The sequence below is a fragment of the Rhizobium laguerreae genome, assembly GCF_002008165.1.
In the GTDB taxonomy this organism is placed as follows: domain Bacteria; phylum Pseudomonadota; class Alphaproteobacteria; order Rhizobiales; family Rhizobiaceae; genus Rhizobium; species Rhizobium laguerreae.
This window is the reverse complement of the sequence record NZ_MRDM01000030.1, coordinates 1-54,220: the sequence shown is the minus strand read 5'-3', so window position 1 is coordinate 54,220 and position 54,220 is coordinate 1. Positions and strand designations below refer to the sequence as shown.

The following is a 54,220-nucleotide window of genomic DNA, read 5'->3' as shown; positions in this document are numbered from 1 at the left end:
TATTCAAGGCTATTCCATCGAGAAGGAGGCGGCCAAGCTGTCGATTCCGGTCTTCATCACCTCGGCTCCCGACGGCGGCGAAGTATCGGCGGGGCGGGCGCTGGCGAGCGCGGTGCCTGGTCACAAGGCAGTCCAATATGTTCCGAAGAACGGAGCACACGGATCATCGACCCTTCGACGTGACGCAGATGCTGCCGGGGCCGACGAAAATTGGAAACACGTGATGGGATTCCTGGACCGTGCCCTTCCGCGCTGAGGATATCGCCAAGAAATGTATGGACGCTTAAGGAGTCGGCGAGCAAATGCCGGCTCCTGGACCGACAGGTGGCCTGGCGACCTTGGTCGCTGTCGAAAGCATCGAAGATGCCGAAGGTCGACTGGTTGAACCGCACTGCAAACCAGGCGACGTCAGCGGTTCTTGCTCCAACAAGGCAGCGGCATCCTTCAGGAAAGCGACGACTTCTTCCTCTTTTCCAGCCTTTGCCTTAAGTTGCATGAATAATGCGAGTTTCGTCACTTTCATCTCCTCTGTCAAAGCGCCGAATGGCCTCTCACGGCTTCTTCGAGCGCGGGTTTGATAATCAGGAATCGTTCATCGATCGCGGCAGGATTGTCGCGGTTGGTCGCGATCATTTTAGCGCGGATCTCACCGCCGCGGATCACTTCGAAAGCGTCCGCTCCAATACCTTCGATGAGAGCCTCGGCGACTGCCTCTGCTGGTTCCCGGGTGAAACCAAGTTCCGGTCCCGCCTTGGATGATTGCATCATCGGCGTATCCGTGGCGCCTGGGTAAAGCGTCAGGACGTGGATGCCTTCTCCCTTCAACTCACGTCGCAGAGCCTCGCTGAAGCGCGCGAGCCCTCCTTTGACGCCTGCGTATGTCGCGTAAAAAGGTGCCCCGATCAGGGCAATGCCGGAGGCTACATTGACGATCAAGCCGTCGCCCGAAGCCCGCAGATGCGGAAGCGCAGCCTGCGTCAATAGGATTGGGGCAACGAGGTCTACCTCAACCATCGCTCTTATCTCGTCCTCGGTCGTGCTCTCAAGTCGGCCTGCACGAACGCCCCCAGCATTGTTTACCAGGATGTCGAGCCCGCCGAGCACGGCGAGGCACTCCTCAAGTGACCGGGCACGCCCATCGGCTGTCGCAACGTCGGCCCGGACCGCAGCGACATCAGATCCGTTCACTACCAACGCTTTCATGGCTCGTGTCAGCCGCTCGCCGTTTCGACCGGTTATAACGACGTGGGCACCCTTAGACATCATCGCATGCGCGATGGCGAGCCCTATGCCGCTCGATCCGCCGGTAATGAGGACGCGCTTTCCTTTAAGGTCCATCTCTCTACCTCATTCATTGTTCATATTCGCGCCGGGCACATTAGGCCGGTGCGGTTTCCTTCAGAGCGTCAACTATGGCGTCCGTTGGCAAGCGCTTTCGATAGTCGGTTTCCGCATGAGACAGGACCACGCGGCCGTTACGGCCGATGACAAAAGTTGCCGGTATCGGGAGTTCCCAGCTATCGTCGCCATTGATGGCAGCCAGATCGACGCCGAAGGAGGCATAGGCGCTCTTAAGGTCCGTAGGCATTTGGTACACCAAGCCAAACTTCCGCGCGACAGCGTTGCCGGCGTCGCTGAGTACATCGAAGGTGAGGTTGTTTTTTTCCGTCGTCGACAAGGAGCCGTCCGGTTTTTGCGGCGAAATAGCGATGAGGCATCCGCCCGCCTCGGCGATCTCCGGCAGGGCACGCTCATAGGCAGCAAGCTGGATGTTGCAGTAAGGGCACCAAGCGCCTCGATAAAAGGTCAGGACGACTGGACCGCTCGCTAGCGTCTCCAGCAGCGATATCGTCTCGCCTGTGACGCCGGGCAGCGAAAATTCCGGGGCCAAATCGCCAGGCTTAGGTATCTGATCGAAATGGAAGCTGGCGGTCAGTTCCTCGACCTTGGCATCGAGAAATGCCGCTACGCCGGGGCGCGCACTTGCCTCGAAATTGGCGTTGTAGCCGGCAAGCTCCTGCTCAAGACCCATCATTTCGTTCCTCCCTAGGCTGGATGAAAAGTGCGTTCGAAAATGTGCATGGCCGTGAACGACCCGCGATTGCGTTTTAAATCAGTTGTTATAAAAAGTATCCAGCCAAGTTCCCAGTTATGCTTGGAGGTCCGATCAACTTTCCGCGAGACAGATACATGGCCAGGCCAAGGGAATTCGATGAAGAAAAGGTGTTGCAGATCGCAGTGGAGCAGTTCTGGGAACAAGGTTACGACGCAACCTCCATCCGCGATCTTGCTCGGGCAATGGGACTGACGACTGCGAGCATCTACAACGCCTTCGGAGACAAACGCGCGGTCTATCGACGCGCGCTGGATTTTTATGTCGAGCAAAGTTTCGGAGATCGAGTGGGACGTTTCGAGCAAAGGCAGCCTCTCGACGCGATACAGGCCTTCTTCAACGAAATTATCGAGCGGTCGCTTAGCGACACCAAACGAAAGGGTTGTATGCTGGTGAATTCCGCTCTCGAAGTGGCTCCGCATGACGAGGAGTTCCAACGAGTGGTCAGCGAGGTACTTCGCCAGGTTGAGGCGTTTTTCCGACGCTGCATTGAGGCTGGCCAGAAAGACGGTTCAATTGGGGCACGGCAGTCCGCTACCGATATGGCTGGTACACTGTTGGGAACACTTTTGGGCATCCGCGTCCTTGCGCGAACGCGTCCTGAAAAGAACCTGCTTGAAGGGCTGATTAGGCCGGTTTTTGCGATGCTCGAACCAGAATCAAAACTGCAATCGGATCAGTCATTTGCCTGATAAATCTCTCTCGAGGACCACGCGCTCCGTCTCTCCATGCGCAAGCCGCCAAAAAAACCACGCGGCGCATGTAACAATCGCACTCAATTCCCCGAAAAAGGATGTGTCGGATGATAAACCCGGCGCGTGAACAGGAATGGGCCTCATGGATGCGGGCCGCGATTGCGGGCGACAGCCGAGCCTATCACAAGCTGCTGACCGCGATCACCCCGCATCTGCGGGTTATGGCTCGAAGGCGTTGTGACCAATTCGGCGCGCCAACAAGCGAGGCCGAAGACGTGGTTCAGGAAGTGCTATTGGCTATTCATCTCAAGCGGGGGACGTGGGATCCGGCCAGACCGCTGGCGCCGTGGATTTCAGTGCTGGTGCGTAACAAACTCATCGACAGCCTTCGGCGACGCGGGCGGCATTTCATCATCCCGCTGGAAGATGTCGAGGCGACGCTGGCGAGCGAGGAACGGCTGAGTGCCTCCGACCGGATGGATGTCGAGCAGATCCTTGCCAAACTGAGGGATCCGCAGAGAACGATCGTTCAAGCCATCTCGATCGAGGGGACGAGTGTACGGGAAACGGCCAATCGGCTCAATATGACAGAGGTCGCGGTTCGGGTGTCGTTGCATCGCGCGCTGAAGGCGTTGGCTGCGCTATATTCGGAGCGCGCAATATGAAGACCAAGGACCTCATCAAGCTTCTCTCCCAGGATGCCCCCGTTCGTATCAGCCTCAATCAGGCGCTTGCTCATTCCGCGATCGCAGCGACGATTATGGCCGGCACCGTGTTCTTCGGCTTTATCGGATTTCGCGCCGATATCGATACAGCCGTCGAAAGCGTGCGTTTCCTGTTCAAGTTCGTAATCACCATTGCGTTGGCCATCACCGCCGGCATGGTGCTGTTCAGGATCGGCAGGCCCGGCGCATCTCTTCGCCTGTGCGCCCGGGCGCTGTGCTTGCCTGTTATCCTGATTGCGGGTGCGGTTTCCCTGGAGCTCCTCGTCATGCCGAGCGCAACGTGGGGAGCGCGAATGATAGGCCACAATGCCACACTCTGTCTGACAATCATTCCGTCACTGTCGGCATTCCCATTGGCCTGTTTTCTGCACGCGATGCGGCACGGCGCACCCGAGCGACCGGGCCTTGCGGGGGCGGTCGCCGGGCTTGTTTCTTCCGGCCTTGCGGCAACGTTCTATGCGGCGAACTGTAACGACGACAGCCCACTTTTCGTCATCCTCTGGTATCCGCTGGCGATCGCCCCGGTCTGCGCCGTGGGTGCGCTGCTCGGGCGAAAGATGCTGAAATGGTGACCTCCACCGTGTTCATTGCGGGGGACGAGGCCAATGGCGTGTAGACACCATTCGTGCAATCAGGGGCGCGAACCTGGCTATCGCTTCCCATCTGGAGGTTACCGCGGGCAATGACTCGTTCACACGCCCCTTGAGTGTGTGGCGGCTTCGGGGCGTGACCAGTTCGTTGCGCTATACGAACAAGTCCGAGCGTGATCGACTACAAGAGATGCAATCCTCTCTGGACCGTTCTGACGCCTTTTGTGCGGCGCTGATCCCGATTTAGGAAGTCAGATGCCTGGTGGAGCCTGGCGCAGGACGAACGCAGAGCGATCGTCGAAGCGCAGTCATCACATTTTCAGATCGGTATGGAGTATTTGCCAGCTGTGGCGCGGCAACTCTATCACAGCCGTGATTTAGGCGAATCCTTTGATTTTTTGACTTGGTTTGAATTTCCGGAGGAAAGCGCCCCTCAGTTCGATGAACTGCTGAAGCGTTTGCGGATGACTGAGGAATGGAGATATGTCGCGCGCGAGGTTGAGGTCCGTCTGACACGAGCTTCCTCGAAAAAGAAGCATGCAAATTGGGAGAAAGCATGACAATTACATCGTGTGGCTCGAATGAGCAGAGTCTCGATAATTTCTGAATGCCGTTTACGGCCAACAGACAGTTCAAGGCCGCGCCGCGGATGCTAGCATCTGCTAAGGGCATGTATTTCGAAGATGCCGACGGCTGCAAGGTGTTGGACGGGACGGCCGGACTATGGTGCGTTAATGCAGGCCATGGAAGGCAGCGCATAGCAGATGCGGTCCATCGTTAACTCAGCCTTCTCGATTTCGCTCTGACATTCCTGATGGGCCACCCGATCGCATTCGAATTTGCGGCGCGCTTGGCAGAAATTGCTCCGGCAGGCCTCGACCGCATCTTCTTTACAAGTTCTGGATCGGAGTCGGTCGAAACGGCGTTGAAAATTGCGATCGTCTATCAGCGCGCAATAGGGCTGGGGACCCGCACGCGTCTTATCGGTCGCGAGCGTGGCTATCACGGTGTCGGATTTGGCGGCCTTTCGGACGGCGGGATTCTCAACAACCGCCGGGTCCATCCGATGGTGCCAGGAGCAGATCATCTCCGTCACACGCATGATCTTGATCGAAACGCGTTTTCAAAGGGACAGCCGGAGCACGGTGTTGAGCTGGCAGACGATCTCGAGCGTCTTGTCGCACTGCATGGAGCAGAGACCATTGCCGCTGTGATCGTTGAACCCGTCGCTGGATCGACCGGTGTATTAGTGCCGCCGCGCGGCCGGAAACCGCTGTCTGCGCTGGTAGGTGGGCACCTATCAGCCCCCCATCAGCGTTGCGGCCTGACGCGCTGCCATCTTTCGTTAGGCCTCAAACAGCTCGATGATCTCTCCATTTGGTCCTAGCACGTGAGCGGCGCGCACTACGAAAGAGCGCTTGAAGGGCGGGCGGGCGTTGAGAGTGATCGTCGTAGGGCCGTCCCACACGCCTCCCATATCGTCGCGAAGCGGATAAGGCGCGGCACCGTTAGAAAGAGCCCGAGAGTAGGCCGTCTCCAGATCGGACACACGCAAGCCGATGTGGTGAAAGCTCGAGACACCGTCGTTAGGCCGGACGGCTTCCTTAGGAGCTGGGGACAGCTCTAGGATCTGTCCGTCGCCCATATCGAGGTGTGCTCCCTGACGCGGGTTGTTAAAATGAGCCCGCTGCTCTCGGACTGCATTAACGTCTTCCCAGCGGAAAAGCAGCCGAAACCCGAATGCATGCTCATAGAAGGCGATTGTCTCATCCATGTCGAAGGCCCAAACGTTGATGTGGTGAAAGCCTGTTCCGTAGTGGAGGTGAGCTGGCTTCGTGCCGGCAGGGTTTGTGGTGTTCTCTGAGACGACCTGCCTGGCAACCGGGTCCGCTGCCTGAGCGAGCGCACGACTGGCGGTAGCGAAAGCCGCGCCACCATGAACCATTGCATTGTAGACTTTGGGTATGTTCATGTTTTGCATTCCTTATTAGGATAGTGTGACGAGAAGCTGCTCACACTCAGTTGAGCATTTCTGCTCCTTCTACGGGTCGTGCTAGAGACATGTTACAAGCAGGTCGAATAATTAGAGGCCGCGCTTCCGTGCGGTGGCGGCGCGCGGGTGGACGCACGTTCACGAGCGTTGGATATCAACATGCAAAATAGGCTTTCGAAGCGCCGCGCTCAGGTGGACGGAGCGATTGACCCGCGAAGGCATTGACCTCAGCTTATCGACACTGGTCGACTAGGTCGGAGCATGCGCCGCGGCATTGAAACCTGTCTATTCGCTACGACGTAGCGACAGTCGCTGATAACGTCACCAATGCTCTAACACTCGCCTCGAACTAATGTTCGCCGTCAGGTTGGTTTGCTCGCAAAAACGACAAACGCTTTTGTGGGCAAACGTATAACACCCCCGGAACCCGCGTACTCTTCAAAGGCCATTTTCAAAGACGCTAGCAAATCTGATCTGTTGCTATCACTCAATCCAGCATAACCAGGAAAACCTCTGAACATGGGATCGCATTCACGCCCAACGTCGTTGGACGAAAATGGAGACCAGTCTGCTTGGGCGGTACGCACTCTGACATCGACGCATCCGGCCCTGAGTAAGCCTTTTTCTAGCGCCGTAGGGGAGAAGATCGGGAAAAGACCCGGTGGCCATAAATCCTTGTTCGGGAAAAGCTGACGGAAAACGCGGTGCAGCAAATGAGCCGGAGAACAGTCGTCCCGATTGGTCCACATGGTGAGCGCAATGGCCCCACCGGGCCGGATGACGCGAACCATCTCCTTCAGCGCACCTTGCCAGGAGGGGTAAGCCAAAATTCCGAAATTGGAAATCGCAACATCTTGGCTGCCATCCGCTATATCGAGCGCGATAAAATCCATGACCTTAGCGGTCGATCGGTGAAATTGCTGAAGTCTCTCTTCGGCTCGCTCAACCATTGCTGGCGCAAAATCAACTGCCAAAACTGACGCACCCCTTTCAGATGCAGCTACCGCCAACCCTCCCGTTCCCGCGGCGACGTCAACTACGGATAAATTCGCCAAAGGCTCTAGTTGGTCCAGGAGCTGCAAAGCAAACGGTTGCGTCGTCCGCTCTCCCATCCGTTCGTATAGGGTTGTACCCCCGCCAGAGAAATTTGATGCCACTATTTCCTTGTCTCCAATTGTAAATGTAAGTGACGAAGAAGGCGTAACTCTCTGCCGATCAAATGATTTTATGCTCGTGTTTGAAGCACGGGATCGCCGTATCCTATCAGCTCAAGCGGGCAAGACATCGCGGAAGCTCGGGGACGGAACCTAACCTGTTCAGCTGAAAGGACTTTTCTCAGCCGTCGGGAATATGTGAGAGTTACCTCGTGTGGGCCCGCCTCTTCGCGCGTGAACGCGTGGCAACCGAGCACGAACCCGGCGGCCGGAGCGGTAACGTCGAGGGCATCGACCGCCTGACCACTGCTTGCCAGCATCCCCGTGCGATCGCCGCTCATGAAGCGGAGCGAGTGGGAAATCTTGAAAGGCAGGAACGTCGCTGGCCTATCGGCGAAGACCTTGTCGACGATCTCGATCGCGCCTGAGAAGTAGCACTGGTTCGCGGCCGCCGACGCATCCACGAGGATCCGCCCGTCGGCCGTGCCGTTGCCATTCCGTGTGAGAGCGTCGCAGGCGTCAGTCAGCGCGACATCGGCATTGATAGCAAGTTCCGAGCGGGCTGGGATGAGCTTTGCAAAACCCTTAGGCACATCAGCCACGTGATCCGGATCCGCAGCGAGAGTGGCCATGCTGGTGCTGGGGCGATGCGCCGCAAGGCCGAAGACGCTCTGCTCGAACGCCTTGAAAGCTTCGCTGCTGCCACTGCTGGTGTTCAGGTCGTAAGCATCGCGGTTCATCTTGCACTCCTTCGGAAGCCGGCGGATGATGTGGCCGGCGCCGGCCGTCCTTTGCGACTGACAAAGGCGTCTACGTGGAGTGGTGGCAGGTTGTTACATCGGTCTCGATTTTTTCCGCTCGGGCTGGAAACCGCCTGTCAAATACTATTTCGGAAAGCGGTAACAAAAGGCCCGCGCGAACGAGGTGGCTTAATGAGACATTCTTCTACCCAATGGGAGAAGCTGGTGGCCAAGATAGAAAGCAGAATATGGACTAGATGGCAGGAAAGCAGCGAAGCGGACAGGACCCGAGCGGCCCTGAGACGCGGGAGATGACGCGAATATTCGACGAGCAGCAGCGTCGTTTGCGCGCTCTCAAACCAGAGCTGGCGCTTGTCCGCAGCCGGTAATGACCGGTCTAACTCGTTCGAGGATCGTGAGATGCCGGACCTCAACGGGTACTACTGCGTGATGGGCAATCGCATAGCGCGCGAACGGCGTGCCAAGCTGCGCAAACTCGCGTGGTTCTGTCGCAGCTGCGCCAGTCGGTGATCGAGCGCATCATGCATGGCTGGTCGCCGCAACAGATCGCCGGCCGGATGCGACTGGAGCGGCATCCGATCTAGGTCAGTCATGAGTACGATCTACAAGTTCGCCTATTCCTCGGACGGTCACGCCATCAAACTGTGGCGGCATCTGCCGGAGCATCGTGCCAGACTTCGGCCGCGGCCCGTGTTGGGTGATTTTATCGCACTGAAATCACTGGTTTTATGAAAATTTATCCTGACTCGTGTTGATCGCCGCCGCTGAAGGCAGTACGGGGCCAATCTATGAATGAGGCGGCGTCTGTTGTTCCCTGGGCGGATACGTCTGAAGAGATCATGTGCCGGCCCGCGCGTCTCGGACAAGGCGGTTTGCGAGCGCCGAGAGCTCGACCTGGCTCCTGCTGCCCGGAATGCGGAGGCAAATTGCGTCTCGTCAGTGAGGACGTAGCGAAATCCTCGACATGATCGCCGCGCAGATGGAAGAAGTCCTGCCGCTGCTGGGAGAAATGGTGCAGGCGGCAACCGAGGGGGCATCTACCCCATCAGTTAAGGTCTGGGACAAAGCAATCTGCGACAGCCTGCAAATCGGATCAGGCCTCAAACAATTCTATGATTTCTTCGTTAGGGCCCTGCACGTGGGCGGCGCGCACCACGAACGAACGCTCATAGGGTGGCCGTGCCTTTAATTTTATATCTGTAGGCCCGTCCCATACGCCGCCTGATCCGTCTTCTATGGGGTATGGCTTGGCGCCGGCGGCAAGCGCCCGGGCGTAGGTTTCGCTGACATCAGACACATACAAGCCGATATGATGGAAGCTCAACGCGCGATCGTCGGGCGGGATCGCGTTCTTGGGGGCAGGGATGAGTTCGAGGATCTGCCCATCGCCCATGTCGAGGTGAGCACCCTGCAGTGGGTTGCGGAAGTAAACGCCTCCGTCTTGCATAGCCTCGACGCCGTCCCAGCGAAACAGGAGGTTGAAGCCGAAAGCCTGCTCGTAGAAGTCGATCGCTTTGTCCATATCGCGGACTCGCACATTGCTATGGTGAAGACCCGACCCATGGAGGAGATGAAGAGGCTTTATCGTATTGCCAGACGCGATGCCATCCGTGGGAGACTCAGATGTTTCTTTTTTTCCTTCAGCGGCCTTTGCCAGGCCTGGACCGACGATCGCGGCGACCGCGCTACCATGTGCTATGATCTTCATAAGATGGCGCCTAAGCAGATACATCTTCCATTCTCCTTACAAATTGATCTTTCGCACAACCGATCGTTTGTTCGGTTCGTACCGTGGAGTTACGGTACAAGTTGCCGTTTTGTTACAGAATCGAGTCGTCTTTTCTCGAGCCTTGGTATGGTGGGTGATAATGATTTGAATACCCTCAGACCTTCCCGGGTGGATTATCGCGTCATACTGGTGAGCGACGGCTCCACCGTGTGGCGCAAATTGGCCGGCGTGACTATGTCGGATGATTGGCCGATCCCAGGCGACGCTTCGACGAAGCCCAAGAGCAGAAAGAATGGTGGGCGACCCGCCGGAACAAACTCTCAGGTTCTTTGAACATCGTAACCGCCCGATTGGCACCGCCTGCCGCCTAGCGTCCTGATGGCCTAAGACACGTGTTTAACGACGTCGTTAGCGACGTGTCTTAGGCGAGGATTGCGATGCGCGTTGAAATTCTTGGGCAGGAACGTCGACGTAAGCCCACGGTGAAGGCCGTCTTGCGATGATGGGCTGCTGACTGCCAGTCCTAGTGGTAACACTAGGAGTAGTCATATGACGAAGCATCCAATTGAGGTGATTACGTCCGTAGAGCGCCGTCGGCGTTGGTCACGCGAGGATAAAGAGCGGCTCGTCTCGGCCTGCTTTGAGCCGGATGCGGTGATTTCAGACGTTGCCCGCGCCGCCGGTATCCATGTCAGCCAACTCTTTCGCTGGCGCAAGGAGTTGTGCCGGCTTGATGAACCGAAAGCCCCGGTGGCGACCACGTTGGTGCCGGTCATCGTGTCCGAGGCCGTCCCGGCAGGTCAGTCCATTCCATCAGAACCGTCTGCATCACCTTCCCGCCGGAAGCGTAGCGATGTCACAATCGAACTTGGTCGGGACCGCCGCATCCGCGTGGACAGCGATATCGACACGGATGCGCTTGGCCGCATTCTCGATTGTGTGCTGGGTCTGCGATGATCCCGGTCCCGAGTGGCGTGAAGGTCTGGTTGGCGACCGGCTATACCGACATGCGCAAAGGCTTCCCTGGTCTGTCGCTGATGGTGCAGGAGGCGCTGAAGCGCGATCCGATGTGCGGCCACCTGTTCGTGTTCCGCGGCCGCGGTGGTGGCCTGATCAAGGTGATCTGGCATGACGGCCAGGGCGCTTGTCTGTTCACAAAGAAGCTGGAGCGCGGACGCTTCATCTGGCCATCAGCAGCGGATGGCACGGTGGTGATCACGCCTGCCCAGCTCGGCTACCTGCTGGAAGGCATAGACTGGCGGATGCCGCAAAAAACCTGGCGGCCGACGTCGGCCGGATGAGCAAAAATACTGGAATGAAGGGGTCGAATATGTTTCCATCCTCTCATGAGCAATGCGACCGAAGAGCTTCCGGACGACCTTGCCAGTGCCCTCGCACTGCTGGCCCAGGAACGCGCTCGACGTGTTGCCGCCGAGGCTGAGGCCGCAATCGCCAAGGCAGAAGCCGCCAGTGCAAAGGCACTCGTATCGCATTCCGAGGCGCTGATCGCGCGGCTGAAGCTGGAGATCGACAAGGTTCGCCGTGAACTCTACGGCACCCGGTCAGAACGTAAGGCGCGTCTCCTTGAGCAGATGGAGCTGCAGCTCGAAGAGCTCGAAGCAGACGCCGGCGAAGACGAACTGGCCGCGGAGATTGTAGCCAAAGCCTCAGCCGTCAGGTCCTTCGAGCGCAAGCGTCCGTCACGCAAGCCCTTTCCCGAACACCTGCCGCGCGAGCGCGTCGTCATCGCCGCTCCCGCGAATTGCGCCTGCTGCGGATCGGCCAAACTGTCGAAGCTCGGCGAGGACATTACCGAGACCCTGGAGGTCATCCCACGTCAATGGAAAGTCATTCAGACGGTGCGGGAGAAGTTTACCTGCCGCGAGTGTGAGAAGATCACGCAGCCACCGGCACCCTTCCATGTGACGCCCCGCGGTTTTGCCGGGCCGAACCTGCTGGCGATGATCCTGTTCGAGAAGTTCGCCCAGCACCAGCCGCTCAACCGCCAGAGCGAACGCTATGCCCGCGAGGGCATCGACCTTAGTTTATCGACACTGGCTGACCAGGTCGGAGCATGCGCCGCGGTGTTGAAGCCACTTCACTCTCTGATCGAGGCGCATGTCCTTGCCGCCGAGCGACTGCATGGCGACGACACAACCGTGCCAATTCTGGCGAAGGGAAAGACCGATACAGGCCGCATCTGGACCTATGTCCGGGACGATCGGCCATTCGCAGGCCTCTCACCGCCGGCCGCCCTTTACTATGCCTCGCGAGATCGACGGCAGGAGCATCCGGAACGCCACCTGAAGACCTTCATCGGTATTCTGCAGGCAGACGCCTATGGCGGCTACAATCCGCTGTTCAAGTTTGATCGTGATCCCGATCCTCTGACGCAAGCGCTTTGCTGGGCACACTCGCGTCGCAAATTCTTCGTGCTCGCCGATATTGCCGCGAACGCCAAGCGTGGAAAGAACGCCGCGTCGATCTCACCTATGGCGCTCGAAGCCGTCAAACGGATCGACGCCCTGCTCGATATCGAGCGGGATATAAACGGGCTTACCGCCGATCAACGCCTGGAGCGTCGCCGCAAGGAAAGCCTGCCGCTCGTCGACGATCTGCAGGCCTGGCTTCAAACCGAGCGGTCAAAGCTGTCGCGCAGTTCTCCGGTCGCAGAGGCGATCGACTACATGCTCAAGCGCTGGGATGGATTCACCACGTTCCTGGATGACGGCCGGATTTGCCTGACGAACAATGCGGCCGAGCGAGCCCTGCGAGGCTTTGCCCTCGGCAGAAAATCGTGGCTCTTCGCCGGATCAGACCGCGGTGCAGATCGTGCCGCCTTCATGGCCACGCTGATCATGACGGCAAAGCTCAACGACATCGATCCGCAGGCGTGGCTTGCCGACGTTCTTGCCCGCATCGCCGACACGCCGATTGTCAGGCTGGAGCAACTGCTTCCTTGGAATTGGACACCGCACGCCATCGACGCTCAAGCGGCCTGACCTGCGGCCCTCACCGTATGCTTGCCGGAATACCGTCGCCACAGCGATGGCTGCATCGACTAATCCTGAGGGTTTTTCCATCCTGATGGATATCTGCCCTTGTCGGCCGGAAGACCGGAAGTCGCAAGAGACCTTAGTGCGCTTTCCGGAGCCGACATGAGGAACGCACAGTCATCTTTGGACATTCTAGATGTCATCTCATTAAGTTTCTTTTCCATTCCGCCGCTCGCCTCTATGTCTTTCTTAATGATCGGCTCGAAACGAGTTCCCTGAACTTCTTCCAGAAGAAGCCCCAGATATTGACGAGTGGCTTGATGGCATTCGGGCGAAACTTCAGAAGCAGTAAGCGTATTTGCTGTAAGAAAGGCCATTAGGCCACCCAAAATGCCCACAGTTCGCACGCCCGCCCCCAATTTGCCCGTTGAAGTGCTTGTCAGATGGCGTGAGAGAACACGAAGATTGCTCAGTGTCCAGAGCGCGTGCGACAAACCACGATGATTCGCGGCCCTCACCGTATGCTTACCCCGCATCGCCGACACGCCAATCAGTAAGCTGGAGCAATTACTTCCGTGGAATTGGCAGCCACACGGACTGAACGCTCAAGCAGCCTAACCTGCGGCCCTCACCGGATGCATACACGTCGACGGCGGTGGCGCGAAGAAGACAAGCTTGCGATTGTCATGTCGGTTGGGGTTGCTGGAGCCACGATCACAGAGATTGCTCATCGTCATGATGTAACGCGGCAGCAGATATACGCCTGGCGTAGCGAGCTCAAGAAGAAGGGGCTGCTCCCGGTGTCTTCGAATGCACTGTTCATTCCCGTCGATCTGAATGCCGTGCAGACCGATGCCCCTGAATTGAGGGAGAGCTGCTCCGGGATGATCGAGCTACGATTGATCTGCGGCCGCACGCTTCGTTTCGAGAGTTCTATGGCTCCCGATGTCCTGACGCAGATTATCCGGGCAGTGGAAGCAGCATGATTGGGCCTGGGACCGGCGTTCGGGTGTATCTTGCGTGCGGGATCACGGACATGCGCAAGGGAGTAGAAGGCCTTGCCGCGCTTGCGCAGGATGTTTTGCGTCAGAAGCCGACTGGCGGCGCGGTCTTCGCCTTTCGCGGCAAGCGTGGCGATCGTTTGAAGCTGCTGTATTTTGATGGCCAGGGCTTCTGCCTGTATTACAAGATCTTGCAGAAGGGGCGGTTTCCTTGGCCTTCGGCATCCGACGGGACTGCCCGGCTGACGTCGGCCCAACTGGCGATGTTGTGGGAAGGGATCGATTGGCGTCGTCCTGATTGGGGTGCGCCACCGGCCCGTGTCGGGTGATTTTATCCCACTGAAACCGCTGGTTTTTATGGAAATTTATCCTGACTCGTGGTAGTCAGGATCATGTCTAGCGCGACGACAAATCTTCCGGACGATCCAGCCTTTCTCAAGGCAATGATTGCCGCTTTGCAGGCGGAAAACGCGAAGATGTCGGCCACATTGCAAGCGCATGATCAGTTAATCCAAACGCTGCGGCTGCGCATTGCCAAGCTGAAGAAATAAGTCTTCGGCAAGTCGTCTGAAAAGATTGAGCGTGAAATCGAGCAGTTGGAACTGGCGCTTGAGGATCTGTTGATCGCCGCCGCTGAAGGCAGTACGGCGCCAATCGATGAACCTGATGAGGCGGCGTCTGTTGTTCCCTTGGCGGATACCTCTGAAAAGATCATGCGCCGGCGCCCACGCGTCTCGGACAAGGCGGTTCGCGAGCGCCGAGAGCTCGATCCTGGTTCCTGCTGCCCGGAATGCGGAGGTGAATTGCGTCTTGTCGGTGAGGACGTCAGCGAAATCCTCGACATGATCGCCGCGCAGATGAAAGTCATCGAAGTTGCTCGACTGAAGAAGTCCTGCCGTTGCTGCGAGAAAATGGTGCAGGTGGCAGCACCCAGCCGCCCGATACCGGGCAGCATGGCCGGCGCTGGCCTCTTGGCGTACATTCTGGTCTCGAAGTTCGACGACCATTTGCCACTGTACCGTCTGAACGAGATCTTCACCCGCATGGGCGCCGACATTCCCGACGGCACGATGGTTGATTGGTGTGGTCGCGCCATGCAGGTTCTGCAGCCTCTCATCGAGCGGATCGAAACGGCGGTCATGGCAAGTGACCTACTTCATGCGGACGACACCCCGATCAGGGTGCTGGATCGCTCGCTGCGAGACAAGGGGTTGGGCAAGGGTGTGAAGAAGGGCAGGATCTGGACGTATGTCCGCGATCAGCGTCCATGGGCAGGCAGTTCCCCGCCCGGTGCAGTCTACTATTTTGCTCCTGACTGGAAAGAAGAGCACGTCCACCGCCACCTCAAGCAATCAAGCGGCATACTTCAGGCTGACGGCTACAAAGGATATGGCAAGCTATACGCGCCTGGAGAAAAGAGAGAATCTCGCTTCAAGGAAGCCGCCTGCTGGGCTCATTGGCGACGAGACTTCCACGATATCTGGACATCAAACAAGTCCGAGATCGCGCGAGAGGCTCTTCATCGCATCGGAGCGCTTTACGACATCGAGCGTGGCATCAATGGGCAGCCTCCTGAGACCCGTCTTGCTGCGCGTCAAAAGCAGAGCAAGCCTAAGGTCGATGCATTCCGCCACTGGGCTGAAGCTCAACTCACGCGCATTCCGGGCAAAAGCGATCTGGCGACAGCTTTCCGCTACGGATTGAGCCGATGGTCTTCGCTCTGTCTGTTCCTCGAAGACGGTCGCGTTGCGATCGACAACAATGCCGCCGAGCGGGCACTGCGTCCGATAGGCGTGGGAAGACGGAACTGGCTCTTCGCGGGAGCCGATACGGGAGCGGAGACCTTGGCACGCGCCATGACGATCATCGAGACGGCAAAGATGAATGGTCTTGACCCGCAAGCCTATCTGACTGACGTGCTCGATCGCATCCACGATCACAAGATCAATCGGTTAGACGAATTGCTTCCGTGGAACTGGTCGACGATCACCACAATCGACGCGAAGGCAGCCTGATGGCGACAGTCACCTACGTCCGTACGATCAAATTTGTTGCCGAAATCCTCGAAGAGGACCCGGAGCTTCTTCAGGCAATCGTCTCCAACGATGATAATCTGAGCTACGGCAGCATCATCTCCGTGTACACCGGAGACGACGAATCCGTGACCGCACTGACAGACGATGGCATGGACGAATTGGAGCAGATGCTCAAAGATGCCCGCCGCTCACCCCAAGAATGGAACGACTTCCTCGACAGCTTTGTTGACGACGAGTTGCTCGTCGCTCGCATCAAAGCAAAATCTCCGCGGTAGCAATCGGACGGTTACTGAACATCTCTGCCGGATTCGAAAGGAAGGCGCGAGATGAAAAGCCCGACGCTGCTGAAACGCAGGCCGACTGAATTCGCCGCTTTCGCCAACAGGACAGCTTGTCTGTCCTGAACGCGCCAAGCCCATGGCGCGATCGCGCCGAAAGTCGTGCCGGACACCAAGCTCGGCGTGGTGTCCGGCACTCAGAAACAATGCGATTGCCTGACGCACTACACCAACGACGGCAGGATGCCGATCGACAAAAACACTCTGTAACGGGACATCAGAGTTTTTGCCACCGCAAGTAAATCGTGGCTGCCAAGCGACACCGCTGACGGAACTGACGCTAGGACGGTCATCCATAGCCCGACGCGGACCTATCGAGCTTGTGGCGTCGCGCCCTTGGCATGGCTGCGCCACGTTCTCTCAAATTGCCGCGGCGCACGGAAAATGCCGCCAACACCGACGAGCTCTTTTCTTAATTCGAGACGGCGCCGAGAGCGTAATATAAGCATTGGGGCAATGCTCCTGGCTTGGCTTCCGGCCGGCAATGTTGGTTGGAGGCATCTGGCGCTAGTGTCTCGGCAGCGATGAGAGCGCTATCTGGCTTTTTGTACCGCAGCATCCGCATCTCGGCGACTAGCCTGCACCGCCCGCTCCATCGCCGCTTTGTCGTCAAAGACGGCAACAAGAAGGGTCGCACCTTCAATCCGAGCAAGCGCGTCGCTGGCCACCAGAGCGGCCCTATCTGATGACATGACGGGTGATAAAAGAGCAATTAGGTGCTCACGGAGTGTCTGAAAGAAGTTTCGCACGGCTTCCTTCGCAGCCGGGGTTTCATCGCTGACGCCATAGGCAAGATGAAGCCCAACGCAGCGCTTTCGCTCCGCCAGATTTCCCGCGATAGCCCTCAGGGCCTTCTCATATGTTATCTGCCAGGGCGCGCCACTGGTGCCGGCTTCCGCTTGGCTAAGTGTTTCCTGCAGGAGAACCTCAAGTACCTCGGGGACCAGGGCTTCCTTGTTCGAAAACCGCATGTAAAGCGATGCCTTCTTCAGTCCTATCCGGTCGGCGAGGTCCTGCATCGAAGCACCGGCGTATCCTTTTTCGCGGAACTGCTCGCGCGCTGCCGCAACTATCTCACCTCTCGTGACCTTCATGCTTTCAGCCTTTCAATCCGTGCTCTCAAGATAATCCATCCTTGGCTTCTTTACAAACGACCGATCGGTAGTATTTTGAAGTCGGTTGCGGAGTGACTTCCGTAGCACTGACGAAAGAAGGAGTTCCAAATGACTGTCAGCTACAAGCGCCAGCAGGTTGGTGATGTGGAGGTCTTCTATCGCGAGGCCGGGGCACGGACTGCTCCTGTCCTCCTGCTTCTGCACGGCTTTCCTTCATCCAGCCACATGTTCCGTGAGCTTATCCCGCTCCTTTCCGACCGGTACCGCCTGATTGCACCGGACCTTCCCGGGTTCGGATACACCAAGGCGCCTGAGCGCGGCAGCTTCGACTATACGTTCGACAATCTTGCGCAGGTGATGGAAGGCTTTACCGAAGCGCTGAGTCTGGAGCGCTATGCCCTCTATGTCTTCGACTACGGCGCTCCGACCGGCTTTCGTCTCGCCCTCGCGCATCCAGAACGCGTCACAGCAATCATTAGCCAAAATGGTAATGCGTATCTCGACGGCTTCAGCGACCAGTGGGGTCCGTGGGAAGCCTATTGGCGCAATCCCAATCCCGTGACTCGAGAGGCCTGCCGGGCTTCGCTCTCACCCGAGGTGATCGAGAACTGGCAATATCGGACAGGCGCCGATCCCAAACGTCTGGGACCCGACGGCTACATGCTCGATATAGCCTTGATGCGTCGCCCGGACGCGGAGGAGATCCAGCTCGATCTAATTCTGGATTATCGAGCGAACCTGGAGCGCTATCCGGATTTCCAGAACTACTTCCGTACGCATCGGCCTCCCCTCCTGGCAGTCTGGGGTCGTCATGATCCAGCTTTTATCCCAGCAGGGGCAGAAGCCTACAAGCGGGATCTTCCCGAGGCGCATGTGCACCTCCTCGATGCTGGCCACTTCGCGCTGGAAACCCACGCCTCAGAGATTGCACAGATTGTGCGAGGCTTTCTTGAAGCACATCTTGGCACGAACCTTAAAATGGAAAACGCCAACAAGGAGGTTGTCTTTACCGAAATAGGCAAACGGAAGGATCATTTCTGATGGATGTTACCGTACAACAGATCAAAGAAATTCTTGGGCTTGAACCTTATCCGGAAGGTGGCGCCTATATCGAGACATTCCGCGACAACAAGGCTGAGCCGCAAGTCTTCAAACGCCACTCCACTGCAATATACTTCCTGCTTGAAAAGGGTGAAGTATCCGCTTGGCACCGCGTCAAGGACGCATCCGAGGTCTGGCACTATTATGGCGGTGCGCCATTGGAGCTATCGATCGCCTCGGGCAAAGAACCCGCGACGACGCAAACGCTTGGTATGGATATCGCCAATGGTCAGCGGCCGCAGGCAGTCGTACCTGCCGGACATTGGCAAATGGCGAAAAGTCTGGGTGACTGGACACTGCTCGGCTGCACTGTCGCTCCGGGCTTCAACTTCGCCCAGTTCGAATTGGCTGAACCCGGCTGGGAGCCCTGATTTTTCTTCAGCAGCATGTCCTCGGCCGCAAGCACGGCGCATGCAGCGATCCGCACATCGTCCGCTGGGCATGAAAACGGGCACCGTCGACCTACCCGAGGGCTGCGGAGATCACGGTGCCTACCAGAATGAACAGTCCGTCCGTTTCGAGCCTGTCCGACCGATGAACCACCGATGCCTTTGCGAAATGCAACCGGAGTCTGCGGGGGTTCGAAACCCAGGGTTTCGCATTGAATCTATTACTGATTTATCGGACCTCGGTGACGGGCCTTAGTCACAAACGCTCGCTATGCGACTAACTGGAGGCCGCTATTGCCAGCTTCATCGCTTGGGTTGCGCGAACCAGATAAAGCGCTGATCGACGTTGATAGTGCTGCTATTGCGACGGGGGAGGGCAACGTCTCCGCGTTCAGAATGCAGGTGAGAACCGGAGCCCACGTGAAGGATTATAGTGTGCAGAACCTGGTCATTCTGAGCAGACCTGACGCGGTGCCCGACAACTGCCGCCAAGGATATGTCGAATGACAAATCTGGCGCGTGAAAAGGAATGGGCGTCCTGGCTGCGTTCCGCGATTGCGGGCGACAGCCATGCCTATCACAAATTCCTGACGGCCCTCACACCACATTTACGGGTGATGGCGCGGAGGCATTGTGCCCAGTTCGGTTCGCCGGCAACTGAGGCCGAAGATGTAGTTCAGGAAGTACTGCTTATAATCCATCTCAAGCGGGGGACATGGGATCCGTCGCGGCCATTAGGACCATGGCTATCGACGATCATTCGCAACAAGGTGAGCGATAGCCTAAGGCGCCGTGGCAAGCAGGCCGTGTCACTTGAGGACGTCATTGCCACACTCAAAACAGACGACCGCAACACAGTTTCCGATCCCATCGATATCGACCGCATTCTGGGCACGCTCACGGATCCGCAACGTGGGCGGAATCGAAGACGACGTCCTCCCGCTCCCAGCTTCGAGGATGACGAGCGATGATCTCGCTACCGTAGCCGATCATCACTCATCGACATAGCCTCTGACCCAGACGTCCTGATGACCATAGGCGACTGGCACGGAGTAGTCGTTGGGCTTGTAGCGGGCCAAAGATTGCGGCGTCACCTTGGCATTGGCCTGGTCGCAGGAATCGAAGATGCCGGCAAGGACCTCATGGCAGCAAGATCGCGCTGTAGCCGTTCTCCGATCATCTCGCTTTCGCCGCGCAGCTTGTCACGCTGGCGCTTGTGGCATTGCTCTCCCAGAAAGGCGTCGAACGCATCCCATGTCGGACACTGCGGGATCGGAACCATGAAGTTACGCCGGGCATGCCGGCAGCCTCACTTCAGTAGCGTTCGGGCGACATCGTCGTAGCGCCGAAATCTATGCGATCGCTCTCCGTCACCAGTCGCCGCAAATTAATGATTGCAGGCTCTGCCGCCGCACGAAGCCGCGCGAGCAGCGCCATCTTTGCGGCGTCATCATGCCGAACAGCGTCGACGATCTTGCCGAAGCCATCGAGCCTGCTGGCCTTGATCCAAGTCCGCAGGTGCGGCTTCTTTGCCCATGCCGCCTCGTTGCGCATGTTAGCGAGCACAGTTCGTGGATAATCATGCGGATGATCCGGAAACGGCACCGTGCCGCAGAGATAATTACGGTCCTCGTCGTCAACACCGTGTGCCTCGACCCAAGCGATCAACGCGGCGCTGAACGCCGGTTGCGGAGCGCGCACCAATTGGCAGACGATACGTTCGTCCTGGAAAATCGGAACCGGTTGCCGCTTCTCGACTGCTGAAGCAGTGCAGTCGATGTGCAGCGTCCGTTCGGGCAGCTCAATCTCGCCAGCATCGAGAACCGCCCGATCGAGTTCAAGCGTCCTCACACGTCCAAGCCGTACAACGTGATCTATTGTTCGCAGCGCCTCGACCTCCCCAATGGAGATCGTCGCGTAGTGGAACATCGTCGGACGGACTTCTGGAAAGATCCGGAGCATCGTGCCGGCAGCCTCGAGCCGTTCAAAGATCTCATCGGCAGATGTCGCGGTGGCGCAAGCCTCCATCTGTGCAGCCTGGCTTCCAACGACGTCTTCGAAAAATTCGCTGTCGGGCTGCGTGGCGCGGCGGTTCCAAAGCCAGGAATCTCGGGGCATGATCCAGGCAATTCGTCCCGGCAGCACTTCGGCGCCGAGCAGCCAAACGCCGACGTCCATCGCCGTCTTACCCGCGCCGACAATCGTGTAGCGCTCGAACATGTTATTGGCGAAGAGTGCGAAGTGCGTGAGGGCATTTTGGCGCAATGAGATTGACGCCTTCGGAGATGGAGAACTTCGGAGTATGGGTCGACGGTACAGACGTACCGTAGAAAGTCGTATCGACGATTCTCCGTCGCGGAGCGACGACGGGCTTCGTCACCCGTCAATAGCGAGCGGATGCGCCCGCCACCAAGATGGTCCGTCATCGGCAAGTAACGAACGCGGCCACTCGGCAGCAGTCTTCGCCGCATGACTGAACTCGACGCGAGTTCGTATAACCCTTTGTTGGCGCCATGGGTGTCCCTCAGCCCCGAACCGAGCGAGAGAGAGTTCACGCCGTAGAAGGCTGAGGGCTGGTGCAGCGCCACAAATGAATAGGCATCGTTCCAATGACCTCCAGGTTGAGCGCGGCGATCGGTTATCGTTAGCTCGACGTCACTTTTTTCAGAAAGTAGCGTATCAGCAAAAGCAAGGCCGACTGCACCGGCACCCACAATGAGGTAGTCGGTCGTCATCGAGTGTCTGAGCGACCTTTTCGCTGCGTCCATGGTTTCCTCCTCTGGTGCGTGCGGTCGAACGTCTCACACAGCTGGGAGACTATTCGTGCAGGACGGCGAATTTGTTACAACCAGCAGCAAGAAGGACTGGGTCGAAAAGCCGAAGCCGGTCGTTCAGGAGGCGACGCATCGTAAAAATCACGAAGACGACCATCTGCGGCAGCGACCTGCATATTTTCAAAGGTGATGTGCCAAGTGTCACCGAAGGGCGCACACTTGGCCACGAAGGCGTCGGTGTCGTTGAAGATGTGGGCAACGCGGTCCGGAGCTTCCGCCGCAATATCAATAGGCTAAGTTTTTGACGGCCCAAGCCACGGCGCTGGGAACCAAAAAGAAAAATGTTCTGTCGGAAAATCAAATCCTTAGTGCGATAAAAATAGAGTGGGCGTGAGGGGTAGTAGAAACGACGGTATTCGGCGCGTAACGGCGGTGCCCGCGAGACGCGCTGCGCAATAGCTGCTGATAGTGGACGACGTCTCGGCGAAGGTCGGCTATAGGTGAGCTCGCTACTCCTAGCCAAAAGTAGGTTAGGGTTGCGGCCATCCTTTGAAATCGGGAGCTAGCCGTTATTGGTGGAGCTTCATATTCAGCCCCGACCAGCCTGGCGATGGCACAGCTTCTACGATTCCGCGAAACGCGTCGCGGCGAAAGAGCAAGTCCGATTTACCAGCCAAATCGGATGCCTTAACAATTCGCCCATCAGCGAGGTGCACAGGTAGACCGGCCGTCACGTAGCATCCCGCTTCAACAATGCAATTGTCTCCTAACGAAATGCCGACACCAGCGTTGGCACCTACTAAACAGTTCCGACCGATATTTACGATCTGCTTGCCGCCACCAGACGTCGTTCCCATGAGCGATGCCCCGCCACCGATATGCGATCCCTCCCCTACGGTGACACCCAGGCTAAGCCGACCTTCAACCGCTGTCGCTCCAAGTGTCGAAGATCCCGTATTGCAAAAGCCGCCACCTAGGACATTCGTCCCATTCGCCAAATAAGCACCTAAGCGGACGTTCTCACTGTTCATGATTTTGACCCCACAAGGCACCACATAATCTGTCATACGTGGAAACGGCCACACACCTCCTATCGTGACCTCCCTCCCATCTAACCATGCATTATGTCTCAGTCCCTCTACGCGTTCCGGCAAGCAAGGCCCCAACGAGGTCCAAGCCACGTTGACGAAAAAGTCGAGCACGCCTGCGAGATTCACTTGACCAGGTGTTGCGACACGAGAACTCAGAAGGTGAAGGCGAAGATACACGTCGCAGAGACTTACCGATTGCTCTTGAAGGTCGCGTATGGTGGTTTGTATCGGGATGATATGAACATCGCGTCTGTCGTCATATCGGGTAATGCCGAAAACGGATCGACCAAGGAATTGCGAAAGGTCATTTTCGTCAACGCGCTCAGTCAAAGTCTGATCGACGTCGTCAAGCCCTATTTTTAAGTATCGAGCCTCTATGAACCGGCCGTTGGCATCCACCGTTGCCAAGCCCATCGCGGTCACCCCTCTAAGGGCGTTTTTGTTGTGGTCTTGATGTAACATCAGTAAGGTCCTTGGAAAGGGAAACGTCAGAACATCCACGTCTACGTTCCGGCCGCTGCAAGCGTTACAGAAACGGCTTTTCGGGATAGCAAAGTTCGAATTGAACTGGTGGCGTGAATACCCCGCTGGCCGGCATCGGCGTGAGATACGCGCTTAGCACCGTCATATTTCCAAGGTGCCGGATGTCGGAGGCAACAGGGAGCCGGATAAGAATTTCAAGAGTTAACCTTTGACTATTTCCACATTGACGCTGCCGAGATGCATAAGGCGAAGGGCATCTCTTCCAAGCCTTGGACTGACTTCCAGATCCGCCTTGCGAACTGCGGAAGGTTTCGCGGTCCCACCGCCAGATGCAGCTTGCGCCGGTCGCGGCGTGATCTGGCGACGCCATGTTTCTCCTCAAGCCACTACCCGGAGCCGTAGACTTTTAACCCCGCGTTGCCGACCAGCACATGCAGCGGGCCGTGGCACTGGAACCTTAACTTGGCATTCAACGGCGTTCGATCTTCACGCGCGATATCGAACAAGACGTGCTCCCGCCCGCGGCCGAACTGAGGGTGACGGTGGTGCCATACTCCCCGCTTGGGCGCGGCATGCTGACCGGCCTGGCTTTCGCAACATCTCTGACCGACACCGATGCGCGCCAGCATTTCCCAAGGTTCACAGCCGAGTACCTTGCGGCAAACATGCTGCTCGTCGCAAAGATCAACATCGCGTTCGCACGGGGCGTTTCGGCTGCGCAAATTGCGCTTGCCTGGCATTATGTTCAAAGTTGCAAGCTTAAGGTGAAAACGGTGCCGATTCCGGGAAGGCGGAAGTGCAGCGGTCTCTTGGAACACGTCGCGGCGGAGTCCATGATACTTACCGCGCAGGAGATGAAAGCACTCGCGCCACTCGCCTCCCTATAGACGCCTGGCCACCAGCGTCGCCGGCGGCGGCGCTACAATCTCTCCGAACGGCCGCTTCCGCCCAAAGGTGACTTCGGTGTGTTGTATCCGAGTAACTCCACGGCATTAGCTCGTGGACCCGGCTCTGCTTGTGGCCATTGACGATGGAGGTGAGCGTGGCGCTCAGGTAGCGGAGAGCTTCGGCGAGTTCGGATCATCCGGAGACCAGAGGCGTCGCTTGACAGTTTTTCCGTAGTCATACTTTGGATCGATCGTGCGACGCAGCATGGTTGACGATCATCGGCAGAAACTCGCCGATAATGATACGATTGAATAGTGGGGCGTCTTCCAACGGGCCGAAATGCGCGAGTTCCACCACTTCCAAAAGCTTCTTTTGCGGAGCATGGATGGTTTCGAAAAATTCTCGAGCGGCGGGGGTCGGCGTAAACAGGTCAAAGGCACCACCGACCATTAACACCGGGCACTGTATGGCCACGCCAGCGGCGCGGACGACGAACTGCGGCAGCTCCGCAAGTGCGATGTCAAGGCATGCGGATTGCGCCTTGCTGTTCGCTAGTGTCAGAAGGTCGCGCCAACGACAATCGGGCGAGACGAAAGCCAACCAGAGCAGTTTGAGCATCACACTTTGTTTGCGATAGTGCCCGAAGCCAAGCTTCACTTCCGCCGCCCTGACCGCGCTGAGCGAGGCGTGGCTCAGCGAGTTACCCGCCGGGTAATTGGGAAAGCGGTTCAACGAGGTGATAAGCGCGGCGGCACCGCGACGTCGTGCTTCTGCCAGAACAGTCTCGTACCCATAGCGCTCGGCGGCGAGAAAGTCCGACACCTGCCCGATGGCAAGGTAGCCGGCGAACAGCTCCGGCGCAGCCTGGAGCATCCGAATTGCGACCGCGGTTCCCCAGCTATGACCGACTAGACCGATTGGTCGACCTGGGAAGCGTTGCTGCAGCTGGCGGACCAGATCTACCCCGTCTTCGGCGAAGTCGTTGAGTACCAGTCCCGTCTCGATACCGTTCGCGCACAAGGTTTTGCCCGTAAGGCGCTGGTCCCAATGGACTATGGTGAAATGTCTCTCCCACTCGGATTGGAAGGCATGACCGAACGGCATCGCCGGCATTCCAGGGCCGCCATGAACGTAGAGTAGTAGCGGGTTTGCCTCATTCCACCCGCGTAGCTGAACCGCTTGGGTGATGCCACCAATCGACCAGAGCGTGGTCTCATTGAGGCACCTCGGCCCTCGCAGGCGGTGTTTCCAAGCTACGCGACTCTGCAGTGCCAGACGCAGGAGCGGGACTAATCCTGCGAGCAGAAGGAAGATAAGCAGAACCGTCACTGGCGTGCCCCGCGAGTGAACGCGTCTGGCTCAACTTCGACGATTGCCTGTTGGAAGATGGAGTTTGTCACCGTTTGCATCTTTCTGTTATTCTTCACTCCTCTTGCGATAGCGTTTTGTACCTGCCGGCGTCGTCTGCCATGACGATCTCGTACTCCCGAAGTAACTTTTGCTTCGCTCACGTCAATTTCGCAGGAACACGGGTTTTGTTACATGCACTTAGAAATTTCGCGATTGCTGAGCAGTTAGGTGACACCTGGTGATTGCTGGGAACTGCGCTCGCCAGCGAACGCCACTACACGATGTTGAATTCCGGTTTTTGATTGTTGCGGTAATTGTTGAGGGCGAGATGTGGGGCCTTGTTGGGGAGGGCACTGTTATCTCAACTTTGGCGTAATCTCAGCTGGTGATAATGCCTGATGCTTGTTAACCGCGCCTCGCTCTATCATCGCCATCGTTTTCCCCCGCCGAGATCATCGCGGAAGCGGTCTGGCTTTACTTTCGATTTCCGCTGAGCCTTTCGCATGGTTGAAGACATGCTGGCTTACAGAGGGATTGGCGTCTCGCACAAGACGGTGCGCGAACGGGCAGAAAAGTTCGGACGAGACTCAGATCCGTCGTCGCACGCCGCGCCTTGGTGACAAATGGCAGCTGGATGAAGTTGTCTTAACGATCAAGGCAAACGGCATTTTCTTTGGCGTGCCTTTGATCAGGATGGCTTCGTGCTTGAGGTTCTTGTCAGAAAACGCCGCGATACGAAAGCTGCCAGCCCGAGCAGCTTGAGATCGAGAGGCTGCGTAAAGAAGTCGCCAAGCTGAAGGCGGATCGGGACATCCTAAAAGGGCCGCCGCCTACTTTGCGAAGGACGTGATATGAAGTTCGCGTTCATTGCAATGCACCGTTCGATCTGGCCGGTGGCATGGCTCTGCGAAGCGCTGGGTGTGTCACGTTCCGGCTTTGATGCCTGGTCACATCGGTCTCCGAGCCAGCACGCCCGGTATGATGAGGCTCTGCTCGACAAGATCAAGGACGGTTTCAAGGATAGCGACCGCCCCTACGGCGCACGGCGTGTCTGGCATGACCTCCTCGCCGAAGGATTTTCCTGTGGTCTGACATCGCGTCGAGCGTCTCATGCGCAACAATGCAATGAGAGCAAAGCCGCGAAGGCGCGGCTTGGCGGAAGACGGCGGCGAGCGCCCGGTCATCATGCCGAATGTGCTGGACCGGCAGTTCGCGGTAGCAAGGCCGAACCAGAAGTGGGTGGCCGATTTTACCATGGACGGCTGAGGGCTGGCTCTATGTAGCTGCCATCATCGAGCTGTTCTCGTGCCGTGTCGTCGGCTGGTCGATGAACGCCAACATGACGGCCCAGCTCGTCACAGATGCGCTGATCATGGCCATCCGGCGCCGAGGCAAGCCGGATGCGCTCCTCCACCATTCGGACCAGGGTAGCCAATACACCGGCGAGCAGTTCCAGCGCCTGATGGCCGATCACGGCATCACCTGCTCGATGAGCCGCTCTGGAATGTCTGGGACAATGCCGCGATGGAAAGCTTCTTCTCATCACTCAAATCGGAAAGGACAGCTCGCAAGGTCTACAGAACCAGCGACGATGCAATAGCAGACGTGTTCGACTACATCGAGCGCTTCTACAATCCGAAGCGCCGGCATTCGACACTGGGCTATCTCAGCCAGGTGGAATTTGAAAACATAGTGGGGTTTAGCTTAACTCAGTATCCGAAAGCAGCAGGCCAGAGCGAGCGTTGCGCGGCTTCGCTCTCGGCGGGAAAACGAGGCTGTTGACAGGTTCCGATCGCAAGGATGTGACAAACACTTGCTCGTCAACGTTCTCGATGATTGCTAATTGTCGTCGCTCCCGTTGACATGACTTTCCGGCAACTCGGGACACGACGGCAGCGTCTTACGCGCATTTATAGACCATGCCGCGCCGCTGTTGCCCAAGCTGACCGTTACGGTCGAGAGTGCCAGCTCCGCCATTCGTTTAGGAAAATACACTGATTGGCTGGATTACGGTTGGGTCAAAGAACCTCGACGGAACGCTATTTGCAAGCCGCTGGTTCGTGATCTGGAAATAAATTTTTGGCCCGATGTAACGGCGGCGTATCGGTGCTCGTAATGTCCGTTGATGTCGATTTTAACTTGGGCCGGTTCACGGCTCCATTGTGGAGGGCTGTTAATGGCCGACAGGAAACGTATCGCGCTCGTCACCGGTGGCAACAAGGGCATTGGACTCGAAATTGCTCGCCAGCTCGCAGAGGCAGGCAACCTGGTCATTATCGGCTCACGTAGTTCGGTACGCGGACAAACTGCTGTCGAAGACCTCCGCTCTTGTGGACTAGAAGCAGAAACTATTGTGATCGACATGAATGATCATGCGGGCATTGCAACAGCGGCCCAGACCATCCGTCTGCAACACGGACACCTCGATATCCTGATCAACAACGCCGGGATGGGAGATGCCGAGGATGGGCCGCCAACTTCGTCGCCAATCGAAGCGGTTAAACGATGGACACGAACTTTGTGGGCCCCTTGGCAGTGACGCAAGATATGCTCCCGCTTCTGCGTAAAGCAACGGCAGCCAGGATCGTTAACGTATCCAGTCACTGCGGGTCTTCTCGGTTACAACGCCTCCAAAGCCGCACTCAACATGATGACCGTGCAGCTTGCCGAAGAACTGCGCGACACGTCGATCGTCGTGAACGCGGTCTGTCCTGGATGCGTGAAAACCGAACTCAATGGCCACAGCGGGAATCTTACGCCAGCAGAAGGTGCAAGGCTGCCGGTCGGATATGCGCTCCTTGGTGAGGGTGTGGTCTCCGGCCGATTTGTCGAGGCTGGCGCTGAAGTCCCTTGGTAGGCTGTCGAGCGCCGGAGACCTATCGATTAAAACGAGCAGTGAGAGAAAAAGGGGAGATTCGCAGCGGCAGAGATCCTCAACCCATCGGGAGTTTAGATAATCGATGAGCTATCGCACGCCGGCAAGGTCGGTATTCATCAATCCCACACTCTGCGCTCTTGGAGCGTTATTCATCAAAGGAATTAAACATGGGAACATCCTCAATCTTCGCTGCGGCGAGAGACGGAATGCGCACGATATCTGGACCTCTCTTGGACTTGTCTCTAAGCAGGGGCAAAAGTCAATCTTACGCCGTCATACGCAGTATCGCGCCGGTTGGCATCGTTGTCCCGCTTCATGGTCATGATGAGCCGGAGACCATGGTCGTCGTTGAAGGAGTTCTCGAGGCCTGGCTCGATGGCGCATGGAACAGGTACAAGAAAGGCGAGGTCATCGACATTGCGTCAAATGTTCCACACGCACTCCGCAACTCGGGACACGAAGAGGTCGCGCTGGTGTTGGTGACGACGCCCCGCATGGCCCGGTTCTTTGACGAGATCAGTGTGTCTCAGGCGCAGGCCGATGTCACTCCTGAACGACTGGCGCACATAGCGAAGATCGCAGCCGCTTACGGTTTCTGGAGTGCAAGCCCGGAGCAGCAGGCTGCAATCGGAATTGTTCTTCCCGAGTAAGGCAACGCGGGGTGCGACTCTCCAGCTACCGCCTGACTGCGGCGGCTGGCGTGTCGGCATTCGGTTGGTTCTAAGCGCAGGTTTATGGCAAAAATTGAGCGTGACGGGATCGGAAACCCAGTAAAAAAACCACGTGCCCCAAGCACTTAAGTGCGCGCTACTTCATAGACGCGGCTGCGCATGCCGACGCTCTATGCGGCACACCCTTGATTTGCGTTAGAGAAGTTCAGACACGCAGAGTGAAACTTTGCCCACTCCCTCGGCGACAAGGGCGAGGCCATCGCCCTGCGGTACGTTTTAGAATGGCCGTTATAAAACTGTTGATCGGAAGATCGCAGCATGGCAGTCTTCCCATCCAATAACGGACTGCCGCCTCAACTCTCGTTCGCGCATACCAAACTTTTCGGGAAAATGCCGAGTTTCAATCCAACAAATTAGCGGGCGGTTCAGAGAAAGGAAATTTTGGATGCAAAAATCGGCCCGGGAAAAAGAATGGGCAGAGATGATGCGGGCGGCGGTGGCGGGCAACACGCAGGCCTACCGCAACGTACTCGCTGCCATGACCCCGCATCTCCGCGTGATGGCACGCAGACGCTGCGATCAGTTCGGTATTCCGGCCAGCGAGGCTGAAGACGCGGTCCAGGAAGTCCTTTTGACGATCCATTTGAAGCGAGGCAGCTGGGACGTGGATCGCCCAATTGGACCATGGTTATCGACGATCGTGCGCAACAAACTGATTGATTTTCTTCGCAAGCGCGGCAAGCATGTGGTCATCCCGATACACTACGTCGCCGCGACGCTTGGCATGGGGGACGGGTCGGAAATCAGCGACCGCCTCGATGTGGAGAAAATCCTCCATGGACTGAAACACCCGCAGCGGACGATCGTCCGCTCCATTTCCATCGAAGGGGCCAGTGTGCGGGAGACGGCCGCACAGCTGAACATGTCCGAGGTGGCTGTGCGTGTGTCATTGCATCGTGCGCTCAAGGCGCTCTCGGCCGTCTATCGGAGCGACCATGAAAACGAGTGAACTAATCGATCTTCTGGTGAAGGATCTTCGCCCGGAGCCGACGTTGAACCAGCTGCTCGCCCACGCCTCGATCGCCGGCACTTTGATTGCCGGGATCGCCTTCTTTTCGCAGCTGGGCTTTCGGAACGATGTCGGCGATGCAATGGGCAGTGGCCGATTTCTCTTCAAGTTCGTGGTGACTTCGACGCTTGCCGCATCGTCTGCCGCGATGTTCTTCAGGATGGGCAAGCCCGGCGTTTCGCTCGGGACGGTCAGGCCGATGCTGCTCCTGTCACCTGCGTTGCTAATTGTCGCGGCGCTGCTGGAGCTGTCGGTGACGCCCACTGAAACCTGGATCGCCCGCGCGGTCGGGCAAGATGCGCTGAACTGTTTGACAACCATCCCCCTCCTATCTGTCGGCCCGCTTGCTTGCTTGCTTTACGGCATGCGGCGGGGTGCTCCGGGCAAGCCAGGTATCGCTGGAATGATCGCGGGACTTGCTGCAGCGGGAATTTCGGCGACTTTTTATGCATCCAATGGCGATGAAGACAGCCCGCTCTTCGTTCTTTTATGGTATCCCATCGCAGTCGCGATAGTTGCGCTCGCCGGATATCTTCTCGGCCGCCGGCTACTGCGTTGGTGATAAGTGCTTTGGCTAAGTGGAGTAAACGACGTGAAGACCGATGATCTGATTGATCTCCTGGCAGAGGACGCGCCGGTAAGGCTTCGCCTTAGCCGAGCGCTTGGGGTCGCGCTGGCAATCAGTGTGCCGCTCTCTGCCGCCATCCTTGTCGCGACCATCGGCATTCGGCCTGATCTGGGGGACGCGCTTCAGACCGCCCGGGTCATCTTCAAGATCGCCGTAACGCTGATCTTGGCCGTGACCGCGTCCAGTCTCGTCTTCAATGTTGGGAAGCCCGGAGTGGCCCTTTCGCCCTATCTGAAAGCGCTTCTCATACCCCTCTGCCTGCTCATGCTCGGGGTCGTCGCCGAACTTTTCGTTCTTCCATCGAGCTTATGGGAGGAGAGCATGGTGGGAGACTACGCAAATTACTGCCTGTTTTTCATCCCCTTGCTCTCGCTGGCACCCTTTGTCGTCCTTCTCTGGGCGTTGAGGGGCGGCGCACCCGAGAAACCAGGCTTTGCAGGGGCTGCGGCGGGACTGGCGGCGGGCGGCCTGGGTGCTGCCATCTATGCCTGGCATTGCCCCGACGATAGCCCTCTCTTCGTGGCGTGTTGGTATATCATCGCAATCGCCTTCGTCACGCTTTGCGGATATTTTGCGGGCAGACGCTGGCTCACCTGGTAGAGGATTGCGGGCTCTTCAGCTGTGACGTGCCTCTGCCAAATCAGGCATTTGGAACTGGAATTTTCCACAGAAGGTCCGCCTCTTACGTTGCCGAAGGCTTCGCCAGCATCTTGCTCGCGGTGCGGCGCAAACAAGTTGCTGGTGGGCAACACGCCTCCCAGGTGCTCACCGGCTCTAAGGACCTGGCTGTCAATCGGCGTCCAAAAATTTGTCCGCACCTCCAAGGGGTGAATTTTGGATGCTGATTGACAAACATCACTCTGGCACATTGCAATGCCGTCGGGAGGGGGCATCCACTCCATCAGCTCTCAGCGCAAATCAACAGCACGGGCATGCGCGCTAGCCCAGGTGGGAGGTACATGACTTCGAGGGGATCGAGCCGAGGCAAATGCCCGAAGCGTTCACGCTTGAGGCGATGTCTTACCTGCAATGGCGAGCAAGACAGGTGACGCAATTTCAACGATGCTGTCGACGGTATAGTCCTCGATGATCGCCAGAACGGCATCATCAACTTTCTGGCGATCCGCGTCATTCAACGCCGCATAGGGGGCCATGTAGGTGTGGAGCTCCCGCATCGCATCGAGGTAGGCACGTCCGCCATATCCTTTCCAGATAGTCTCGAACTCTACGACCTTGATATCTGTGAATCCGGCAGATTGCATCGCCGTCGCAACCCGCGCCGGATCGGCCAATGTCACAAAAGCATCGGAGGCGGGAGGGGGCGGACTATCGGGGAATATGGTTCGCAACGCCTTCGCCATCACCATGAATGGCCCTCCTCCCGGTAGCGTTTTCCAGCTCGCTATGCATGCTTTGCCGCCGGACCGCAGTACCCTGTGCATTTCGCTCAGCCCCTTTTCCCAATCACGAAAAAGGCTGATCCCCAAGATTGAGAACGTAAGGTCGAATGAGTTGTCCGGCAGGCGTAGGTCTTCGCCGTTCATGACATGCGCTGACGCAAAGGGAAACGGCGCGAGACGATCCGATAGCAATCTGACCATGCCAGGAGCGATATCGACAGCAACTACGCTGGCGCCACTAAAAGCTGCGGGGACGCTGAGAGCTCCAGCGCCTGCACCTATGTCGAGAATTCGGGATTGGAAGGGGACCGGCTCCATCAATCGAAGGGCTTCGACCGCAATCGGCGCTGTAACCCGGGCGCCGGTCAGTTCGTAGACCCGCGCAAACTCGTCGCTCATGTAGTCGATGGCTGGCGCACTTACCTGCCAGTTCGGTGTGTTTGATGTGTCGGGGTAGGTCGCCATAGTTCGCTTAAATCCTCACGTCCTGTCTTTGATGACGACAGCCTTAAGCCTGGTGCGGGGGATGGTATTGTACATCCTTGCACAGGCTCGACATTCTTCCGCGTCGATCCGAAACGTTAGCCGGCGAGCTGGGTTGGCGTGGCGCCGTATACCCGCTTGATCCACTTTGTCATGTGGCTTTGGTCACTGAAGCCTGTGGCCGCGGATATCTCGGCCAGCGACACCTTACGAGCCTGGATCATCGCTCGTGCCGTCTCCAGTCTGCGGCGAATGACGTACTTGTAAGGACTGATGCCCATGGTCGACTGGAAAAGGCGTGCAAACTGAAATCGTCCACAGCTTACGATTTCCGCAAGGCTATCCAGACTAAGCGTTTCATCCAAGTTTGCGCGAATGAAGCTATCTAGATGATTGATGCTATTTAAGTCCAACTGCTCGCAATTGGGCGGAGGGCTTTGGTCCAGATGTTGTCGCACCAGATGCGCAAGAAGAGCATCCGTCGCTGCGTTCCAGAATAGCGTGCCGTTCGGATGACCAGCGGCAGCTTCCGCCTTCAGCACGTGAGCAACGTGCGCAATGAAACCATCTCGCCCGTTGAGCTGCTCGATCAAGCCGGCGTTGTGGCCGAGCAGATCGCTCGTTGCAAGCGCCAGGCACTCTGGTGAAATCCGTAAAACAATTCCGGACATCGAGCCGCCGAAAGCGGTGGAGTGACAGGCCTGCACGGGGCAAAGGCAAAGCGATCCCGGTGTAATGTGATGTCGGAGACGTGTGCCGTCGATCATATGTTCTACCGATGTCGGCAACGAGCAACCGATACCGATCATATGATGTGTCGCCACGCCGCTCGTAAACGTGCCTTTTCTGAAACTTACTCGTGCGACAGCAATGCCGTATTCCGACGTCGGAGCTGACGCGCTGAGGACCTTGATCTCTTCGCCGACCTGGAGCATCGCGAATGCTTCCTCCTTCGTGCCCGCGGGCCGGGCGGGAAGCGCGATGGATGATTTCCTGTGTCTAGAACTCACACTCTATCTCCTTCTGCAGTCGAATAGTTGCGCAAGCAGCGCACGTGCCACAGCGCTGCCTTGCTTATGGGTTACATGGGCAGGGAGGGCATGCAGGCGCTGATGTGTTGGAATGTAAATTGTCACTTTCCTGTTGCATCACCCGCTACTCTTTGCCTCTGAGCTTCTGATTGATCAGGTCTGAGTGTCCCAAAATCCGGTGCCTTAATCTCTTTACGCTTGTCGAGGCCGGAATGTTACCGTACGCCGCCGACCTGATCGGCCTTTCAAACTGATCAGGGCAGTTAGACATCGCTCAGAGACAATCACAGGGTTGACGCTCGAAAAGAATAAGCGGTTCTCCCTGCCAACACTTCGCGATGAAGGAGGGGGGCTTTGATGCCGGCAAAGAGAAGGCTGACCATGAGACATTTGCGACAAATGCTGCGGCTTGCGACAAGCGGCACCAGCTCGCGTGAGATTGCCGTCGTGTTGGAATCGCGCGTAGCACGGTGCGGGATAATCTGCAGCGCGCAGCGGCGGTTGGTGTTGTAGAAACAGGCAGAAGCCCTGACCGTCCCATCACAGAAGCTTGATCCCATCCGCCCGTTTTCCGCGGAGGCCGAAGATCGCACCGGAACCAGGCGCCTCTTTGATCACCGCTTCCACCATCGCCGACAGCCCGTCAATGCCACGCCGCATTCGGTCACACCGCAGGCCAGATAAACTCGCACATTGCCAGAAGGCCCGATCATGCTGCCTCCACACAAGCGATCAACGACGCCAGCACCCCGAGATCCAAGTCCGCGGCAATCCTGAGCAAGCGGCCGTTCCTGAGAACGATTTCGACGTCTTTGCACGGCCCGACACCGCTCCTCTTCGAGCCGTTGCTGGGATTCTCCGAGGAGCCAATAATCGAAGCCCGGACAAGCGATGCCTTCTGAGCAGAGCCCATGTCGGGTGGCGAGAGCTTTTTTCGCCAAGCGTAGGTAGACGCGGATTAGTCAAAAGATGCCGCGAGTCCCGTGCTATTCAACGATCACAGCCTATCAAGCGGAGCGAAACATGCTTAAGACGGACACCCGCCAGGCCAACTGGCGACGGGCCAATCCCGGCAAATACGAAGCCCATCTCGCGGTTCATTGAGCCCTAAAGGCAGGCGAGATTGATAGGAAAACTTGTGAAGTTTGCGGTGTCGAATCCGCCGACGCCCCTCACGATCAATACGAGGAGCCGTTGATGGTCCGATGGTTGTGCCGCCGCCATCACACCCGGCTCCATCAATACGGCGAAGACATGTTTCCAGTCAGGGAATGCCATTGAGCGAACATCTCTCTATCCCTCGAGTTAGCGCGCGTCAGCGAGCGACAAGATCGTGAATCAGGTCGCGGATCCATTGCTGACCCCGGTGCCCGTGCGTCCGCTCATGCCATATGAGCTCTACCTGGAACCGTTCCGGAAGCCACGGTACGTCTATCCATGCGACCTCAGCCAAGCGATCCCGCATCAGACGGCGCGGCACCAGTGCGACAAGGTCGCTGCTGCCGACAATGCTCGGAACCACAAGGAAAGAGGCGGCAGACGCGACAGTGACGCGGGAGTGACCGAGTGCCTCCAGGGTGACGTCCACCGGCGTGGAAAATACTCCGCCAGAAGGCGAGACGATCACCTGTTCAAGCCGGGCGAACCCGGCTGCAGTCGCCCCTTCCGCGATCCGTGGGTGCCCGGGACGGCCGATCAGAATATAGCTTTCCTCAAACAGGTGCCGTGTACGCAGGTGAGCCTGCCCGGCATCCGGTGTGGCGATGGCCAGATCGACATCGCCATCTCCCAGTTGCTGCGCTAACCTTGTCGGCGAAAGGCGGTGCACCGCCAGGCGTATCTTCGGAGCTTTCCGCGCAGCGCCGCGATCAGGGGTGCTACCACCACAGTTTCGACGTAGTCGGTGCAGGCGATCGAGATGGTCAGCTCGGCTGTGGCGGGGGAAAAGCTGTCGTGGCTCTGGAGGGTTCCGCGGAGCTGATCCAGCGAGGCGCGGAGCGGTCCGATCAGCTCGAGCGCCTTGGCGGTCGGCACCATGCCACGATGCGCCGGCACGAGCAGGGGATCCTTGAACAGGTCGCGAAGGCGGTTCAGTTGCGCGCTGAGCGCCGGCTGGCTCATATGTAGCCGGGCTGCGGCCATTGTGACGTTGCGCTCGACCAGCAGAGCTTCGAGCTGACGAGGAGGTTGAGATCGATGCGCTTCATATCCATGGCATGGATAGTAGCGCATAAATCAATCGATTTCACATATGGCTTATCGACTGCGATCTATCCCCAGGAAATCGGCCATTCCGGGCTGCTCCGCAAATTTGGAGATCCGCATGTCAACTGACGCAAAGCCTACCATTGTCGTCGCAGGCAGCCTGAGCAAGCAGGGCCGGAGCGTGACGGAGTCGTTGTTGGGGAGTGGACGGTATCACGTTCGTGCCCTGACAAGTCGTACAGACTCGCCTGCGGCCCTCAAGCTGGCCGAGCGGGGTGCTGAGCTCATTCCCGTGCCGCTTGCGATCAACCACAGGAGCGATTTTGTGAAAGCGTTTCGGGGAGCGCAGGGCGCCTTCCTGATGACCCCAGTCGTCGCCCCGCCGGCAACCTACGAGTTCGATATCGGTAGGGATCTCGCGGACGCCGCCGTCGAGGCGGGTGTCGAGCACATCGTCTTCAGCACGCTGGAAAACGTCGATGAGATCACCGGAGGATCGAAGTTCGCGCCGCATTTCACGGACAAGGCGCGCGTCGCGGCTTATATCCAGGGTCTTCCTGTTCGCAGCTCATTCGTCGAGCTCGCGTTCTTCTACACCAACCTTCTCGAATACTATACGCCACGCAAGGACGGCGACACGTTCGTCTTTCCCATTTATCTGCCGGAGCATTTCCGAGCACCCTTTGTCGATCCGCTGACGGCGACGGGGCCAGCCGTTCTGGAAATCTTCGACCACCCCGAAACCTATGCCGGGCAAACGCTACCGATCATCGGGGACGTTCTATCACCGGCCGAGATGATCGAGACCTTCAAGCGCGTCACGGGCCGGAAGGCTATGTATGCATCCGCCTACTCCTCTGATGAGTTGGTTCGTCATTTTCCGGAGTTCGGTGAAAATCCCGAGCTCGTTCGAGAAAACATCGGCATGGCGGAATACGCGGTCGAATACGGATACTTCCGGAATGACCGGGATCTCTCATGGAGCAGGCAGATCAATCCCTCCAGTCTCACCTGGGAGCAGTTCCTGATCAAGACCGGTTGGGACGGCGAAAAAAGGGCTTTTGGCCTCAGCTAGTAAACTTCGGTCGGCACGCACGCGTCCGGAAAAGGAGCTGCTCCCCGTTTTCGCGCTCCTTGAAACCGACGGCACGAAGCAACTGGAAACCGCTTGAATATGAACGATTGGCGCAGCATGCAGGCTGATACGGCAGCTTGGCAGGAAATTTCCATCCTCTCATGTAACGACTGGAGCCTTTTCTTCGAACTGGAACATGTCGGATGAAGAATTCGGCGCGCGAAGAAGAATGGGCGGCCTGGATGCGATCCGCAATCGCGGGCGACGGACGCGCCTACCACAGACTGCTGACAGCGATCACACCCCATCTGCGTGTGATCGCTCGTAGGCGCTGCGAACAGTTCGGTGCGCCGGCAAGTGAGGCCGAGGACGTGGTTCAGGAAGTATTGCTAGCTATCCATCTCAAGCGGGGCACTTGGGATCCATCCCGACCACTGGGTCCGTGGATGGCTGCGCTCGTGCGCAACAAGTTGATCGACAGCCTGCGACGGAGAGGCAAGCAAGCCGCTGTTCCCCTCAAAGACGTGATCGCGATCCTCGAAAGCGATGACGGAGTAGGGGTCGCTGACCGGATGGACATTGAACAGATATTGGGCCGGTTGAAGGACCCTCAGCGAACAATTGTCCAATCGATTTCGATTGAAGGTTCCAGCGTTCGCGAGACGGCCGAGCGCCTGAAGATGACGGAAGTGGCTGTGCGTGTGTCGCTCCACCGGGCGCTTAAGGCGCTTTCGGCTCTCTACTCGGAGCCACTGAAATGAAGACAGAAAATCTCATAGAATTGCTCGCACAGGACGCGCCGGTGAGGCCAAGCCTCTCTCACATGCTCCAACAGGCGAGCATCGCGGCCGTTCTGATCGTTGCAATTGCCTTTTTCTCAGCAATCGGTTTTCGGCATGATATCGGTACTGCTTTGGAAACCGGTCGTTTTCTGTTCAAATTCGTCATCACGGTCGCTCTCGCGATCACCGGCAGCCTCGTCATGTATCGTATAGGAAAGCCCGGGATGCCCGTGCGCTGGTGGGGCTGGGCTTTGCTGGTGCCGTTGGCATTGGCTGTCGGTGCGGCAGTGTTCGAGCTTTCGGTCATGCCGCCTGAGACCTTGGTGACACGGATGATCGGACATAATTCGCGGCTCTGTCTGACAATCATTCCTTCCTTGTCGATCGGTCCCCTTGCCTGTTTTCTTCTGGCGCTACGACATGGAGCACCGACACGTCCTGCACTTGCCGGGGCCGTTGCGGGTCTGGCGGCAGCCGGGATCGCCGCCACGTTCTATGCCGCCAATTACGACGACGACAGCCCGCTTTTCGTCCTGTTCTGGTACCCGATCGCCATTTCCGCCGTGACAGGAGTTGGCGCTTTGGCTGGCCATAAACTATTGCGGTGGTAGATCTTTGAATTGGTGGCACCACAGTGTTCTGCGCCGTCGAGGAAGTGCTTGCCTTTTTCCGAAATGCCGTTCTGTCACGGGCACGATGACCGACGCGGACACACATCCCATCACCGCAATGTCCGGAGCCATCCGAGACACGTTCGTCCATAGCTTGGAACATCAGCCAACTCCGAAATAAACAACCATAGAGGTCTAAATGACGCCCGAGGAATTCCGACAACGAGGTCACGAAATCATCGACTGGCTGGCGGACTATCATGCGAAGATATCCGACTATCCGGTCCAACCTGCGACACATCCGGGCGATGTGAAAGCGATGCTTCCGGCAGTGCCGCCGTTAGAAGCCGAGGGGTTCGATCAGATCATCGCCGATCTCGATTCGGTCGTTCTTCCGAACATCTCGCATTGGCAGCACCCGCGCTTCTTCGGATACTTCCCCTCCAACTCGCTTGGCTCAGGTATCCTGGGGGACCTGGTGAGCGGCGGACTGGGGGTGCTCGGCCTGTCCTGGCAGTCATCGCCCGCGGTGACGGAGATTGAGGAGGTCACGGTCGACTGGTTCAGGCAAATGGTTGGCCTGTCTTCCGCCTGGTTCGGCGTTATCAACGACACGGCATCGACAAGCACCTTGGTCGCCCTGCTGTGTGCCCGGGAGAAAACAACGGGTTTTTCGCTTGCTCGCCAAGGCCTGCAAGCGGAACTCAAGCCATTGATGATCTACACGTCGACAAGCGCTCATTCGTCGGTGGAAAAAGCGGCGCTGCTTGCAGGCTTCGGCCGTGAGAATGTCCGCATGGTCGATGTCGATGCCAATTTCGCGATGCTTCCAGCGGCGCTCGAAGAGGCCATCGATGCGGATATTCGCTCCGGGTTCACCCCATGTGCGATCGTCGCGGCCGTGGGCGGGACCGCTACCGTGTCCATTGATCCGGTATCCAAGATCGCCGACATAGCGCGCAGACACGGCTTGTGGTTCCACATTGACGCCGCCATGGCCGGAAATGCGATGATCCTGCCGGAGTTGCGATGGATGTGGGAAGGCATCGAGGACGCCGACAGCGTGGTAATCAACGCGCACAAATGGCTCGGCGTGCCTTTTGACTGCTCGCTCTATTTCGTCCGTGACGAGCCTCACCTGCTTCGGGTTATGTCTGCCGATCCAAGCTTCCTCCAATCCCAAGCCGACGAGAAGGTGCGCAATCTGCGCAACACCGGTATTCCGCTCGGGCGAAGATTCAGGGCGCTGAAACTATGGTTCGCCATACGGGAGCAGGGGGTCTCCGGGCTACAAGCCAGATTGCTACGAGACATGGGCCTAGCCCAAGATCTTCGGTCGAAAGTCGAAGCAACACCGGATTGGGAGATCATCGCACCCGTCGTTCTGCAAACCGTATGTCTTGTGTATCGTCCGAAGTCTGTGCCGTCCCATCGTCTCGATGATTTCACGCGCGCATGGGCGCATGCGGTGAATGCGTCGGGCCAAGCCTATGTCACGCCCGCCACCGCGGCCGGGCATTGGATGGTTCGTGTCTCGGTCGGCACGATATCGACGGATGCACACGATATCGAGGCGGTCTGGGGCGCGATGCAAGAAGCGGCAGCCGCGCTCGTTCCGGAATTTTCGTGAACGGCCGGAGAGGTGGTGGCATTGGCGGGGCCCTCGGGACGAATGAGCCTTTGACGGATGATGACTTCAACTGGGTTAGCCAACCTGCTGCCATGTGACCGTCGCCGCAGCCTCTTTCCCGATGGTCGCAGATTACCTCCGCGAGGTTCTTCGTGTTCAGCTGCGGCCGCGATCGGGATCGGAAACTCACTGATCAAAGCTACGCTTGATACGGCGAGAAGAATGAGGTGCAGACGTCTGGTCCTCGATACCATGCCCGCTATGTCCTCCGCGATCGCGGCCTATGAGGCACTGGGCTTCCAGAGGATCGATCCGTACTGGAATAACATTCTGCCCGTTATTTATTACGGCAAGACACTTTGAACTCTTAGAAACATAAGGAGATTTTAGATGTTTCATATCAACGCTGAAGCTATTGAATCGGTCAACCAGCTCTCTGAAATGTGGGGCAAACTCGTCGCGGACGTAAACGGTGCTGTGACCGACGATGAAGGGCTTGCGGTGCGATGGGCCGATGCGAAGTTTGCCTTCTACAATGCGCTTGTTGTGACTGCTCCAGTGGAGACCGAGGAGCAATTGAGACGGCTTCTTTTGCGGTCGTCAGAGTTCATGGATGGCCGTGCGCAACCAGGTTGCGTTTGGCTTTTTGATGACTTGGTTTCGCCGAACCTCAGAGCTGAGGTCGGCTCGTTGGCGCGTGAGAGCGGATTGATCAGTTCGTTCACGTGTTGGGGAATGGCAGGCGATCTGATAACCCAAGATGAACCCAGCCACCCTTTGTTGCGGTTTGAGCGGGTAACCAGCGCGCAGCATCTTGACGCATATGCCAGCCTGAATGCCAGGGCATACGGCTTATCCGAAGAGGATGCGATGTCAACGTTTCGCGGGTCGCGCCTCTGGCGCGAAGAGATATTCGCTTTCGTTGCTTACGAGGGCTCAAATCCTGTTGCTTGCGCAGGCGCCTGTGTGGTGGACGGGCGATTATTTCTGGTCTTGGTTGCCACAGAAGCAGAGCGCCGCCGGCTCGGCTTTGGAGAAGCTGTCACGCGCAAGGCCTTATACGAGGCAAGCCAGTCAACCGGCACCAAACGCGTCTGCCTTCAAGCAACAGCAGACGGGAAGCCGGTTTACGAACGGATAGGCCTGCGCTCGACTTCGTCGCTTCAGCTTTTCTCTCGACATTCGGTTTAAGATCAAGTCTTGGCCGTGATGGTATAGCCGGTGGAACTAATCTGGCGTCCACCGGCCCCCAGCTCCGTTTTGGCTCTGGACCTCACCCAACCTGGCTAAAGAGCGACAGCAACGCGGTCTCTGAATCTGAAGAGTGCGCAATAGGTTTTACCTGCGGATGTATAATTCCCGCCGGTACTACTTGTTACATCTCCGGCACACCAAGCGACATCGCACTGGCAATATCGCGTCAGTGGAAACAGCTTGGAGCAATGAAAATGTCGTTTGGACTTTGGCGGTTCCGTGAAGCCAAACGGGCACTAACGATCTTCTGCGAGGACAATAACCTCGATTTAGGGGTCGGAACAAGGTGCGCCGGTAGAAACCGGAAAGGAGTAGATGGTGAAAGTCCATTGCAAGGATGCGATTTGGAACCGACCGGGCCTTGATCGGCGCACCAGAAGCTTTCTGAACCTGGCGATGATTTCGGCGCTGAACCGTCCGCATGAACTTAAACTCCACATACGCGGAGCGATCAACAACGGTCTATCCAAGAAAGAGATTCAAGAAGTTTTTCTGCAGGTGTGCATCTATTGCGGCGTTCCTGCAGCGATCGAAAGTTTTCGCATTGCCCGCGAAGTCTTCGAGGAGATCGCCCAAAATGGCTAATCCCACACAAACGATCGTTGCCTTCATCGGCTTGGGCGTGATGGGTTTGCCGATGGCAAAGCGTCTGCTTGCGGGAGGCTTTGATGTTGTCGCAACCGACCTGTCAGCAGATGCGATGGAGGCCTTCGTCGAGGCTGATGGTCGCACCGCCAAAAATATCGTCGAGGTGGCTCCAGTCACGGACTTTGTGATTACGATGCTTCCCAACGGGCAAATCGTCAGGGATGCGCTGCTTGGCGACATGGGTTTCGCCATGTCGCTCCGGACCGACACATTGATAATCGCCATGAGTTCATCTGCGCCTCTGGAAACGCGTGGTCTCCGTGAGGATCTAAAGATCCTGGGGCTCGATTTGATCGACGCTCCTGTCTCAGGTGGCGCCCGTCGTGCGGAGGATGGCAGTTTGGCTATTATGGTCGGAGGCGCGCCTGCCATGATCGAGAAAGCCAGACCGCTGCTAAAAGCGATGGGCAGTACCGTTACCGCGACAGGCGAGATCGGATCCGGCCACGCAGCGAAGGCCCTGAACAACTATGTTTCTGCGGCGGGATTACAGGCCGCGTGCGAGGATCGGTCGTGAGTTTGGCATCGATCCAAATGTGCTAACCGATGTCCTCAATCTGTCGACAGGAAAGAACCACTCTACCGAGGTAAAGCTCAAGCCGTTCATCATCCCGGAAAACTTCACGTCTGGCTTTGCCATGGCGTTGATGGCGAAAGATATAGAAACAGCAGCATCGCTTGCCCGACAGTTAGGGAAACCGGAACCGGGGCTGGAGCATGCGGCCGCATTGTGGAAGGAGAGTTTGGAACGAGTGGGGAAAGCTGCCGACCACACCGAAATATACAGCTATCTAAAAGTCGCCCGACAGGATCGCTGACCGCATGTCCCGCCAAAAGACAGACCGCGAGACTTCATCTAAGGGCGGCAACCAACACATTTTTCAGTGAAGATGGAACAATGGCTTCTGATAATTTCGATCTCTCGAGACGTGGGCTTCTCAAACTAAGTGGAACAGCCTTGGCGCTAACCGCAACCCATAGCAATTCGCTTGCTGCTACGGAGGGTTCGGCAAGACTTTTTTACACGGATGTCGGAACTGGTACCAACGTGATGCTTCTTCACGGCTGGGCATGCGACTCTCACGATTGGAGTTGGCAGTTGCCGATGTTGGAGAGCAAATATCGTGTTGTCGCCCTCGATCTGCGAGGTCATGGTAGATCGGAGGTCATGCCGTCTGGCACCTATACTCCCGATGACTACGTCGCCGATATCGAAGCGCTGATCACGGCAAACTTCGCGAGCCAGAAATTTGTCGTGATGGGCCACTCAATGGGAGGCCAGATCGCTGCTCGACTTGCTTCAAAGCGGCCAGATCTGGTCACCGCGGTGGTGTCCATGGACGGTGCACTTGGTTTTTCCGATGAGGTGGGGGCCTTCTTCATGAAGACCGCGGATGGCTTGAAAACTGGTGATCCCGGCATTGTTGGGCCGGAGCTCTTCAAAACGGCCTATGATGCCGCAACATCGCCAGCAATCAAGCGATGGCATACAAGACGGCTACAGGGAACACCCCAGCATGTGGTGCGGGAATCGTTCGGGCCGCTGTTCTTCGGAGAGGGGCAAATCGGGGTCGGAAGTGCAAGCGAAGAATTCTGCCGGACCCTGGGGGTCCCCTTCTACCACCTGTGCAGAGACCAATCGCAAGCCGATCGCATGAGCACCTGGTTCACGAGCCGAAAGTCAAGAGTTGATGTCTGGAAGAATGCGGGACACTGGATCATGCAGGACCGACCAGAGGACGTCAACGTCGCGATTGCAGAATGGGTCGACGCGCTTTAGCGGGGGACTGATTGTCAAACGATCTCGCAGCAGCTTGCGGCGCCCTTCTCTTGGTGCCGCATATTCGCCACGAGGCGCCCGGCATCGAGGGCAACATTCACCCGCGCATTAACGCGCCGCTTCGTCCACCAGAGGTCGCGCTGGTTCCCGGCGCTCCCTTTCCAGCACGCGCTTGTTATGAGGTCAAAGCGCTGCCGAAAGGCGCTAAGGTGGAGATCTCGGCGATAATCGCGTTGACTGTGAACCGCCAGGAATTAACCCGACGAAGATCGGTACGAACTGGTCAAGGGACCACGAAATAGTGTCGACCCTGGCAAGAGTACCTCCACTGGGACAAACGGATTGGCGCCGACCCTGTTGGGGCTCGGCGTCTTCAACTTTATCGGGATGCCGCTACTGGCCTTTGCTCGCCGGACGCAATCTGCATATAACATTGATTGTTTTTCTAGGCTTGGCTGGCGCGGCAGCGCACCATTGCTGCTGTTGCAAATAAATCTGGCTGAAAAAATAATTTCAATTTCGGATGACAACGGAGGTCTAGTTAGAAATTGGTCTGATACCTGCTGTTGATATAGGATTATATTTGGCTTTGCCGATCGTACGTGGTCAACGTGCTACGAAAACGCCGCTTACAGTAGTGTTAGAGGGGGAGGCCTCCGCTTTGAGGAACGTTCGCTCGCGCACGCCGCGCAACTTGGTGTTGATGGGACTGCCAATGGTCCTTTGGCTTGTAAATCTTAGGAGAAAAGGAGACGTAGGCTACTATTGCGATAGGATGACGGTTCGAACCCTTTCAAGAGCGGGGCTATGACCGCTTTGTGCCTCCATTTCGGCCCTTCGACGTGAATCGGGCGCTTCCTGGAAGCCGCCGTTGATTCCCGCCGATCTGAGGTCGGCATAGTGCCCTAATGCCAATCATAGCGGATCGCCTGACGATCACCGGGAAGCGGAGATATTTGCCCAATGTCCCAAAGGCCGGGTCTGGGACGAAGCCGCCGTTTACAAAGATTTCGTCGAACGACAGACGGACCAGAGCCGTTATTGGCGCGTCCCGGACCTCGATCATGTTTTGCGAAAATGGCCTAGTCTTTTATAAGTTGGGCGGAACGTCATGCCAACGCAGCAAGCCTGTCACGCAGCCAGCGTTGTGCCGGATGGTTGGTGGTCCGGTCGTGCCAGACACTCACGATGGTGAAGCCGGGGATGGTGAGTGGCGGTTCCAACACCTGCACCCGATCCGACCAGCCATCGGCTATCCGCCGTGGGATCAAAGCGATCATGTCGGACCGCGACACGACCTCTGGCACGATCAGAAAGCCCGACGTGGACAGGGCTACGGTGCGGCGGCGGCCGACGGCCTCCAGTGCTGCATCGGTAGGTCCCGAGAACCCGCCGCCCTGGGGTGACACGACGACGTGCTCCAGAGCGCAGAATACGTCCAGGCTGAGACGGCCCTGCACGGCCGGGTGTCCCTTCCGGGCGATCACCGCGTAACTCTCTTGAAAGAGCTGGCGCTGGCGCATGGCCGCCGGTGCATGGTCTGGAGATGCCAAGGCCAAGTCGACTTCGCCGCGCTCCAACTGCGTGGCGAGCGCCAGCAAGTCGAGGGCACGCCAGGCGATGCGGACCTTGGGTGCCTCGGTTTTGAGCGCGACCGAGAAGCGGCTAAGCAGAGCAAACTGCACATAGTCACTCGCGGCGATGACGAGGGTGGCCTCCATGGTTGCCGGGTCGGACGACATTCCCTCTGCCACAACCCTACGGACACCCTCTAGCGCGTCATGCAACGGTTGCCGAAGCTCGACGGCGCGCTGGGTCAGCACCATCCCACGCTGAGCCGGAATGAGGAGGGGATCGCCGAGTTCATCTCGAAGCCGCGCCAGCCGAGCCGACAAGGCGGGCTGGCTCAGGTTCAAGCGCCGGGCGGCACGTGTGACGTTCCCTTCCGCCAGCAGAGCTTCGAGCGTGACGAGTAGGCCGAGATCAAGGTTCTTGGTATCCATTTGCTGGATAACAACAGACAGAAGGTTCGATTTCAACACCGCACCATGCGGCTTTATATGAAGATCGTAAATAAGTTGCAGGGGCATAGAGCCCTCAAGCGGAAGGCTAGGATCGATGCGACCATCCGGACGGACGCCGCCAACCTATTCGAAATCCCCTAGTCAGGCCCGGGCAGCCCACGGTTGACCGCGCTCGATAGACATCACCCATACCATTCAGGAGAACATAATGTCTGACCGAGGCAACACTTTCATGCGTCGCTTCGTGCAGTTCATCAACACTGCCGACGAAAAGCTTGGCGAGGAACTCATCGCGCCGAATGCGGAGTTTTACGTTCCTTATCAAAGCGAACCGCTCATAGGCCGCCGGGCTATCTCGAAGCCATCGGGGTGATGCGCGGCGGCTTTCCGGACATCCAGTGGACGCTCGAGGAGTTAATCGTCGAGGGTGAGAAGATCGCCGCGAGGTACACGATGCGTGGCACACACGAAGGCACGTTCTTCGAAGTACAGGCGACCGGAAGGCGGATCGCCGTCCAAGACATGAACTTTTATGTCGTGGTCAACGGGAAGATCGTCGGCGAGCGCGGTCAGCCCGATCTCCTCGGGCTGATGCAGCAGATCGGTGCCGTGCCAGCGCCGAGTTGATCGCAACGGCAGATCCACCAGGTTGCAGGTTTCGCGCTCGCGCTGGCCGAAATCGCGGACGCCTTCCGGCTCCAGGAACCTGGCAGCCACTCCGGCAAGATCGTCGTCGAATCCGGCACCCCCCAACTATCAAGAAGGAATCATCATGAAAGTTCTTATTGTTTACGCGCACCCTGAGCCCACTTCGCTGACACGGCGACTGGTCGACGTGACCGCTGAGACGCTGTCGGCAGCTGGGCACACCGTGGTTCATTCGGACCTCTACGGCATGAAGTGGAAGGCGGTGTACGACGCCGATGACTTTCCGATGCGCAGCAACCCTGAACGGCTGTCGTTCATCATGGAGTCAGGCAATGCTTACGCAAGCGGGCATCAGACGCCCGACGTGATCGCCGAGCAGCAGAAGCTGCTCACGGCGGATGCTGTGGTCCTGCAATTCCCGTTGTGGTGGTACGGCGTGCCCGCGATCCTGAAGGGCTGGATAGAGCGGGTCTATGCCTTCGGTTTTGCCTACGGCTATCAGAATGGCTCCAACGAGTTCCGCTTTGGCGACGGCATCCTCAAGGGCAAGCGAGCGCTGGTCAACGTGCAGGCAGGCGGCCCAGCGGCCGACTATGGCCCGCGGGGTATCAACGGTCCGATCGAGCAGCTGTTGTTCCCGCTGACCCATGGCGCGCTGTTCTACCCCGGCATGGACGTGCTCCCGACGCACGCGGTCTATGGCGCGGGTCACGTTTCCACGGCGGAGGAAGTGGAGGCGATCAAAGCGGCATGGCGTGTGCGCCTCGCCGGGCTATTCACCGACACGCCGATCCCCTTCCGGTCGCAAAACGGCGGCGACTTCCCCGATCGCCACACCATGTCCGACGATGTTGCGCCGGGCCAAACCGGCCTCGTCGCGCACGTTGCCGATCTGGTCGACGCATAAGGAGATTAAAATGGATGTAGCATTCATCGGACTTGGGCAAATGGGCTCGGGTATGGCCGACAACCTCGTGGCGGCCGGCCACCAGGTTACCGTCTGGAACCGGGACCGGACCAAGGCTGAGCCGTTCGCTGAGCGGGGCGCGACGGTCGCCGCTGATCTTGCCGCGGCCGCTCGGGCTGGCACCGTCGTGACGATGCTTGCCAATGACGCCGCTGTGGAGGCGGTCTCGTTCGGCGACGGCGGGCTGCTCGCTGCAGGTCCCGGCCTGCTCCATATCTCGTGCAGCACGGCCAGCGTGGACCTCACCGCTTCGCTGGCGGAGGCGCATGTCGCGGCAGGACAGCGGTTCGTGTCGGCGCAGGTCTTGGGCCGCCCAGACGTCGCGGCCGCCGGCAAGCTGTCGGTCATCGCGGCAGGCGCGGCGGACGATCTGGACGTAGCACAGCCCTTGTTCAACGCGATCGGGGCGGCGACACATCGGGTCGGCGGCCGCCCGGTGATGGCCGCGGCGGCGAAGCTCGCCTTCAACGCCGGCATCCCGGCCATCATGCAGATGCTGACGGAGCAGTTCCGCATCGTTGCCGCCCACGGTATCGCCGCAGATCGGATGGCGGCGCTGCTGCTCGAAGTGAACTACGGCAATCGCCTGATTGGCAGTTACGGGCCGATCATCGCGGAAAAGCGGACCGAGCCGGCGGGACTCCCTTTGCGATTGGGCCGCAAGGATGTGGGCTTGGCGCTCGCGGCGGCAGGCGATGCCGAACTGCCGCTGACGGAGCTGATCGCCAGACGCATGGACGCGATTATCGCCGCTGGCGGTGGGGAGCGCGATTGGTCTGCGGTCGGCCAGCCAGATTAGACGTCGACGAACCTCACCTGATTCCGGACTGAGACGGAGGGCGCTGTCGTCTTCCAGTGAACGCCACCATCGGAGAAAACCAAATGCGCATTCTGAAACCGCTCCTGCTCCCGCTTCTACTCGCCGCGCCATTGCCGATGGCGACAGTCCAAGCCGCTCCCGCCGATGTGCCGGCGGCCGTCGCCGCTCCTGGGAGGCCGGGCGAGGCGGTCGCGCTCGACGAAAGTCGCAAGCCCGTCGAGGTGCTGAAGTTTCTCGGGCTTGAACAGGGCGACCGCGCGCTCGACCTGTTCACCGGGACCGCGGCCCCGTTTACGCGCGTCGGCTATTATGCCGAGATCATCGGCCGCGCGGTCGGTCCCAAGGGTGCGGTTGTCGCGTGGGAGCCTGCCAATCTGCTCGACGATGCAGGCAAGAAGAACTTTGCCGGCCTGATCGCGCGCGTTCCCAACGTCCACCTGATCTCGAGCACCGCCGCCGATCTGACGCTCGACCCTGCGAGCTTCGACTTTGTGCTAATGCACCTCGTCTATCACGACACCTATTGGGAGAACGAAGAGTTCCAGTTTCCTCGGATGGACCCGCACGCGTTCCTCGCCAAAATCTTCGCGGCGACCAAGCCAGGCGGGATTGTCGGCGTCGTCGATCACGTCGCCGCGCCCGGCGGCGACACACGCGCGGTCGTCAGAAAGCTCCACCGCATCGACCCGGCGGTGCTCCGAGCGGATTTCGAGCGCGCGGGGTTTAAGCTCGAAGCCGACTCCGATCTGCTGCGCAACCCCGACGACGATCATTCGAAGCTGTCGCTCGATCCCGCGATCCGCGGAAAGACTGACCGCATCATTTACCGCTTCCGCAAACCCCATTGAGGGCACGCTGTCATCCCTGAACTTCCACGACCTAGGCGCGGGTGACAGGGCGGCAGCCGGCCGTCGATGGCCGTATCCCCATGGCCGATGGCGCCGGGGTGGTGGAGGCGGCTGGTGCGGAAGTCACGGAGTTTAAGCTCGGCGACCATGTTGCGCCGGGCCAAACCGGCCTCGCCGCGCGCATTGCCGATCTGGTCGACGCACAAGGAGCAACACCGATGTCGCCTGAATTGTTCGCGCTTGCCGTGGCGGCCTTCGCCATCGGCACGACAGAGTTCGTCATGATCGGGCTTATCCCGGATGTCGCGCGCGATCTTACGGTAACGATACCCCAAGCCGGTCTGCTTGTGACTGGCTATGCCCTGGCCGTGACGGTTGGAGCGCCAACGGTCACGGCCCTTACTGGAAGGCTTCCCCGCCGCGGGCTTGTGGCTGGGCTGATGGGCCTGTTCACGCTCGGAAATCTGCTCGGCGGCGCTGCGCCGACTTATGAAGTGCTGCTGGCCGGGCGGATCGTGACCGCAGTGGCGCACGGCGTGTTCTTCGGAGTCGGCGCACCGATTGCGATGGGCCTAGCGGATCGTGAGCGTGGCGCGCGGGCGGTCGCGACGATGTTCGCAGGGCTTACCCTTGCAATGGTCATCGGTGTCCCATTCGGCACAATCGTCGGGCAGAGCCTTGGGTGGCGGGCACCGCTGCTGGCGGTGGCTCTGCTCGGATGCCTCGCGACAGCGCTATTGCGACTTTTGTTGCCGCGGGAAATCCCCCACGTTCGGCCCGCCGGATTGCAGTCGCAGTTCGCCGTACTGATGAAGCCCCGCCTCCTGGCGCTCTATTTCATCGCTATGACCGGGTTTGGTGGATCATTCGTGGTTTTCACCTTTCTCGCACCGCTGCTGAGGGAGGTAACCCACGTGTCACCGGCCGCAGTCAGTTTGGCGCTCATGGCATTCGGCGCAACTGCGGTGGTCGGGAATTTTGGCGGAGGCCGGCTTAGCGATGCACTCGGCACGCGGCGCGGCCTCATCGCAGCGCTGGTCGGTCTTGTCCTGGCGCTTGCGATGCTGCCCTTTTCAGCCCCGCACGTCCTGACAATGTTCGCCAACCTGCTCCTCTGGTCTGCCTGCTGCTTCTGTCTTGGCCCCATCGTTCAGTCGGGCGTGGTCGCGGCGGCGGAAGAGGTCGCGCCCGGCGCGGTCGCGACGGCTTCGGGCTTCAACATCGCCGCGTTCAACTTCGGCATCGCAACATTCTCCGCGATCGGCGGTCTGCTCGTGGCCGGCCCCGGTATTATGACGACGCCCTTGGGGGGCGCAGCTGCTGGCTGCGCTGCGCTTGTCGGCAGTTTGTTTGTCCGCTCACACCGGCCGGGGCGCATGCCGATTTCCCGGCGAAAGATCCAATCCTGCAGCCTAATCAACACTTAGCGAAAGGACTGTCTTATGGAGACCTATGTCGTGCGCGCCCCCGGCGGTTTAGATCGTCTTGGAATCGTCGAGCGGAATGATCCGGGCGAGCCCGGACCCGGCGAAGTACGCGTGGCGATCCACGCGACCTCGCTCAATTTCCATGACCTGCTCGTCGCTAACGGCGGTATCCCTACGGAAGATGGTCGTGTCCTCATGGCCGATGGCGCTGGCGTCGTCGAGGCAGTGGGCGCAGGCGTTGCCGAATTCGCCCCGGGCGATCATGTCGTTTCGACTTTCTTTCCGCATTGGACCGCCGGCAGGCCCTTTACCGCAGTCGGCAACTTCGCGGGGACGCCGGGCGGCGGGATCGACGGCATGGCGGCGACGCATGTCGTGCGCCCTGTTTCAGCCTTCACCCGAGCGCCCAAGGGCTGGAGCCATCCCAAAGCCGCGACTATTACCACCTCCGGGCTTACCGCTTGGCGCGCGCTCGTGATCGACGGCGCGCTGCAGGCGGGTCAAACCGTGCTGACCCTGGGCAGCGGCGGGGTGTCACTTGCCGCACTTCAACTCGTCAAAGCGATGGGTGCGCATGTAGCAGCCACCTTCTCCTCAGACGAAAAGTGCGAGCGCCTACCCCGATCAGGCGGCGGAGCACTAGATGCGGATTGAACAACTTGTTTCCAAGGCGCAACATCTTGCCCGGCTTGCGGACGAACCCTCGGGTTGCGCCACCCTCATGGAGGAGAAGAAACGGAGCCACCTGCCGGGGTTGGTGGTAATGTGTAGGACGCACCCTGGTCAAGTTGAGGCGCCGATCTGCGGCCCCGTCTTTGGGTTAGTTCTGCAGGGATCGACGGAGATTTCTGCCGGCATGCAATCCCTGTCAATTGCGTCGGGCGACCTATTGGTCGTCAGCCATGACTTGCCGGTCGCCACACGCGTCAAACATGCCGCTCCCTTTGCTCCTTATCTTGCGGTTTTAATTTCTGTCGATTTGACAATCATAAGGAGCCTTGCTGAGCAGATCAGCGAGGACTGGGCGGAGAACAAACACGCTCAAACGCTGGAGGCGGGATCGGCCGAACCTGCTTTGATTGAAGCCGTTGATCGATATCTGTCGCTCCCGGAAGATTCGGTCGAGGCGAACGTCATAATCCCCTTGATCCGCCGAGAACTGCATTTTCGTATTTTGGTCGGCAGGTATGGCGGGATGCTGCGCAACCTTTTGTTGCCGGGCAGCCATGCCAGCAAGATCGCCAAAGCTATCGCGCTGATCCAGGATGGCGCTCGCGAGAGACTGTCGTTGACCTCGCTGGCCAGCGCAGTGGGAATGGGTCTGTCGTCGTTTCACCATCACTTCAGATCGATCGCTGGGACAAGTCCGCTTCAATATCAAAAGGACTTTCGCATGATCGAGGCCAAGCGTTTGTTGTCGCTCGGTGGTCGCACTGTCACGTCCGTCGCGTTAGAGGTCGGCTACGAAAGCGCCAGTCAGTTCAGCCGGGAGTATTCGCGTAAATTCGGCGCGCCCCCTCGAAATGATCTCCCCCGTACCGGCCGCGCCAAAGGTCGGGCCGCTGGAGGACGAACGCCTGATTTGTGATTTGCTCTTGCCGGCAGGATCAGGTTGATCGGTCAAGGCAACGTAGGACTGTTCTTCACCTACTACGATCAGACCAGTCTCTGGACTTTCCAAGCGCTGCTGCAGGGACTGGGCGCAAAGCGCCCGCCCGCGCTTTGGAAAGGGGGATCTCCACTTTCAGGAGCGCGCTCCCAATACCGTCGCGATGAAGGCGCGCAGGTCGGCCAGCATCAGTTCCGGCTCTTCCAGCGCGGCGAAATGCCCGCCCCGCGGCATGTCGGTCCAATGCACGATGGTGTAGGTCTTCTGCGCGAACGAGCGCGGCGGCGGCAAGAACACCGGATCGGGGAAGGCCACAAAGCCGGTCGGCACCTGGATGCGGGTGCCGGCCGGAAGCATCATCGACTCCTCAAGCCGGCTGCCGTAGTAGATCCAGGTTGCAGTCACGAACGATGCCGGCGCGATGTAGAGCATGATGTTGGTGAGGAGTTCCTCCTCGGAAAACTTGCTCCAGATGTCGGGGTCGCCATCGGCGGTTGTCGGAAGATCGGCCCACTTGCCGAACTTTTCAAGTATCCAGCCCGCCGCTCCGGCCGGGCTGTCGGCCATCGCGACGCCGAGCGTTTGCGGGCGGGTTGCCTGCTCGTGAAAGTAGGCGCTCTCCCGATCGGCAATCGCGGCCCGCTTGGCGGCGAAGGACTTCTCCTCGTCGGTCGTCAGAGCGGCGTCCTCCGCATGCACGGTCATCATGTTGATATGGATGCCGAGCAGAGCGTCCGGTCGATCATGCGCTGCCCAGGCCGCGATGCCGTGGCCCCAATCGCCCCCTTGAACGAAATACGGCGTGTCGCCGAACAGTTGGATCATCAGCCCATGTATGAGGGCAGCAGACCGTCGCATGCCGATCGGGCGCGCGATCGGGTTGGAGAACGCGAAGCCAGGAAGCGAGGGGACAACAACATCGTGCCCGTCCGCTGCGAGCGGCTCCAACAGCCGCTCGAACTCGAGATACGAGCCCGGCCAGCCGTGGAGAAGCAGGACGGGCGGCTTGGAGCCGTCGCCTTTCACATGAACGAAGTGGAGGTGCTCGCCTTCCACGTCGGTCATGAAATTGGGGAGTGCGTTGAGGCGCCGTTCGACCGCACGCCAGTCGTAGCTGTCCCGCCAATACGCGGCGAGCCGCTTGAGGTCATCAACCCCGACCCCCGCTGCCCAGCCTCCCGCATCCGGCATCTGGCTCCAGTCATAAGCCTCGACCTTGGCTCTGATCGTGGCGAGCCGTTCGTCAGGGATGTTGATCGTGTAGGGTGAAATCATGATATTTTCCGCTTAAGCTGGGATGCGGTTCGAGGGAGAGGGCGTCCACCAATCGGCTATCCGTATTATCGGTGAATGTTTGAGAGCCTAAGGCCGCCCCACATACTACTCGGTACGTCGCCGAGGCAGAAATCGAACCTTCTGCATGTTGTTATCCAACGAATGGATACCAAAAACCTCGATCTCGGCCTGCTCGTCACGCTCGAAGCCCTTCTGGCGGAAGGAAACGTTTCGCGTGCCGCCCGGCTCTTGAACAGGACGGTCGCCTCCATTGGCAGCGTGAAAACAGAAGACCTGATAAGCCTGATAGCGCAGGACACGCGCCAACCTGTCAATCTAACGTTCGTGCTGTCGGGTGCCGTAGTGGCCGGGTCGTTGGTTTCCGGCCTTGCTTTCTTTACCACTCTGGGGTTTCGACACGACATTGGCCAAGCGATCGAAACTGTGCGGTTCGGCTTTAGGTTCGTTGTCACCCTCTCGCTTTTTGCGGCGGCGTTATCCCTGACGGGGCCTGTCATTCGACCGGGCACCGATATTGGGCGGAAACGCTGGCTGCTGGTTATCGCGCCAATTTTTCTGCTTGCAGCAATTAGCCTGGAATTATTTGTCACGCCGTCTGATGTCTGGCTCGATAAACTGATTGGCCACAACGCATTGCATTGCCTGACGATCATACCGGCACTATCGGTGTTCCCATGCACGTTTCTTTTCCTCGCCATGCGGCAGGGCGCGCCGGAGAAGCCAGGTCTTGCCGGCGCGCTCGCGGGTCTCGTGTCAGTCGGGATCGCTGCGACGCTCTATGCGACCAACTGTTTCGACGACAGTCCGCTGTTCGTCGCGACCTGGTATCCTCTGGCAACGCTCATCGTGGTTACTGTCGGCTATTTCGCGGGAAAACGTTTCCTAAAATGGTAGGGGCTTCGCGGCGGTGAGCTGCTGTTTCACAGATGATCACCGCTAGCGGCTGCAGTTCCATAAATCTGCTTACGCCTCAAAAGCTGAGATGCGTCCGCACCTTAGGCGGTTCCTAAGGGAATCAAATATGGGTGTCGCGGGTTCATATCGGTTCAAGGCGATAGAGCCAGCATCCTATCTTGCGATCTATCCCCTCGACCGTTATACTGTTTTTGAAAAA

General features: G+C 58.3%; 60 protein-coding genes and 13 pseudogenes (1 of these 73 cut by a window edge). 51 read left to right on the top strand and 22 right to left on the bottom strand.

The window, feature by feature from the left end; translation table 11 throughout:
- A protein-coding gene (locus tag BS630_RS30125; protein ID WP_206118250.1) for an alpha/beta hydrolase crosses the window boundary here: on the top strand, positions 1–256 show its final stretch. Its footprint begins 488 nt before the window's first position; only the last 256 of its 744 coding nucleotides appear in the window; its start codon lies beyond the left edge, outside the window; it ends in the stop codon at positions 254–256.
- Between the two features lie 27 nt (positions 257–283).
- On the opposite strand, the gene BS630_RS30120 is transcribed toward BS630_RS30125, so the two are convergent.
- Genes BS630_RS30120 through BS630_RS30110 form a run of 3 tightly spaced genes read right to left on the bottom strand, consistent with a single transcriptional unit; the run spans position 284 to position 2,035 of the window.
- Positions 284–517, bottom strand: coding sequence for a hypothetical protein (locus BS630_RS30120; protein WP_245310544.1), 234 nt, complete (start codon positions 515–517; stop codon positions 284–286).
- Positions 518–531: 14 nt separating this feature from the next.
- The gene (locus BS630_RS30115) at positions 532–1,338 is read right to left on the bottom strand and encodes an SDR family NAD(P)-dependent oxidoreductase (protein ID WP_077980329.1); all 807 of its coding nucleotides are present in this window, start codon (positions 1,336–1,338) and stop codon (positions 532–534) included.
- A 40-nt stretch (positions 1,339–1,378) separates the two neighbouring features.
- Entirely contained in the window at positions 1,379–2,035 is a 657-nt protein-coding gene (locus tag BS630_RS30110) for a peroxiredoxin-like family protein (RefSeq protein ID WP_245310542.1), read from the bottom strand.
- A 155-nt stretch (positions 2,036–2,190) separates the two neighbouring features.
- On the opposite strand from BS630_RS30110, the gene BS630_RS30105 reads away from it, so the two are divergent.
- The 5 genes and pseudogenes from BS630_RS30105 to BS630_RS30085 form a co-directional block, all read left to right on the top strand.
- Positions 2,191–2,805 (top strand): TetR/AcrR family transcriptional regulator, encoded by a 615-nt coding sequence (locus tag BS630_RS30105; RefSeq protein ID WP_077980327.1) that lies wholly within the window; start codon positions 2,191–2,193, stop codon positions 2,803–2,805.
- Between the two features lie 110 nt (positions 2,806–2,915).
- The gene (locus tag BS630_RS30100) at positions 2,916–3,473 is read left to right on the top strand and encodes a sigma-70 family RNA polymerase sigma factor (protein ID WP_077980326.1); all 558 of its coding nucleotides are present in this window, start codon (positions 2,916–2,918) and stop codon (positions 3,471–3,473) included.
- Positions 3,470–4,105: an NrsF family protein gene (locus BS630_RS30095; protein WP_077980325.1), complete on the top strand. Its 636-nt coding sequence runs from the start codon at positions 3,470–3,472 to the stop codon at positions 4,103–4,105. Before BS630_RS30100 ends, BS630_RS30095 begins: the two co-directional genes overlap by 4 nt.
- Before the next feature lie 287 nt (positions 4,106–4,392).
- The gene (locus BS630_RS38585) at positions 4,393–4,683 is read left to right on the top strand and encodes a chlorite dismutase family protein (protein ID WP_342588097.1); all 291 of its coding nucleotides are present in this window, start codon (positions 4,393–4,395) and stop codon (positions 4,681–4,683) included.
- Positions 4,684–4,730: 47 nt separating this feature from the next.
- Positions 4,731–5,387, top strand: a pseudogene (locus BS630_RS30085) (aminotransferase class III-fold pyridoxal phosphate-dependent enzyme); the annotation flags it as partial.
- Positions 5,388–5,468: 81 nt separating this feature from the next.
- Here BS630_RS30085 and BS630_RS30080 read toward each other — a convergent pair.
- The 3 genes from BS630_RS30080 to BS630_RS30070 all read right to left on the bottom strand — a co-directional run bounded on the left by BS630_RS30080 (position 5,469) and on the right by BS630_RS30070 (position 8,010).
- On the bottom strand, positions 5,469–6,095 hold the full coding sequence (locus BS630_RS30080) for a VOC family protein (RefSeq protein WP_158081437.1): 627 nt from the start codon (positions 6,093–6,095) through the stop codon (positions 5,469–5,471).
- A 383-nt stretch (positions 6,096–6,478) separates the two neighbouring features.
- Complete coding sequence (locus BS630_RS30075) at positions 6,479–7,228, bottom strand: class I SAM-dependent methyltransferase (RefSeq protein ID WP_077980323.1); 750 nt, start codon at positions 7,226–7,228, stop codon at positions 6,479–6,481.
- A 113-nt stretch (positions 7,229–7,341) separates the two neighbouring features.
- Positions 7,342–8,010, bottom strand: coding sequence for a tetratricopeptide repeat protein (locus BS630_RS30070; RefSeq protein WP_077980322.1), 669 nt, complete (start codon positions 8,008–8,010; stop codon positions 7,342–7,344).
- A 393-nt stretch (positions 8,011–8,403) separates the two neighbouring features.
- Here BS630_RS30070 and BS630_RS30065 point away from each other — a divergent pair.
- Positions 8,404–8,718 (top strand): annotated as a pseudogene (locus tag BS630_RS30065) (transposase family protein); the annotation flags it as partial.
- A 61-nt stretch (positions 8,719–8,779) separates the two neighbouring features.
- A pseudogene (locus BS630_RS38775) lies at positions 8,780–9,041 on the top strand (IS66 family transposase); the annotation flags it as partial.
- A gap of 83 nt (positions 9,042–9,124) precedes the next feature.
- On the opposite strand, the gene BS630_RS30055 reads toward BS630_RS38775, so the two are convergent.
- Entirely contained in the window at positions 9,125–9,739 is a 615-nt protein-coding gene (locus BS630_RS30055) for a VOC family protein (RefSeq protein WP_158081436.1), read from the bottom strand.
- 570 nt (positions 9,740–10,309) lie between these two features.
- On the opposite strand from BS630_RS30055, the gene tnpA (BS630_RS30050) reads away from it, so the two are divergent.
- From tnpA (BS630_RS30050) to tnpC (BS630_RS30040), 3 genes are read left to right on the top strand one after another with little or no spacing between them, the layout of a single operon-like run.
- A complete protein-coding gene (tnpA, locus tag BS630_RS30050; RefSeq protein ID WP_077980320.1) occupies positions 10,310–10,717 on the top strand; it encodes an IS66-like element accessory protein TnpA in 408 nt (135 codons plus the stop codon).
- A gap of 29 nt (positions 10,718–10,746) precedes the next feature.
- Entirely contained in the window at positions 10,747–11,061 is a 315-nt protein-coding gene (gene tnpB, locus BS630_RS30045) for an IS66 family insertion sequence element accessory protein TnpB (protein WP_425351735.1), read from the top strand.
- Positions 11,062–11,106: 45 nt separating this feature from the next.
- Entirely contained in the window at positions 11,107–12,762 is a 1,656-nt protein-coding gene (tnpC, locus tag BS630_RS30040; protein ID WP_077980319.1) for an IS66 family transposase, read from the top strand.
- Between the two features lie 59 nt (positions 12,763–12,821).
- On the opposite strand, the gene BS630_RS36840 is transcribed toward tnpC (BS630_RS30040), so the two are convergent.
- Complete coding sequence (locus BS630_RS36840; protein ID WP_143529533.1) at positions 12,822–13,133, bottom strand: hypothetical protein; 312 nt, start codon at positions 13,131–13,133, stop codon at positions 12,822–12,824.
- A gap of 198 nt (positions 13,134–13,331) precedes the next feature.
- On the opposite strand from BS630_RS36840, the gene tnpA (BS630_RS30035) reads away from it, so the two are divergent.
- The 5 genes and pseudogenes from tnpA (BS630_RS30035) to BS630_RS38295 all read left to right on the top strand — a co-directional run.
- Entirely contained in the window at positions 13,332–13,742 is a 411-nt protein-coding gene (gene tnpA / locus BS630_RS30035) for an IS66-like element accessory protein TnpA (RefSeq protein ID WP_245310541.1), read from the top strand.
- Positions 13,739–14,086, top strand: a complete 348-nt coding sequence (gene tnpB, locus BS630_RS30030) for an IS66 family insertion sequence element accessory protein TnpB (RefSeq protein ID WP_003554417.1) — start codon at positions 13,739–13,741, stop codon at positions 14,084–14,086. The genes tnpA (BS630_RS30035) and tnpB (BS630_RS30030) overlap by 4 nt, the downstream gene beginning before the upstream one ends.
- Before the next feature lie 63 nt (positions 14,087–14,149).
- Positions 14,150–15,772 (top strand): annotated as a pseudogene (gene tnpC / locus BS630_RS30025) (IS66 family transposase).
- The gene (locus BS630_RS30020) at positions 15,772–16,068 is read left to right on the top strand and encodes a hypothetical protein (RefSeq protein WP_003554972.1); all 297 of its coding nucleotides are present in this window, start codon (positions 15,772–15,774) and stop codon (positions 16,066–16,068) included. Before tnpC (BS630_RS30025) ends, BS630_RS30020 begins: the two are co-directional and overlap by 1 nt.
- 35 nt (positions 16,069–16,103) lie before the next feature.
- Positions 16,104–16,548: pseudogene (locus BS630_RS38295) on the top strand (IS66 family transposase); the annotation flags it as partial.
- 116 nt (positions 16,549–16,664) lie between these two features.
- On the opposite strand, the gene BS630_RS30010 reads toward BS630_RS38295, so the two are convergent.
- Positions 16,665–17,225, bottom strand: a complete 561-nt coding sequence (locus BS630_RS30010) for a TetR/AcrR family transcriptional regulator (RefSeq protein WP_077980316.1) — start codon at positions 17,223–17,225, stop codon at positions 16,665–16,667.
- 129 nt (positions 17,226–17,354) lie between these two features.
- Between BS630_RS30010 and BS630_RS30005 the strand changes: the two genes are divergently transcribed.
- The 4 genes from BS630_RS30005 to BS630_RS29990 all read left to right on the top strand — a co-directional run bounded on the left by BS630_RS30005 (position 17,355) and on the right by BS630_RS29990 (position 19,707).
- Positions 17,355–18,287, top strand: coding sequence for an alpha/beta fold hydrolase (locus BS630_RS30005; RefSeq protein ID WP_077980315.1), 933 nt, complete (start codon positions 17,355–17,357; stop codon positions 18,285–18,287).
- On the top strand, positions 18,287–18,718 hold the full coding sequence (locus tag BS630_RS30000) for a cupin domain-containing protein (RefSeq protein WP_077980314.1): 432 nt from the start codon (positions 18,287–18,289) through the stop codon (positions 18,716–18,718). The genes BS630_RS30005 and BS630_RS30000 overlap by 1 nt, the downstream gene beginning before the upstream one ends.
- Before the next feature lie 312 nt (positions 18,719–19,030).
- Positions 19,031–19,243, top strand: coding sequence for a hypothetical protein (locus BS630_RS29995; RefSeq protein WP_132614607.1), 213 nt, complete (start codon positions 19,031–19,033; stop codon positions 19,241–19,243).
- Positions 19,240–19,707, top strand: coding sequence for a sigma factor (locus BS630_RS29990; RefSeq protein WP_077980312.1), 468 nt, complete (start codon positions 19,240–19,242; stop codon positions 19,705–19,707). The genes BS630_RS29995 and BS630_RS29990 overlap by 4 nt, the downstream gene beginning before the upstream one ends.
- Here the strand turns inward: BS630_RS29990 and BS630_RS38290 are convergent.
- The 3 genes and pseudogenes from BS630_RS38290 to BS630_RS38770 form a co-directional block, all read right to left on the bottom strand.
- Positions 19,649–20,036 (bottom strand): annotated as a pseudogene (locus BS630_RS38290) (Mu transposase domain-containing protein); the annotation flags it as partial. The gene BS630_RS29990 and the pseudogene BS630_RS38290 overlap by 59 nt on opposite strands.
- A gap of 14 nt (positions 20,037–20,050) precedes the next feature.
- A complete protein-coding gene (locus BS630_RS38285; protein WP_167383841.1) occupies positions 20,051–21,001 on the bottom strand; it encodes a hypothetical protein in 951 nt (316 codons plus the stop codon).
- 347 nt (positions 21,002–21,348) lie between these two features.
- A pseudogene (locus BS630_RS38770) lies at positions 21,349–21,471 on the bottom strand (NAD(P)-binding protein); the annotation flags it as partial.
- An 88-nt stretch (positions 21,472–21,559) separates the two neighbouring features.
- Between BS630_RS38770 and BS630_RS38470 the strand changes: the two are divergent.
- Positions 21,560–21,700 carry a hypothetical protein gene (locus BS630_RS38470; protein ID WP_165940340.1) on the top strand — a complete coding sequence of 47 codons (141 nt, stop codon included), beginning with the start codon at positions 21,560–21,562 and terminating at the stop codon, positions 21,698–21,700.
- Between the two features lies 1 nt (position 21,701).
- Positions 21,702–21,815: an alcohol dehydrogenase catalytic domain-containing protein gene (locus BS630_RS38465; protein ID WP_280952179.1), complete on the top strand. Its 114-nt coding sequence runs from the start codon at positions 21,702–21,704 to the stop codon at positions 21,813–21,815.
- A gap of 264 nt (positions 21,816–22,079) precedes the next feature.
- Here the strand turns inward: BS630_RS38465 and BS630_RS29965 are convergent, their stop codons facing one another.
- A complete protein-coding gene (locus BS630_RS29965; protein ID WP_077980734.1) occupies positions 22,080–23,063 on the bottom strand; it encodes a DapH/DapD/GlmU-related protein in 984 nt (327 codons plus the stop codon).
- A 488-nt stretch (positions 23,064–23,551) separates the two neighbouring features.
- Between BS630_RS29965 and BS630_RS29960 the strand changes: the two genes are divergently transcribed.
- Positions 23,552–23,971: an aldo/keto reductase gene (locus BS630_RS29960; protein ID WP_077980309.1), complete on the top strand. Its 420-nt coding sequence runs from the start codon at positions 23,552–23,554 to the stop codon at positions 23,969–23,971.
- A gap of 82 nt (positions 23,972–24,053) precedes the next feature.
- Here BS630_RS29960 and BS630_RS38765 read toward each other — a convergent pair.
- Together BS630_RS38765 and BS630_RS29955 are read right to left on the bottom strand one after the other, a co-directional pair.
- Positions 24,054–24,152: pseudogene (locus BS630_RS38765) on the bottom strand (transposase domain-containing protein); the annotation flags it as partial.
- Between the two features lie 54 nt (positions 24,153–24,206).
- Entirely contained in the window at positions 24,207–25,301 is a 1,095-nt protein-coding gene (locus tag BS630_RS29955) for an alpha/beta fold hydrolase (protein ID WP_077980308.1), read from the bottom strand.
- Between the two features lie 419 nt (positions 25,302–25,720).
- On the opposite strand from BS630_RS29955, the pseudogene BS630_RS29950 reads away from it, so the two are divergent.
- The 7 genes and pseudogenes from BS630_RS29950 to BS630_RS29910 form a co-directional block, all read left to right on the top strand.
- A pseudogene (locus BS630_RS29950) lies at positions 25,721–26,068 on the top strand (IS6 family transposase); the annotation flags it as partial.
- Positions 26,068–27,008, top strand: a pseudogene (locus BS630_RS36825) (IS3 family transposase); the annotation flags it as partial. The pseudogenes BS630_RS29950 and BS630_RS36825, both read left to right, overlap by 1 nt.
- A gap of 439 nt (positions 27,009–27,447) precedes the next feature.
- Positions 27,448–28,179, top strand: a pseudogene (locus BS630_RS29930) (SDR family NAD(P)-dependent oxidoreductase).
- Positions 28,180–28,367: 188 nt separating this feature from the next.
- Entirely contained in the window at positions 28,368–28,850 is a 483-nt protein-coding gene (locus BS630_RS38275) for a cupin domain-containing protein (protein WP_077980305.1), read from the top strand.
- Between the two features lie 466 nt (positions 28,851–29,316).
- Entirely contained in the window at positions 29,317–29,880 is a 564-nt protein-coding gene (locus BS630_RS29920) for a sigma-70 family RNA polymerase sigma factor (protein WP_077980304.1), read from the top strand.
- Positions 29,867–30,502, top strand: a complete 636-nt coding sequence (locus BS630_RS29915) for an NrsF family protein (RefSeq protein WP_077980303.1) — start codon at positions 29,867–29,869, stop codon at positions 30,500–30,502. Before BS630_RS29920 ends, BS630_RS29915 begins: the two co-directional genes overlap by 14 nt.
- Before the next feature lie 30 nt (positions 30,503–30,532).
- Positions 30,533–31,168 carry an NrsF family protein gene (locus tag BS630_RS29910; RefSeq protein WP_077980302.1) on the top strand — a complete coding sequence of 212 codons (636 nt, stop codon included), beginning with the start codon at positions 30,533–30,535 and terminating at the stop codon, positions 31,166–31,168.
- Positions 31,169–31,569: 401 nt separating this feature from the next.
- Here BS630_RS29910 and BS630_RS29905 read toward each other — a convergent pair whose 3' ends face one another.
- The 3 genes from BS630_RS29905 to tnpB (BS630_RS29895) all read right to left on the bottom strand — a co-directional run bounded on the left by BS630_RS29905 (position 31,570) and on the right by tnpB (BS630_RS29895) (position 34,142).
- Positions 31,570–32,433 carry a class I SAM-dependent methyltransferase gene (locus BS630_RS29905; protein WP_077980301.1) on the bottom strand — a complete coding sequence of 288 codons (864 nt, stop codon included), beginning with the start codon at positions 32,431–32,433 and terminating at the stop codon, positions 31,570–31,572.
- A 116-nt stretch (positions 32,434–32,549) separates the two neighbouring features.
- A complete protein-coding gene (locus BS630_RS29900) occupies positions 32,550–33,386 on the bottom strand; it encodes a helix-turn-helix transcriptional regulator (RefSeq protein WP_077980300.1) in 837 nt (278 codons plus the stop codon).
- A 636-nt stretch (positions 33,387–34,022) separates the two neighbouring features.
- On the bottom strand, positions 34,023–34,142 hold the full coding sequence (gene tnpB, locus BS630_RS29895; RefSeq protein ID WP_077980299.1) for an IS66 family insertion sequence element accessory protein TnpB: 120 nt from the start codon (positions 34,140–34,142) through the stop codon (positions 34,023–34,025).
- Between the two features lie 363 nt (positions 34,143–34,505).
- Here tnpB (BS630_RS29895) and BS630_RS38270 point away from each other — a divergent pair.
- Positions 34,506–34,763, top strand: a pseudogene (locus BS630_RS38270) (hypothetical protein).
- A gap of 34 nt (positions 34,764–34,797) precedes the next feature.
- On the opposite strand, the gene BS630_RS38265 reads toward BS630_RS38270, so the two are convergent.
- Entirely contained in the window at positions 34,798–35,310 is a 513-nt protein-coding gene (locus BS630_RS38265; RefSeq protein ID WP_245310538.1) for a LysR substrate-binding domain-containing protein, read from the bottom strand.
- A complete protein-coding gene (locus BS630_RS38260; RefSeq protein WP_245310537.1) occupies positions 35,283–35,714 on the bottom strand; it encodes a LysR family transcriptional regulator in 432 nt (143 codons plus the stop codon). The genes BS630_RS38265 and BS630_RS38260 overlap by 28 nt, the downstream gene beginning before the upstream one ends.
- A gap of 91 nt (positions 35,715–35,805) precedes the next feature.
- On the opposite strand from BS630_RS38260, the gene BS630_RS29875 reads away from it, so the two are divergent.
- From BS630_RS29875 to BS630_RS36815, 11 genes and pseudogenes are all read left to right on the top strand, one after another.
- Positions 35,806–36,762, top strand: a complete 957-nt coding sequence (locus BS630_RS29875; protein ID WP_077980297.1) for an NmrA/HSCARG family protein — start codon at positions 35,806–35,808, stop codon at positions 36,760–36,762.
- A gap of 203 nt (positions 36,763–36,965) precedes the next feature.
- Entirely contained in the window at positions 36,966–37,523 is a 558-nt protein-coding gene (locus tag BS630_RS29870) for a sigma-70 family RNA polymerase sigma factor (RefSeq protein WP_077980296.1), read from the top strand.
- On the top strand, positions 37,520–38,155 hold the full coding sequence (locus tag BS630_RS29865; RefSeq protein WP_077980295.1) for an NrsF family protein: 636 nt from the start codon (positions 37,520–37,522) through the stop codon (positions 38,153–38,155). Before BS630_RS29870 ends, BS630_RS29865 begins: the two co-directional genes overlap by 4 nt.
- 199 nt (positions 38,156–38,354) lie before the next feature.
- Positions 38,355–39,785 (top strand): pyridoxal phosphate-dependent decarboxylase family protein, encoded by a 1,431-nt coding sequence (locus BS630_RS29860; RefSeq protein ID WP_077980294.1) that lies wholly within the window; start codon positions 38,355–38,357, stop codon positions 39,783–39,785.
- Positions 39,786–39,842: 57 nt separating this feature from the next.
- The gene (locus tag BS630_RS38760; protein WP_425351734.1) at positions 39,843–40,148 is read left to right on the top strand and encodes a GNAT family N-acetyltransferase; all 306 of its coding nucleotides are present in this window, start codon (positions 39,843–39,845) and stop codon (positions 40,146–40,148) included.
- A gap of 27 nt (positions 40,149–40,175) precedes the next feature.
- Positions 40,176–40,976: a GNAT family N-acetyltransferase gene (locus BS630_RS29855; RefSeq protein WP_077980293.1), complete on the top strand. Its 801-nt coding sequence runs from the start codon at positions 40,176–40,178 to the stop codon at positions 40,974–40,976.
- 393 nt (positions 40,977–41,369) lie between these two features.
- Positions 41,370–41,624 (top strand): annotated as a pseudogene (locus BS630_RS29850) (carboxymuconolactone decarboxylase family protein); the annotation flags it as partial.
- A complete protein-coding gene (locus BS630_RS29845) occupies positions 41,617–42,204 on the top strand; it encodes an NAD(P)-dependent oxidoreductase (protein ID WP_312876054.1) in 588 nt (195 codons plus the stop codon). The pseudogene BS630_RS29850 and the gene BS630_RS29845, both read left to right, overlap by 8 nt.
- A 19-nt stretch (positions 42,205–42,223) precedes the next feature.
- Positions 42,224–42,505: an NAD-binding protein gene (locus tag BS630_RS38580; RefSeq protein ID WP_312876055.1), complete on the top strand. Its 282-nt coding sequence runs from the start codon at positions 42,224–42,226 to the stop codon at positions 42,503–42,505.
- 80 nt (positions 42,506–42,585) lie between these two features.
- A complete protein-coding gene (locus BS630_RS29840; RefSeq protein WP_077980291.1) occupies positions 42,586–43,467 on the top strand; it encodes an alpha/beta fold hydrolase in 882 nt (293 codons plus the stop codon).
- Between the two features lie 342 nt (positions 43,468–43,809).
- Positions 43,810–44,037, top strand: coding sequence for a hypothetical protein (locus BS630_RS36815; protein ID WP_143529532.1), 228 nt, complete (start codon positions 43,810–43,812; stop codon positions 44,035–44,037).
- A gap of 539 nt (positions 44,038–44,576) precedes the next feature.
- Here BS630_RS36815 and BS630_RS29830 read toward each other — a convergent pair.
- Positions 44,577–45,557, bottom strand: coding sequence for a LysR family transcriptional regulator (locus BS630_RS29830; protein WP_245310536.1), 981 nt, complete (start codon positions 45,555–45,557; stop codon positions 44,577–44,579).
- A gap of 142 nt (positions 45,558–45,699) precedes the next feature.
- Between BS630_RS29830 and BS630_RS38255 the strand changes: the two genes are divergently transcribed.
- The 8 genes from BS630_RS38255 (at position 45,700) to BS630_RS29795 (ending at position 51,789) form a co-directional block, all read left to right on the top strand.
- Positions 45,700–45,864, top strand: a complete 165-nt coding sequence (locus tag BS630_RS38255) for a hypothetical protein (RefSeq protein WP_225525212.1) — start codon at positions 45,700–45,702, stop codon at positions 45,862–45,864.
- On the top strand, positions 45,864–46,118 hold the full coding sequence (locus tag BS630_RS38250) for an ester cyclase (RefSeq protein ID WP_245310535.1): 255 nt from the start codon (positions 45,864–45,866) through the stop codon (positions 46,116–46,118). The genes BS630_RS38255 and BS630_RS38250 overlap by 1 nt, the downstream gene beginning before the upstream one ends.
- Positions 46,119–46,263: 145 nt before the next feature.
- Complete coding sequence (locus BS630_RS29820; protein ID WP_077980289.1) at positions 46,264–47,046, top strand: NAD(P)H-dependent oxidoreductase; 783 nt, start codon at positions 46,264–46,266, stop codon at positions 47,044–47,046.
- Between the two features lie 10 nt (positions 47,047–47,056).
- Positions 47,057–47,905: an NAD(P)-dependent oxidoreductase gene (locus tag BS630_RS29815; RefSeq protein ID WP_077980288.1), complete on the top strand. Its 849-nt coding sequence runs from the start codon at positions 47,057–47,059 to the stop codon at positions 47,903–47,905.
- Between the two features lie 83 nt (positions 47,906–47,988).
- A complete protein-coding gene (locus BS630_RS29810; protein ID WP_077980287.1) occupies positions 47,989–48,774 on the top strand; it encodes a class I SAM-dependent methyltransferase in 786 nt (261 codons plus the stop codon).
- 80 nt (positions 48,775–48,854) lie between these two features.
- The gene (locus BS630_RS29805; protein ID WP_245310534.1) at positions 48,855–50,201 is read left to right on the top strand and encodes an MFS transporter; all 1,347 of its coding nucleotides are present in this window, start codon (positions 48,855–48,857) and stop codon (positions 50,199–50,201) included.
- 15 nt (positions 50,202–50,216) lie between these two features.
- Positions 50,217–50,855 carry a zinc-dependent alcohol dehydrogenase family protein gene (locus tag BS630_RS29800; protein ID WP_077980286.1) on the top strand — a complete coding sequence of 213 codons (639 nt, stop codon included), beginning with the start codon at positions 50,217–50,219 and terminating at the stop codon, positions 50,853–50,855.
- On the top strand, positions 50,845–51,789 hold the full coding sequence (locus tag BS630_RS29795; protein ID WP_077980285.1) for an AraC family transcriptional regulator: 945 nt from the start codon (positions 50,845–50,847) through the stop codon (positions 51,787–51,789). The genes BS630_RS29800 and BS630_RS29795 overlap by 11 nt, the downstream gene beginning before the upstream one ends.
- 156 nt (positions 51,790–51,945) lie before the next feature.
- Here BS630_RS29795 and BS630_RS29790 read toward each other — a convergent pair whose 3' ends face one another.
- The gene (locus BS630_RS29790) at positions 51,946–53,085 is read right to left on the bottom strand and encodes an epoxide hydrolase family protein (protein WP_077980284.1); all 1,140 of its coding nucleotides are present in this window, start codon (positions 53,083–53,085) and stop codon (positions 51,946–51,948) included.
- Positions 53,086–53,247: 162 nt separating this feature from the next.
- On the opposite strand from BS630_RS29790, the gene BS630_RS29785 reads away from it, so the two are divergent.
- Entirely contained in the window at positions 53,248–54,000 is a 753-nt protein-coding gene (locus BS630_RS29785; RefSeq protein WP_206118249.1) for an NrsF family protein, read from the top strand.
- The last annotated feature ends 220 nt before the right edge of the window (positions 54,001–54,220 follow it).

Bases quoted from the DNA above. Each gene is read 5' to 3' on its own strand.
- BS630_RS30110 (WP_245310542.1), bottom strand. From the start codon at position 2,035: ATGATGGGTCTTGAGCAGGAGCTTGCCGGCTACAACGCCAATTTCGAG.
- tnpB (WP_003554417.1), top strand. From the start codon at position 13,739: ATGATTGGGCCTGGGACCGGCGTTCGGGTGTATCTTGCGTGCGGGATC.
- BS630_RS29815 (WP_077980288.1), top strand. From the start codon at position 47,057: ATGGATGTAGCATTCATCGGACTTGGGCAAATGGGCTCGGGTATGGCC.
- BS630_RS30005 (WP_077980315.1), top strand. From the start codon at position 17,355: ATGACTGTCAGCTACAAGCGCCAGCAGGTTGGTGATGTGGAGGTCTTC.
- BS630_RS29795 (WP_077980285.1), top strand. From the start codon at position 50,845: ATGCGGATTGAACAACTTGTTTCCAAGGCGCAACATCTTGCCCGGCTT.
- BS630_RS38255 (WP_225525212.1), top strand. From the start codon at position 45,700: ATGTCTGACCGAGGCAACACTTTCATGCGTCGCTTCGTGCAGTTCATC.
- tnpC (WP_077980319.1), top strand. From the start codon at position 11,107: ATGAGCAATGCGACCGAAGAGCTTCCGGACGACCTTGCCAGTGCCCTC.
- BS630_RS29915 (WP_077980303.1), top strand. From the start codon at position 29,867: ATGAAAACGAGTGAACTAATCGATCTTCTGGTGAAGGATCTTCGCCCG.
- BS630_RS29875 (WP_077980297.1), top strand. From the start codon at position 35,806: ATGTCAACTGACGCAAAGCCTACCATTGTCGTCGCAGGCAGCCTGAGC.
- BS630_RS29830 (WP_245310536.1), bottom strand. From the start codon at position 45,557: ATGCCCCTGCAACTTATTTACGATCTTCATATAAAGCCGCATGGTGCG.
- BS630_RS30080 (WP_158081437.1), bottom strand. From the start codon at position 6,095: ATGAACATACCCAAAGTCTACAATGCAATGGTTCATGGTGGCGCGGCT.
- BS630_RS29860 (WP_077980294.1), top strand. From the start codon at position 38,355: ATGACGCCCGAGGAATTCCGACAACGAGGTCACGAAATCATCGACTGG.
- tnpA (WP_077980320.1), top strand. From the start codon at position 10,310: ATGACGAAGCATCCAATTGAGGTGATTACGTCCGTAGAGCGCCGTCGG.
- BS630_RS38260 (WP_245310537.1), bottom strand. From the start codon at position 35,714: ATGCGCTACTATCCATGCCATGGATATGAAGCGCATCGATCTCAACCT.
- BS630_RS30010 (WP_077980316.1), bottom strand. From the start codon at position 17,225: ATGAAGGTCACGAGAGGTGAGATAGTTGCGGCAGCGCGCGAGCAGTTC.
- BS630_RS29920 (WP_077980304.1), top strand. From the start codon at position 29,317: ATGCAAAAATCGGCCCGGGAAAAAGAATGGGCAGAGATGATGCGGGCG.
- BS630_RS38275 (WP_077980305.1), top strand. From the start codon at position 28,368: ATGGGAACATCCTCAATCTTCGCTGCGGCGAGAGACGGAATGCGCACG.
- BS630_RS30000 (WP_077980314.1), top strand. From the start codon at position 18,287: ATGGATGTTACCGTACAACAGATCAAAGAAATTCTTGGGCTTGAACCT.
- BS630_RS29865 (WP_077980295.1), top strand. From the start codon at position 37,520: ATGAAGACAGAAAATCTCATAGAATTGCTCGCACAGGACGCGCCGGTG.
- BS630_RS30055 (WP_158081436.1), bottom strand. From the start codon at position 9,739: ATGAAGATCATAGCACATGGTAGCGCGGTCGCCGCGATCGTCGGTCCA.
- BS630_RS30095 (WP_077980325.1), top strand. From the start codon at position 3,470: ATGAAGACCAAGGACCTCATCAAGCTTCTCTCCCAGGATGCCCCCGTT.
- BS630_RS29805 (WP_245310534.1), top strand. From the start codon at position 48,855: ATGGCCGATGGCGCCGGGGTGGTGGAGGCGGCTGGTGCGGAAGTCACG.
- BS630_RS30020 (WP_003554972.1), top strand. From the start codon at position 15,772: ATGGCGACAGTCACCTACGTCCGTACGATCAAATTTGTTGCCGAAATC.
- BS630_RS29820 (WP_077980289.1), top strand. From the start codon at position 46,264: ATGAAAGTTCTTATTGTTTACGCGCACCCTGAGCCCACTTCGCTGACA.
- BS630_RS29845 (WP_312876054.1), top strand. From the start codon at position 41,617: ATGGCTAATCCCACACAAACGATCGTTGCCTTCATCGGCTTGGGCGTG.
- BS630_RS30075 (WP_077980323.1), bottom strand. From the start codon at position 7,228: ATGGGAGAGCGGACGACGCAACCGTTTGCTTTGCAGCTCCTGGACCAA.
- BS630_RS29965 (WP_077980734.1), bottom strand. From the start codon at position 23,063: ATGTTACATCAAGACCACAACAAAAACGCCCTTAGAGGGGTGACCGCG.
- BS630_RS29905 (WP_077980301.1), bottom strand. From the start codon at position 32,433: ATGGCGACCTACCCCGACACATCAAACACACCGAACTGGCAGGTAAGT.
- BS630_RS29785 (WP_206118249.1), top strand. From the start codon at position 53,248: ATGGATACCAAAAACCTCGATCTCGGCCTGCTCGTCACGCTCGAAGCC.
- BS630_RS29810 (WP_077980287.1), top strand. From the start codon at position 47,989: ATGCGCATTCTGAAACCGCTCCTGCTCCCGCTTCTACTCGCCGCGCCA.
- BS630_RS30115 (WP_077980329.1), bottom strand. From the start codon at position 1,338: ATGGACCTTAAAGGAAAGCGCGTCCTCATTACCGGCGGATCGAGCGGC.
- tnpB (WP_077980299.1), bottom strand. From the start codon at position 34,142: ATGCGGCGTGGCATTGACGGGCTGTCGGCGATGGTGGAAGCGGTGATC.
- BS630_RS29840 (WP_077980291.1), top strand. From the start codon at position 42,586: ATGGCTTCTGATAATTTCGATCTCTCGAGACGTGGGCTTCTCAAACTA.
- BS630_RS30105 (WP_077980327.1), top strand. From the start codon at position 2,191: ATGGCCAGGCCAAGGGAATTCGATGAAGAAAAGGTGTTGCAGATCGCA.
- BS630_RS29855 (WP_077980293.1), top strand. From the start codon at position 40,176: ATGTTTCATATCAACGCTGAAGCTATTGAATCGGTCAACCAGCTCTCT.
- BS630_RS29900 (WP_077980300.1), bottom strand. From the start codon at position 33,386: ATGCTCCAGGTCGGCGAAGAGATCAAGGTCCTCAGCGCGTCAGCTCCG.
- BS630_RS38760 (WP_425351734.1), top strand. From the start codon at position 39,843: ATGATGACTTCAACTGGGTTAGCCAACCTGCTGCCATGTGACCGTCGC.
- BS630_RS38250 (WP_245310535.1), top strand. From the start codon at position 45,864: ATGCGCGGCGGCTTTCCGGACATCCAGTGGACGCTCGAGGAGTTAATC.
- BS630_RS29800 (WP_077980286.1), top strand. From the start codon at position 50,217: ATGGAGACCTATGTCGTGCGCGCCCCCGGCGGTTTAGATCGTCTTGGA.
- BS630_RS29990 (WP_077980312.1), top strand. From the start codon at position 19,240: ATGACAAATCTGGCGCGTGAAAAGGAATGGGCGTCCTGGCTGCGTTCC.
- BS630_RS29870 (WP_077980296.1), top strand. From the start codon at position 36,966: ATGAAGAATTCGGCGCGCGAAGAAGAATGGGCGGCCTGGATGCGATCC.
- BS630_RS30100 (WP_077980326.1), top strand. From the start codon at position 2,916: ATGATAAACCCGGCGCGTGAACAGGAATGGGCCTCATGGATGCGGGCC.
- BS630_RS29790 (WP_077980284.1), bottom strand. From the start codon at position 53,085: ATGATTTCACCCTACACGATCAACATCCCTGACGAACGGCTCGCCACG.
- BS630_RS30070 (WP_077980322.1), bottom strand. From the start codon at position 8,010: ATGAACCGCGATGCTTACGACCTGAACACCAGCAGTGGCAGCAGCGAA.
- BS630_RS36840 (WP_143529533.1), bottom strand. From the start codon at position 13,133: ATGGCCTTTCTTACAGCAAATACGCTTACTGCTTCTGAAGTTTCGCCC.